The sequence below is a fragment of the Ciceribacter sp. L1K23 genome, assembly GCF_018122705.1.
Classification (GTDB): domain Bacteria; phylum Pseudomonadota; class Alphaproteobacteria; order Rhizobiales; family Rhizobiaceae; genus Allorhizobium.
In genome coordinates this window covers 2460241-2510548 of sequence record NZ_JAGRRC010000001.1, presented here as the reverse complement: position 1 = coordinate 2510548, position 50308 = coordinate 2460241, and the positions used below count along the sequence as shown (strand labels likewise).

Annotated in this window: 70 protein-coding genes (1 of these 70 cut by a window edge); 42 read left to right on the top strand and 28 right to left on the bottom strand. The window is 63.2% G+C overall.

What is annotated here, in order from left to right:
• Positions 1-11 carry the final stretch of a haloacid dehalogenase type II gene (locus J5J10_RS12065; protein ID WP_211930055.1) on the top strand. 652 nt of this gene lie to the left of the window's left edge, so the window shows 11 of its 663 coding nt (coding positions 653-663); the start codon falls outside the window, past its left edge; the stop codon is at positions 9-11.
• Between the two features lies 1 nt (position 12).
• On the top strand, positions 13-786 hold the full coding sequence (gene tam / locus J5J10_RS12060) for a trans-aconitate 2-methyltransferase (RefSeq protein ID WP_211930054.1): 774 nt from the start codon (positions 13-15) through the stop codon (positions 784-786).
• A 276-nt stretch (positions 787-1062) separates the two neighbouring features.
• On the opposite strand, the gene J5J10_RS12055 is transcribed toward tam, so the two are convergent.
• Positions 1063-1770 (bottom strand): hypothetical protein, encoded by a 708-nt coding sequence (locus tag J5J10_RS12055; RefSeq protein ID WP_211930053.1) that lies wholly within the window; start codon positions 1768-1770, stop codon positions 1063-1065.
• 161 nt (positions 1771-1931) lie between these two features.
• Between J5J10_RS12055 and J5J10_RS12050 the strand changes: the two genes are divergently transcribed.
• The 3 genes from J5J10_RS12050 to J5J10_RS12040 are packed head-to-tail and all read left to right on the top strand — an operon-like array spanning position 1932 to position 4564.
• Positions 1932-2414, top strand: a complete 483-nt coding sequence (locus J5J10_RS12050) for a hypothetical protein (protein ID WP_211930052.1) — start codon at positions 1932-1934, stop codon at positions 2412-2414.
• Complete coding sequence (locus J5J10_RS12045; protein ID WP_211930051.1) at positions 2411-3751, top strand: GAF domain-containing protein; 1341 nt, start codon at positions 2411-2413, stop codon at positions 3749-3751. The genes J5J10_RS12050 and J5J10_RS12045 overlap by 4 nt, the downstream gene beginning before the upstream one ends.
• A gap of 42 nt (positions 3752-3793) precedes the next feature.
• A complete protein-coding gene (locus J5J10_RS12040) occupies positions 3794-4564 on the top strand; it encodes an NAD(P)-binding domain-containing protein (protein WP_211930050.1) in 771 nt (256 codons plus the stop codon).
• Between the two features lie 73 nt (positions 4565-4637).
• On the opposite strand, the gene J5J10_RS12035 is transcribed toward J5J10_RS12040, so the two are convergent.
• Positions 4638-5027: a hypothetical protein gene (locus tag J5J10_RS12035; RefSeq protein WP_208548755.1), complete on the bottom strand. Its 390-nt coding sequence runs from the start codon at positions 5025-5027 to the stop codon at positions 4638-4640.
• Between the two features lie 237 nt (positions 5028-5264).
• Between J5J10_RS12035 and J5J10_RS12030 the strand changes: the two genes are divergently transcribed.
• From J5J10_RS12030 to J5J10_RS11995, 8 genes are all read left to right on the top strand, one after another.
• The gene (locus J5J10_RS12030) at positions 5265-6824 is read left to right on the top strand and encodes a helicase HerA-like C-terminal domain-containing protein (protein ID WP_211931221.1); all 1560 of its coding nucleotides are present in this window, start codon (positions 5265-5267) and stop codon (positions 6822-6824) included.
• Between the two features lie 30 nt (positions 6825-6854).
• On the top strand, positions 6855-7175 hold the full coding sequence (locus J5J10_RS12025) for a YnfA family protein (RefSeq protein ID WP_211930049.1): 321 nt from the start codon (positions 6855-6857) through the stop codon (positions 7173-7175).
• A gap of 67 nt (positions 7176-7242) precedes the next feature.
• Positions 7243-7491: a BrnT family toxin gene (locus J5J10_RS12020; RefSeq protein ID WP_211930048.1), complete on the top strand. Its 249-nt coding sequence runs from the start codon at positions 7243-7245 to the stop codon at positions 7489-7491.
• A complete protein-coding gene (locus tag J5J10_RS12015) occupies positions 7488-7796 on the top strand; it encodes a BrnA antitoxin family protein (RefSeq protein WP_211930047.1) in 309 nt (102 codons plus the stop codon). Before J5J10_RS12020 ends, J5J10_RS12015 begins: the two co-directional genes overlap by 4 nt.
• A 135-nt stretch (positions 7797-7931) precedes the next feature.
• Positions 7932-8360, top strand: coding sequence for a PACE efflux transporter (locus J5J10_RS12010; RefSeq protein ID WP_208548751.1), 429 nt, complete (start codon positions 7932-7934; stop codon positions 8358-8360).
• 268 nt (positions 8361-8628) lie between these two features.
• Positions 8629-8838, top strand: coding sequence for a cold-shock protein (locus J5J10_RS12005; protein WP_208548750.1), 210 nt, complete (start codon positions 8629-8631; stop codon positions 8836-8838).
• A gap of 157 nt (positions 8839-8995) precedes the next feature.
• Complete coding sequence (gene rpsU / locus J5J10_RS12000) at positions 8996-9229, top strand: 30S ribosomal protein S21 (protein ID WP_208548749.1); 234 nt, start codon at positions 8996-8998, stop codon at positions 9227-9229.
• Between the two features lie 116 nt (positions 9230-9345).
• A complete protein-coding gene (locus J5J10_RS11995) occupies positions 9346-9600 on the top strand; it encodes a hypothetical protein (protein ID WP_211930046.1) in 255 nt (84 codons plus the stop codon).
• Between the two features lie 78 nt (positions 9601-9678).
• Here the strand turns inward: J5J10_RS11995 and J5J10_RS11990 are convergent, their stop codons facing one another.
• The 4 genes from J5J10_RS11990 to J5J10_RS11975 all read right to left on the bottom strand — a co-directional run bounded on the left by J5J10_RS11990 (position 9679) and on the right by J5J10_RS11975 (position 12378).
• Complete coding sequence (locus J5J10_RS11990) at positions 9679-10173, bottom strand: histidine kinase (RefSeq protein WP_211930045.1); 495 nt, start codon at positions 10171-10173, stop codon at positions 9679-9681.
• Between the two features lie 151 nt (positions 10174-10324).
• Positions 10325-11101 carry a VOC family protein gene (locus tag J5J10_RS11985; protein ID WP_211930044.1) on the bottom strand — a complete coding sequence of 259 codons (777 nt, stop codon included), beginning with the start codon at positions 11099-11101 and terminating at the stop codon, positions 10325-10327.
• 34 nt (positions 11102-11135) lie between these two features.
• A complete protein-coding gene (locus J5J10_RS11980) occupies positions 11136-11624 on the bottom strand; it encodes a DUF1579 domain-containing protein (protein ID WP_211931220.1) in 489 nt (162 codons plus the stop codon).
• 25 nt (positions 11625-11649) lie between these two features.
• Positions 11650-12378, bottom strand: coding sequence for a thioredoxin family protein (locus J5J10_RS11975; protein WP_211930043.1), 729 nt, complete (start codon positions 12376-12378; stop codon positions 11650-11652).
• A 59-nt stretch (positions 12379-12437) separates the two neighbouring features.
• Between J5J10_RS11975 and J5J10_RS11970 the strand changes: the two genes are divergently transcribed.
• The gene (locus J5J10_RS11970; protein ID WP_211930042.1) at positions 12438-12914 is read left to right on the top strand and encodes a MarR family transcriptional regulator; all 477 of its coding nucleotides are present in this window, start codon (positions 12438-12440) and stop codon (positions 12912-12914) included.
• Positions 12915-12995: 81 nt separating this feature from the next.
• Here J5J10_RS11970 and J5J10_RS11965 read toward each other — a convergent pair whose 3' ends face one another.
• The 3 genes from J5J10_RS11965 to J5J10_RS11955 form a co-directional block, all read right to left on the bottom strand.
• Positions 12996-13760, bottom strand: coding sequence for an RES family NAD+ phosphorylase (locus J5J10_RS11965; RefSeq protein ID WP_211930041.1), 765 nt, complete (start codon positions 13758-13760; stop codon positions 12996-12998).
• Positions 13720-14103 carry an MbcA/ParS/Xre antitoxin family protein gene (locus tag J5J10_RS11960; protein WP_211930040.1) on the bottom strand — a complete coding sequence of 128 codons (384 nt, stop codon included), beginning with the start codon at positions 14101-14103 and terminating at the stop codon, positions 13720-13722. The genes J5J10_RS11965 and J5J10_RS11960 overlap by 41 nt, the downstream gene beginning before the upstream one ends.
• Before the next feature lie 107 nt (positions 14104-14210).
• A complete protein-coding gene (locus J5J10_RS11955) occupies positions 14211-14633 on the bottom strand; it encodes an organic hydroperoxide resistance protein (protein ID WP_211930039.1) in 423 nt (140 codons plus the stop codon).
• A 129-nt stretch (positions 14634-14762) separates the two neighbouring features.
• Between J5J10_RS11955 and J5J10_RS11950 the strand changes: the two genes are divergently transcribed.
• Positions 14763-15236 carry a MarR family transcriptional regulator gene (locus J5J10_RS11950; RefSeq protein ID WP_211930038.1) on the top strand — a complete coding sequence of 158 codons (474 nt, stop codon included), beginning with the start codon at positions 14763-14765 and terminating at the stop codon, positions 15234-15236.
• On the opposite strand, the gene J5J10_RS11945 is transcribed toward J5J10_RS11950, so the two are convergent.
• The 3 genes from J5J10_RS11945 to J5J10_RS11935 form a co-directional block, all read right to left on the bottom strand.
• Positions 15220-15945, bottom strand: coding sequence for a L,D-transpeptidase (locus J5J10_RS11945; RefSeq protein ID WP_208548738.1), 726 nt, complete (start codon positions 15943-15945; stop codon positions 15220-15222). The two genes, J5J10_RS11950 and J5J10_RS11945, sit on opposite strands and share 17 nt — an antisense overlap.
• 185 nt (positions 15946-16130) lie before the next feature.
• Positions 16131-16931, bottom strand: coding sequence for a L,D-transpeptidase (locus J5J10_RS11940; RefSeq protein WP_211930037.1), 801 nt, complete (start codon positions 16929-16931; stop codon positions 16131-16133).
• Positions 16932-17011: 80 nt separating this feature from the next.
• Positions 17012-18538, bottom strand: coding sequence for an MDR family MFS transporter (locus J5J10_RS11935; protein ID WP_211931219.1), 1527 nt, complete (start codon positions 18536-18538; stop codon positions 17012-17014).
• Positions 18539-18642: 104 nt separating this feature from the next.
• Between J5J10_RS11935 and J5J10_RS11930 the strand changes: the two genes are divergently transcribed.
• On the top strand, positions 18643-19173 hold the full coding sequence (locus tag J5J10_RS11930; RefSeq protein WP_211930036.1) for a MarR family winged helix-turn-helix transcriptional regulator: 531 nt from the start codon (positions 18643-18645) through the stop codon (positions 19171-19173).
• Positions 19174-19313: 140 nt separating this feature from the next.
• On the opposite strand, the gene J5J10_RS11925 is transcribed toward J5J10_RS11930, so the two are convergent.
• Entirely contained in the window at positions 19314-19514 is a 201-nt protein-coding gene (locus J5J10_RS11925; RefSeq protein WP_208548735.1) for a hypothetical protein, read from the bottom strand.
• Positions 19515-19649: 135 nt separating this feature from the next.
• On the opposite strand from J5J10_RS11925, the gene J5J10_RS11920 reads away from it, so the two are divergent.
• Positions 19650-21017: a TIGR03808 family TAT-translocated repetitive protein gene (locus tag J5J10_RS11920; RefSeq protein WP_211930035.1), complete on the top strand. Its 1368-nt coding sequence runs from the start codon at positions 19650-19652 to the stop codon at positions 21015-21017.
• A gap of 92 nt (positions 21018-21109) precedes the next feature.
• Positions 21110-22912, top strand: a complete 1803-nt coding sequence (locus J5J10_RS11915) for an EAL domain-containing protein (protein WP_211930034.1) — start codon at positions 21110-21112, stop codon at positions 22910-22912.
• 22 nt (positions 22913-22934) lie between these two features.
• On the opposite strand, the gene J5J10_RS11910 is transcribed toward J5J10_RS11915, so the two are convergent.
• Positions 22935-23483 carry a DUF2087 domain-containing protein gene (locus tag J5J10_RS11910; RefSeq protein ID WP_211930033.1) on the bottom strand — a complete coding sequence of 183 codons (549 nt, stop codon included), beginning with the start codon at positions 23481-23483 and terminating at the stop codon, positions 22935-22937.
• Between the two features lie 288 nt (positions 23484-23771).
• Here J5J10_RS11910 and J5J10_RS11905 point away from each other — a divergent pair, with 288 nt between their 5' ends.
• Positions 23772-24431, top strand: coding sequence for a glutathione S-transferase family protein (locus J5J10_RS11905; RefSeq protein WP_211930032.1), 660 nt, complete (start codon positions 23772-23774; stop codon positions 24429-24431).
• 30 nt (positions 24432-24461) lie between these two features.
• Here J5J10_RS11905 and J5J10_RS11900 read toward each other — a convergent pair whose 3' ends face one another.
• Positions 24462-24677, bottom strand: coding sequence for a KTSC domain-containing protein (locus J5J10_RS11900; protein ID WP_208548730.1), 216 nt, complete (start codon positions 24675-24677; stop codon positions 24462-24464).
• 183 nt (positions 24678-24860) lie between these two features.
• Between J5J10_RS11900 and J5J10_RS11895 the strand changes: the two genes are divergently transcribed.
• A complete protein-coding gene (locus J5J10_RS11895) occupies positions 24861-25280 on the top strand; it encodes a VOC family protein (RefSeq protein WP_211930031.1) in 420 nt (139 codons plus the stop codon).
• A gap of 6 nt (positions 25281-25286) precedes the next feature.
• On the opposite strand, the gene J5J10_RS11890 is transcribed toward J5J10_RS11895, so the two are convergent.
• Complete coding sequence (locus J5J10_RS11890; protein ID WP_211930030.1) at positions 25287-25643, bottom strand: DUF4406 domain-containing protein; 357 nt, start codon at positions 25641-25643, stop codon at positions 25287-25289.
• A 119-nt stretch (positions 25644-25762) separates the two neighbouring features.
• Here J5J10_RS11890 and J5J10_RS11885 point away from each other — a divergent pair, with 119 nt between their 5' ends.
• Positions 25763-26518 carry a DeoR/GlpR family DNA-binding transcription regulator gene (locus tag J5J10_RS11885; RefSeq protein WP_211930029.1) on the top strand — a complete coding sequence of 252 codons (756 nt, stop codon included), beginning with the start codon at positions 25763-25765 and terminating at the stop codon, positions 26516-26518.
• A gap of 16 nt (positions 26519-26534) precedes the next feature.
• Here J5J10_RS11885 and J5J10_RS11880 read toward each other — a convergent pair whose 3' ends face one another.
• The 3 genes from J5J10_RS11880 to choX form a co-directional block, all read right to left on the bottom strand.
• Positions 26535-27542 carry an asparaginase gene (locus tag J5J10_RS11880; RefSeq protein WP_211930028.1) on the bottom strand — a complete coding sequence of 336 codons (1008 nt, stop codon included), beginning with the start codon at positions 27540-27542 and terminating at the stop codon, positions 26535-26537.
• 75 nt (positions 27543-27617) lie between these two features.
• Complete coding sequence (locus tag J5J10_RS11875) at positions 27618-28430, bottom strand: alpha/beta hydrolase (protein ID WP_211930027.1); 813 nt, start codon at positions 28428-28430, stop codon at positions 27618-27620.
• Positions 28430-29362 carry a choline ABC transporter substrate-binding protein gene (gene choX, locus J5J10_RS11870; RefSeq protein ID WP_211930026.1) on the bottom strand — a complete coding sequence of 311 codons (933 nt, stop codon included), beginning with the start codon at positions 29360-29362 and terminating at the stop codon, positions 28430-28432. Before choX ends, J5J10_RS11875 begins: the two co-directional genes overlap by 1 nt.
• Positions 29363-29472: 110 nt before the next feature.
• Between choX and betI the strand changes: the two genes are divergently transcribed.
• Both betI and J5J10_RS11860 read left to right on the top strand, forming a co-directional pair.
• Complete coding sequence (gene betI / locus J5J10_RS11865) at positions 29473-30081, top strand: transcriptional regulator BetI (RefSeq protein WP_211930025.1); 609 nt, start codon at positions 29473-29475, stop codon at positions 30079-30081.
• Positions 30082-30166: 85 nt separating this feature from the next.
• Positions 30167-30901 (top strand): DUF3750 domain-containing protein, encoded by a 735-nt coding sequence (locus tag J5J10_RS11860; protein ID WP_211930024.1) that lies wholly within the window; start codon positions 30167-30169, stop codon positions 30899-30901.
• A gap of 285 nt (positions 30902-31186) precedes the next feature.
• On the opposite strand, the gene J5J10_RS11855 is transcribed toward J5J10_RS11860, so the two are convergent.
• Complete coding sequence (locus J5J10_RS11855) at positions 31187-31324, bottom strand: hypothetical protein (RefSeq protein ID WP_208548928.1); 138 nt, start codon at positions 31322-31324, stop codon at positions 31187-31189.
• 217 nt (positions 31325-31541) lie between these two features.
• On the opposite strand from J5J10_RS11855, the gene J5J10_RS11850 reads away from it, so the two are divergent.
• Positions 31542-32153: a glycoside hydrolase family 19 protein gene (locus J5J10_RS11850; RefSeq protein ID WP_211931218.1), complete on the top strand. Its 612-nt coding sequence runs from the start codon at positions 31542-31544 to the stop codon at positions 32151-32153.
• 317 nt (positions 32154-32470) lie between these two features.
• Positions 32471-32782 carry a Dabb family protein gene (locus tag J5J10_RS11845; RefSeq protein ID WP_211930023.1) on the top strand — a complete coding sequence of 104 codons (312 nt, stop codon included), beginning with the start codon at positions 32471-32473 and terminating at the stop codon, positions 32780-32782.
• Between the two features lies 1 nt (position 32783).
• Here J5J10_RS11845 and J5J10_RS11840 read toward each other — a convergent pair whose 3' ends face one another.
• Together J5J10_RS11840 and J5J10_RS11835 are read right to left on the bottom strand one after the other, a co-directional pair.
• The gene (locus J5J10_RS11840; protein WP_211930022.1) at positions 32784-33098 is read right to left on the bottom strand and encodes a type II toxin-antitoxin system RelE/ParE family toxin; all 315 of its coding nucleotides are present in this window, start codon (positions 33096-33098) and stop codon (positions 32784-32786) included.
• Positions 33095-33358 (bottom strand): ribbon-helix-helix protein, CopG family, encoded by a 264-nt coding sequence (locus J5J10_RS11835; protein WP_211930021.1) that lies wholly within the window; start codon positions 33356-33358, stop codon positions 33095-33097. The genes J5J10_RS11840 and J5J10_RS11835 overlap by 4 nt, the downstream gene beginning before the upstream one ends.
• Positions 33359-33456: 98 nt before the next feature.
• Here J5J10_RS11835 and J5J10_RS11830 point away from each other — a divergent pair, with 98 nt between their 5' ends.
• The gene (locus J5J10_RS11830; protein WP_211930020.1) at positions 33457-34611 is read left to right on the top strand and encodes a phage portal protein; all 1155 of its coding nucleotides are present in this window, start codon (positions 33457-33459) and stop codon (positions 34609-34611) included.
• A 3-nt stretch (positions 34612-34614) separates the two neighbouring features.
• Here J5J10_RS11830 and J5J10_RS11825 read toward each other — a convergent pair whose 3' ends face one another.
• Positions 34615-35496: a phosphatase PAP2 family protein gene (locus tag J5J10_RS11825; protein ID WP_211930019.1), complete on the bottom strand. Its 882-nt coding sequence runs from the start codon at positions 35494-35496 to the stop codon at positions 34615-34617.
• Positions 35497-35780: 284 nt separating this feature from the next.
• Between J5J10_RS11825 and J5J10_RS11820 the strand changes: the two genes are divergently transcribed.
• Positions 35781-36107, top strand: coding sequence for a DUF6107 family protein (locus J5J10_RS11820; protein ID WP_208548933.1), 327 nt, complete (start codon positions 35781-35783; stop codon positions 36105-36107).
• Positions 36108-36190: 83 nt separating this feature from the next.
• Here J5J10_RS11820 and J5J10_RS11815 read toward each other — a convergent pair whose 3' ends face one another.
• Complete coding sequence (locus J5J10_RS11815; protein ID WP_211930018.1) at positions 36191-37276, bottom strand: MerR family transcriptional regulator; 1086 nt, start codon at positions 37274-37276, stop codon at positions 36191-36193.
• A 158-nt stretch (positions 37277-37434) separates the two neighbouring features.
• Entirely contained in the window at positions 37435-37863 is a 429-nt protein-coding gene (locus J5J10_RS11810) for a VOC family protein (protein ID WP_211930017.1), read from the bottom strand.
• A 379-nt stretch (positions 37864-38242) separates the two neighbouring features.
• Here J5J10_RS11810 and J5J10_RS11805 point away from each other — a divergent pair, with 379 nt between their 5' ends.
• Entirely contained in the window at positions 38243-39211 is a 969-nt protein-coding gene (locus J5J10_RS11805) for an ATP-dependent Clp protease proteolytic subunit (protein WP_211930016.1), read from the top strand.
• Here the strand turns inward: J5J10_RS11805 and J5J10_RS11800 are convergent, their stop codons facing one another.
• Entirely contained in the window at positions 39212-39700 is a 489-nt protein-coding gene (locus tag J5J10_RS11800; RefSeq protein WP_211930015.1) for a hypothetical protein, read from the bottom strand.
• A 713-nt stretch (positions 39701-40413) separates the two neighbouring features.
• Between J5J10_RS11800 and J5J10_RS11795 the strand changes: the two genes are divergently transcribed.
• The 6 genes from J5J10_RS11795 to J5J10_RS11770 all read left to right on the top strand — a co-directional run bounded on the left by J5J10_RS11795 (position 40414) and on the right by J5J10_RS11770 (position 44086).
• On the top strand, positions 40414-41121 hold the full coding sequence (locus tag J5J10_RS11795) for an HK97 family phage prohead protease (protein ID WP_211930014.1): 708 nt from the start codon (positions 40414-40416) through the stop codon (positions 41119-41121).
• On the top strand, positions 41118-42368 hold the full coding sequence (locus J5J10_RS11790; RefSeq protein ID WP_211930013.1) for a phage major capsid protein: 1251 nt from the start codon (positions 41118-41120) through the stop codon (positions 42366-42368). The genes J5J10_RS11795 and J5J10_RS11790 overlap by 4 nt, the downstream gene beginning before the upstream one ends.
• 188 nt (positions 42369-42556) lie before the next feature.
• Positions 42557-43126: a hypothetical protein gene (locus J5J10_RS11785; protein ID WP_211930012.1), complete on the top strand. Its 570-nt coding sequence runs from the start codon at positions 42557-42559 to the stop codon at positions 43124-43126.
• A gap of 2 nt (positions 43127-43128) precedes the next feature.
• Positions 43129-43464, top strand: a complete 336-nt coding sequence (locus J5J10_RS11780) for a phage head closure protein (protein WP_211930011.1) — start codon at positions 43129-43131, stop codon at positions 43462-43464.
• Positions 43461-43697: a hypothetical protein gene (locus J5J10_RS11775; protein ID WP_211930010.1), complete on the top strand. Its 237-nt coding sequence runs from the start codon at positions 43461-43463 to the stop codon at positions 43695-43697. The genes J5J10_RS11780 and J5J10_RS11775 overlap by 4 nt, the downstream gene beginning before the upstream one ends.
• Positions 43694-44086 (top strand): DUF3168 domain-containing protein, encoded by a 393-nt coding sequence (locus J5J10_RS11770; protein WP_211930009.1) that lies wholly within the window; start codon positions 43694-43696, stop codon positions 44084-44086. Before J5J10_RS11775 ends, J5J10_RS11770 begins: the two co-directional genes overlap by 4 nt.
• An 8-nt stretch (positions 44087-44094) precedes the next feature.
• On the opposite strand, the gene J5J10_RS11765 is transcribed toward J5J10_RS11770, so the two are convergent.
• The gene (locus tag J5J10_RS11765) at positions 44095-45279 is read right to left on the bottom strand and encodes an MFS transporter (RefSeq protein WP_211930008.1); all 1185 of its coding nucleotides are present in this window, start codon (positions 45277-45279) and stop codon (positions 44095-44097) included.
• A gap of 158 nt (positions 45280-45437) precedes the next feature.
• Here J5J10_RS11765 and J5J10_RS11760 point away from each other — a divergent pair, with 158 nt between their 5' ends.
• Positions 45438-45701: a hypothetical protein gene (locus J5J10_RS11760; RefSeq protein WP_211930007.1), complete on the top strand. Its 264-nt coding sequence runs from the start codon at positions 45438-45440 to the stop codon at positions 45699-45701.
• 18 nt (positions 45702-45719) lie between these two features.
• On the opposite strand, the gene J5J10_RS22645 is transcribed toward J5J10_RS11760, so the two are convergent.
• Positions 45720-45848, bottom strand: coding sequence for a hypothetical protein (locus J5J10_RS22645; protein ID WP_282959987.1), 129 nt, complete (start codon positions 45846-45848; stop codon positions 45720-45722).
• Positions 45849-46027: 179 nt separating this feature from the next.
• Here J5J10_RS22645 and J5J10_RS11755 point away from each other — a divergent pair, with 179 nt between their 5' ends.
• The 7 genes from J5J10_RS11755 (at position 46028) to J5J10_RS11725 (ending at position 49846) form a co-directional block, all read left to right on the top strand.
• Positions 46028-46435 (top strand): phage major tail protein, TP901-1 family, encoded by a 408-nt coding sequence (locus J5J10_RS11755; RefSeq protein ID WP_211930006.1) that lies wholly within the window; start codon positions 46028-46030, stop codon positions 46433-46435.
• On the top strand, positions 46435-46803 hold the full coding sequence (locus tag J5J10_RS11750) for a gene transfer agent family protein (protein ID WP_211930005.1): 369 nt from the start codon (positions 46435-46437) through the stop codon (positions 46801-46803). The genes J5J10_RS11755 and J5J10_RS11750 overlap by 1 nt, the downstream gene beginning before the upstream one ends.
• Before the next feature lie 17 nt (positions 46804-46820).
• The gene (locus tag J5J10_RS11745; protein ID WP_211930004.1) at positions 46821-47042 is read left to right on the top strand and encodes a rcc01693 family protein; all 222 of its coding nucleotides are present in this window, start codon (positions 46821-46823) and stop codon (positions 47040-47042) included.
• Positions 47043-47267: 225 nt separating this feature from the next.
• Positions 47268-47843: a phage tail tape measure protein gene (locus tag J5J10_RS11740; RefSeq protein WP_211930003.1), complete on the top strand. Its 576-nt coding sequence runs from the start codon at positions 47268-47270 to the stop codon at positions 47841-47843.
• Between the two features lie 29 nt (positions 47844-47872).
• Positions 47873-48511 (top strand): DUF2460 domain-containing protein, encoded by a 639-nt coding sequence (locus tag J5J10_RS11735; RefSeq protein WP_211930002.1) that lies wholly within the window; start codon positions 47873-47875, stop codon positions 48509-48511.
• Entirely contained in the window at positions 48508-49389 is an 882-nt protein-coding gene (locus J5J10_RS11730; protein WP_211930001.1) for a DUF2163 domain-containing protein, read from the top strand. The genes J5J10_RS11735 and J5J10_RS11730 overlap by 4 nt, the downstream gene beginning before the upstream one ends.
• A 25-nt stretch (positions 49390-49414) precedes the next feature.
• Positions 49415-49846 (top strand): NlpC/P60 family protein, encoded by a 432-nt coding sequence (locus tag J5J10_RS11725; RefSeq protein WP_211931217.1) that lies wholly within the window; start codon positions 49415-49417, stop codon positions 49844-49846.
• The last annotated feature ends 462 nt before the right edge of the window (positions 49847-50308 follow it).

Genomic DNA, 50308 nt, shown 5'->3' with positions numbered 1-50308 from the left:
AGCATGCCTGACATGCCTGGATGGTCGGCGGCGCAGTATCTGAAGTTCGAAGACGAGAGGACGCGGCCCGCCCGCGATCTCCTTGCACAGGTTCCGCTTGGCGACGCCGAGGTCGTCTGGGACATGGGCTGCGGTCCGGGCAATTCGACGGAACTGCTCGTCGAACGGTTCGGGTCAGTCGCCGTTCGCGGCCTCGACAGCGATGACGACATGCTGGAGAAGGCGCGGAAGCGGCTACCGGATGTCGGGTTCGACAAAGCCGACCTTTCGACCTGGCTGCCGCCGGAACCACCGGACCTTCTATATGCCAATGCCGTCTTCCAATGGCTGCCCGATCATCTCGGCCTGCTTGTCCGCCTGATGAAGGAGCTGAAACCGGGTGGCGTGCTGGCAATCCAGATGCCTGACAATCTTGGAGAGCCGAGCCACCTCGCCATGGAAGAGACGGGCCTGGCCGGGCCGTGGTCCGCAGCCTTTGCCGACGGGCGCATCCGGCGGGCCCGCCTGCCCTCACCGGCTGAATACATGGATGCGCTGACGCCTGTCTCCTCCCGGGTGGATGTCTGGCACACCAGCTATTATCACCCGATGGCGAACCCGCAGGCGATCGTTGAATGGGTCAAGGGCACGGGCCTTCGTCCGTATCTCCAGGCGGCCGGAGCGGAACACGAGGCGGGCTTTCTCGCCGACTATTCCGCACGCATCGCGAAGGCCTATCCTCCCATGGCGGACGGACGATCGCTGCTCAAATTCCCCCGGCTTTTCATCGTGGCTATCAGGCGTTGAAACGGCAACGTCCCCGACATCGGGGAATGTCGGAGACGAGCGGAAAGACTGCGGGGGGTCAGTCCTTCAAGATATTGGGCGTGATCAGAGCCCGGACGCCCTGACGGGGCGGCGGATGCGGAGCGGCAAGCCTCTTGCAGGAGAGACCGGCGATGTGCGGGTCACGGGACCCCCAACTGGAGGCTCGTCGGTCCTCGGCCGCAGATGCGGTCCTTTGGCGACCGACCCGCGCGCTGCAGGCAAGAACGGCAAAATGGCGAGCAGTCTCATGATCGCTTACGCCGCAAGCTTCAGGCGGTCGACCAGATCGTCCACGGCCTTGGGCGGCAGGGACGGACGGACGGCAAAATCCATGACAGCCTCGAAGACCTCCGGAGGCGCACCCTTGCGCATGGCGCCAAGCAAGGCCGCTCTCTCCGCGGGATTCATCGCCGGGATCATGATGCGCATGAAGGCCATGTTCTTTTCCGGCGACATAGAGCTGACGATCCGCATTTCGACAGCCGCGAGATCGGCGTCGGAAAAATGCTGCCATAGCATGGGCGCCGTTTGCGTCTCTTCCTCGTGCATATGGGCGAGGTCTTCTGCGATGTAGGCCGCGAAGGCGAGATAGAGCTTGCGGCCGGCGGCACGCTTGGCGATCGGGATCGCCCTGCTGACGCAAACGGCGAGCTTCTCGAGATCGGCGAAGGCTTCCCGATGCTCATCGTGCTGGTCGTCGACGGTTCCCGTCGAAACACCTCGCTCTTGCAGGACGGTATGGATATTGTCGTCCTCGTGGACCACATGGGAGGCGGCGAGCATCAAGTAGGTCCTGAGGTCGCCGAGCACCGCCTCGCATTCATCCGCGTTGTCGAAGTCGGTCGAGCCGAGGCGACACAGGAGGTCACATCCGGCCTTTCGGAGACCTTTGTGCACAGCGCCATAGAGGTCATAGCGACCGTTGAGATCCGGTATGTCGGTAAGCGATATGTGATGGGTCATGGTCTTGCTGCCTTTTTCGGTTGCAGCCGTCCCGTTGACGGCCAGCGATCGGCGGCTGAATAGACCTGTTGTGTGGCGCACGCTTCCTAAATGCTTCCTAATCGTCTCGCGCTTCTGCTAAAAGCTTCCTAAGTATTTAAAGTTGTTCCGGGAGAATCGAATTGCTCTCATCCGATATTGTGGCCTTCATCGAAGGCAGGGTGATGATGCTGTTTGCCACACGCGACGAAGCACATCGACCGATGATCGGGCGCGGTTCCGGAGCCCGATTTGACGCGGCCACGGGGCTCGTCTCCGTCCTCGTCTCGTCAAGCCAGTGGCCGCGCGCGGTGGCAAACGCCCGCGCCGGCCTGCCGGTCGCGACCACCTATGTCAATCCGGAGACATATCACGCCTACCAGATCAAGGGCGTGATTACCGAGACACACCCGGCCGACAGCGCCGAAAGCGAATGGGGCGCACGCTATGTCCGCGAGCAGCTGGAGCTGATGACCTCGGTCGGCGTCAGCCGGCTGCAGCTTTCCAGCACGCTCAGCGATCGCGATCTCGTCGTCGTGACCTTCCGTCCACTCGACATATTCCGGCAGACCCCGGGTCCCGGCGCAGGCCAGAAAATCAACGCGAGAGGAGACGCGGCGGCATGATTCCGCTTTCAACCATTCGCGACAGCTTCGAGGGTGTCATTCCCTCGATCATCGCGACGACCGACCGCTATGGCGTGCCGAACGTCTCCTACCTCTCGCACGTCTATTATGTGGACGAGCAGCATGTCGCGCTCTCGAACCAGTTCTTTTCCAAGACAGCCGACAACGTCGCGGCGAACGGGCTGGCGACGGTCATGGTCGTCGACGGCCTCACCGGCCAGCAGCATATCCTCGATCTCGTCTTTTCCGGTTCCGAAGACAGCGGGCGTATCTTCAATCAGGTGGAGCGCCATCTGGCGCTGCTTGAGCAAGGCATGAGCCATGTCATGAAGCTGAAGGCGGTCGATATCTATCGGGTCGAGGACTGCCGGCCGGTGCCGGCGGCTCATCCGCTGGAACTTCCCTCACAACTAGAGGCGGGCCGTGATCACATCTCCCAGACCGCGAGGCTGACCCAATGCCTGAGCGAGGAAAGCGATCCGGAAAAGCTGCTCGACTGCGCGCTGGAAGGACTGGAGGAACTCTTCGGCTTCCGCCACAGCATGGTGCTGGTGCCTGACGAGAGCCGCTCGCGGCTGACGACAATCGCCAGCCGGGGTTACGAACAGTTCGGCTTCGGGTCGGAAATCGCCTTCGGCGATGGGGTAATCGGTCTGGCGGCGAAGGCCATGGAACCGGTCAGGGTGACCGATTTCAGTCGAGGACGCCGCTACGTGGCGGCGGTTCGGGCCATGTCCGGATCCGAGGGAGGCGTGCATATCCCGCTGCCGGCGCTCCCTGCTCCGCTGAGCCAGCTCGCCGTGCCGATGTTGGCGCAAGGCAGGCTGATCGGCGTCTTGTTTACCGAATCCGAGAAGGCCTTCACCTTCCGCCACGCCGACGAGCAATCCTTGCGGGTGATTGCCGCGCAGCTCGCGCTCTCGCTTTCCTACGCCATGAACGAGCGCGAGCGGCACGAGCCGGAGACGGCACACGCCGCTCCGTCGGCACCGATCCATGCGGGCGGCAAGAGCGTTGTGGCACTCCGCTTCTATCCCCGCGATGCATCGCTTTTCGTGGATGGCGAGTATCTGATCCGTGGCGTGCCGGGGCGGCTGCTCTGGCACATGCTGGAACAGTACGCGACAAGCGGGCGCCAGGACTTCCTGAACCGGGAGATACGGCGCGACAAAAGCCTCCAGCTACCGGATTTCAAGGACAATCTCGAAACACGCCTCATCCTGCTGCGCCGCCGGCTGGACGAGAAGGGTGGGCCGATTCGATTGACCCGCCCGGAGCGCGGTCGGATGCGGCTGGAGGTCGACGGTCTGCCGGAGCTGCAGGTGGTCGACACCTAGGGACAGCGCAGCACGATCGACTGCGCAAACAGAGAGACATGCATGAAACGACTTGGCTTCATCGGGACGGGCGCGATCTCGACCTACTTTATCGAGGGACTTCTGGCTGCCGGCCACCGCAATCCCATACTGGTATCGCCGCGGTCGGAAGATCTCTCGTTGAGTCTCGCCGACCGGTTCGAAACGGTGACACGCGCGCAGTCAAATGCCGAGGTATCCGAAGAGAGCGACATCGTGTTTCTCGGCGTGCGCCCGGCACAGGTAGAGGAAGCATTGCAGGATGTTCGCTTCCGGCCCGGCCAGATCGTCTGCTCGTTCATAACGGGGCTGAGGCTTCCAGAACTTGGCGGTATCGCACCCTCCTCGACAGTCTGCCGCGTGTTACCCCTGCCCGCCATCGCCACCCGCAAGGGACCGGTCGTGCATTTCCCCGCGGTGCCTGACATTGAGCGACTGATCGCGCCGTTGGGCGACGTCATCATACCACATTCTGAAGACGAACTCGTCGCCATGGGCAGCGCGAGCGGCTTTATGTCTACCTACTTCGAAATGCAGGAAAGCCTCGTCACCTGGCTCGGCGGCAAGGGTGTTTCGGAGGAGGCGGCGAACCTTTACGTGCGGTCGATGTTTTCAGGCCTTGCGGAAACCGGGTTGGTGTCGACAGAACCGCTTCTCGGGCTGGCGGACGAGCACGAAACCAAAGGCGGGCTGAACGAGCGCACGCGCCGTCACCTTAGAGAAAACGGCTGGTTCGACCAGATCGCCGAGGCGCTGGACTCGGTGCGACAGTTTTCACGGTCGGAGCTCAAGTAGACTGCAACCGGGAAGACCGCAAAAAACCGCCAGGGTGTTAGCCCCGGCGGCCTTTCATTCGATGCAATAAAAATCAGACGAACTGGCTGAGGCCAGGAACCGAGGCGACGACTTCGTCGACGACGTCCGAACCGGCATATTCGCGGGCGGCGGCGATGGTTTCCTTGGCGAGCGCGGTGATTTCGCCCATTCCGAGACCCTGGGACATCAACTGCTGGCCGAGGCCCATGATGCCGCCGCCGCCGATGGCGCTCATCAGCCCGCCGAGAAGACCGGAGCCGGAGCCTTCGCCGTTGTGCTTGGCAACGAGGTCGATAGCGCCGGGAAGCGATTCGATCATCTTGGCGACCGGACCGTCGGCGGCCTCGCGCTGAAGGAAGCCAAGCATCATGCCCAACGCCTTTTCGGCGACTTCGGGTTCAAGGCCGACATTGTTGGCGATGCGGGTGACGAGTTCGTTCATTGGGCCCTCCTGGCGCATTATTTGACGTTAACGTCAACGTAATTGATTTTCCCGGTCGCGACAAGCCGCCACCACGTTCGCCACAGGCAATCCCCACAGCCCGTGAATGGACGCGGCTGTTGTTGTCGGTGGTTTACACAATCCTTATAAGAGCACTACGATGATTCAATGAAAAGATGGAGTTGGCGCCAAAACGACGCGGCGCCGCCTACAAACGTCCAGGAGGACCGGGACCAGATGCTCGTCGACGGCAAGATCTTTCTCGGCACCAGCCGCAATCCGGACGAAAGCCTGAACAAGGGCGAATATCTCGACCTCAAATACGCCAACCGCCACGGCATCGTGACAGGCGCCACCGGCACGGGCAAGACCGTGACGCTGCAGGGCCTGGCCGAAAGTTTCTCGAACGCCGGCGTGCCGGTGTTCTGCGCCGACATCAAGGGCGATCTCTCCGGCATCGCGGCCATGGGCGAACCCAAGGACTGGATCACGGCCCGCGCGCAGCAGATCGGCCTCACGGAATGGCAGCCGCAGGAGTTCCCGGTCATCTTCTGGGACCTGTTCGGCGAAAAAGGACACCGCGTTCGCACCACGATCGCGGAAATGGGGCCGTTGCTGCTTGCCCGGCTGATGGATGCCTCCGAAGCGCAGGAGGGTGTGCTCAACATTGCCTTCAAGATCGCCGACCAGGGTGGACTGGCGCTTCTCGATCTCAAGGATCTCCAGGCGCTGCTCAACTACATGGCCGAACATGCGAGCGAGCTTTCCGGGCAGTTCGGGCTGATCTCCAAGGCCTCGGTGGGCTCGCTGCAGCGGGGACTGCTGGTGCTGGAACAACAGGGCGCGGAACAGTTCTTCGGCGAGCCGGCGCTGTCGATCACCGACATCATGCGCACCACACCGGATGGGCGCGGCGCCGTTTCGGTGCTCGCCGCAGACAAGCTGATGATGAACCCGCGGCTTTATGCGACCTTCCTGCTCTGGCTGCTGTCGGAACTGTTCGAGGAACTGCCGGAAGTCGGCGATCCCGACAAGCCGAAGCTCGTCTTCTTTTTCGACGAGGCGCATCTTCTGTTCAACGACGCGCCGAAGGTGCTGATCGAGCGTGTCGAGCAGGTGGTCCGGCTGATCCGCTCCAAGGGCGTCGGCGTCTATTTCGTCACGCAGAACCCGCTCGACGTTCCGGAAACCATTCTCGCGCAGTTGGGCAATCGCGTGCAGCACGCCCTGCGCGCCTATACCCCGCGAGAGCAGAAGGCGGTGAGAACGGCTGCCGACACATTCCGTCCCAACCCCGCCTTCGACTGTGCCACGGCCATCACCACGCTCGGCATCGGCGAGGCGTTGGTCTCGACGCTGGAGAGCAAGGGCGTGCCCTCAATGGTGGAGCGTACGCTGATCCGCCCGCCGGCGGGTCGTGTGGGCCCGATCACCGATGCCGAACGGCAATCGGTCATGAATGTCAGCCCCGTCGCCGGCCTGTACGACAAGGATGTCGATCGCGAGTCCGCCTTCGAAATCCTCACGCAGCGCGCTCAAAAAGCTGTCGAAGCAGAGGCGGCCAAACGCGCGGCCGAGGAAAAGGCCAGCAATGACGACAGCGCTGCCGGTCGCTGGACCCTGCCCGGCTTCGGCAACGACGAGGAGCCATCTCAGCCGAGTTCGAAAACTTCCACCAGACGATCCTACCAGCGCGAGACGGTGGTGGAGGCTGCCATGAAGAGCGCCGCCCGTTCCGTCGCCAATTCGCTCGGACGGGCGATCGTGCGTGGCATTCTGGGCAGCCTGAGGCGCTAGGACAACCGGCCGCCTCACGAAGGGAGAGGAATGGTCTATCTCATCTACGGCGCTGCCGCTCTGGCCGAAATCGCAGGCTGCTTCGCCTTCTGGGCCTGGCTCAGGCTGGACAGGTCCGCGTGGTGGATGATGCCCGGCGTGGCGTCGCTGGCGCTGTTCGCCTACCTGCTGACCCTTGTTCCGGCCGAAGCTGCCGGCCGCGCCTACGCGGCTTATGGCGGGATCTACATAGTCATGTCCCTCGCGTGGCTGTGGCTGGCGGAGGGCCAGCGGCCCGACCGGTTCGATATCGGCGGCGCGCTGATCTGCCTGGTGGGCGCTTCGATCATACTGCTGCCATCCCGCGGCTAACCGTGCCTAGGGCGAAACCCCTCCTTTTGACGGTAGGCCTTGCAAAGTTTCCGTATATACATAAATTATGGAAATCGTCTGGGGCGAGCCGAAGCGGCTCGCGAATATCGACAAACACGGCCTCGACTTCGCGGACCTGACACTGACGTTCTTCGAGAGCGCGGTCGTTATTGCCGCAAAGCGGACCCGGTTTCAGGCGATAGGACGCCTTGCTGACGGAACAATAACGGTGATCTTCGCTCGATTGGGAACGGAAGGACTTTCTGTGATTTCAATGCGACCGGCCAAGACGACGGAAAGGAGATTGCTTCCATGACTCGAGGTAAGAAAATCCTGACCGCATTTCAGGAGGGGCGCGGATACAGCCGTACAGATTGGAACGACGTCTCCGACAACCCGGAAGCAACCGACGAACAGCTCGCGCAAGCGCGGCCGTTCCGCGAGGTGTTTCCCGATCTAGCGGAGAAGATCGACCGAAAGCTCGGTCGGCCGAAATCGGACAATCCCAAACGGGCGATCAGCATCCGGCTTGACGCCGAGGTGGTCGAGCGTTTCAAGGCCACCGGCGAAGGCTGGCAATCGCGAATCAACGAGGCGCTGCGCAAGGCGGTGGGGCTGTAAGTTCCGCGATTCTGGGTGATGCGAAGATAGACGGCGTCCGAGAAAAAACTGGACACCTTCATCTCCCGCTTCCATCGTCCGATCTCCGATGGCGGGAACAGAAACCTGCCGCCCCCATTCCAACCCCGGCCGCTCATGTCTCCCGTCCTCCGCCGCATCATCTATGTCATCACGTATGAGGGCCTTGCCATCCTGTCGAGCGGGCTGATCCTCATGGCATTGGGGCATCAGGGTCTATCGGCCGGCGTCGCCGCCGTGGCGTCATCGGCAGTCGCGATGGCCTGGAATTTCGTGTTCACGACACTGTTCGAATGGTGGGAGAGCGGCAATCCGGTGAAAGGACGGTCGACGAAGCGCAGGGTGGTGCACGCCCTGCTGTTTGAAAGCGGCCTGACCATCGTGCTCACCCCGGTGCTGGTTCTGGCGCTCGGCGTTCCGGTTCGGGAGGCTTTTGTTACAAATGCCGGCCTGCTGCTCTATTTCCTGGCCTACACCTATATCTTCAACCTTGGCTTCGACCGGATTTTCGGCCTGCCGGAATCGGCTCGCCCACGACACACCTAGGCAAGCCACCTACCCAATCCCGCTGGTCACCGACGGGATGATGACAGTGTGGGGTCGCGAGCGGGAAGCCACGCCGCTTCGAACCAACTGAAATATATCACCCCGTTTCCTTGCTTTTGGAAGCCAAAGCGACTATCTTTGGGTCATCGAAGATTTGTTGCGACCTTTGTCTACGCGTCCAGAACGCTCCGTCAGATTTCCTTCAACGTCGATCTTGCCGGGAGAATGTCTCTTCCGGTGCACTACAAACGATTGAAAGGAGATCGTTATGCAGACTGGTACCGTAAAGTGGTTTAACACGACCAAGGGTTTTGGTTTCATTCAGCCGGACGAAGGTTCTACCGACGTATTCGTTCACATCTCTGCCGTTGAGCGTGCAGGCATGCGCCAGCTCGTCGAAGGCCAGAAGATTTCGTACGACATCGTCCAGGACAAGCGTTCGGGCAAGAGCTCTGCGGACAACCTCCGCGCGGCTTAATTTGTCATTCGCCACTGCTGACCACGGATGTACTGGCAGCGAAGGCTAGAGTGACATTGGAGAGGTCGGGGTAACGCCCGACCTTTTTGTTTCGTGCGGCGCCCCCCGCCGCGTTCCCAAAGATCGAGACAAGGGGATTTCCCCGGAAAGGACGAAGATGCAGGTCCTCGTCAGAGACAACAATATTGAACAGGCCATGCGGGTTCTGAAGAAGAAGCTGCAGCGCGAGGGTGTGTTCCGCGAGATGAAGGCGCGCTCGTCGTACGAGAAGCCGTCCGAGCGTCGGGCTCGGGAAAAGTCCGAGGCGATCCGCCGTCAGCGCAAGCTGGCTCGCAAGAAGATGCAGCGCGAAGGCCTGCTGCCGAGCCCGCGCAAGAGCGCCAGCCGCTAAGGTGCCACGACTGACGGTCCCGCATCTCGGCTTTGCCGATCGGGTGCCGACAGCATGACAATCCGGTTCGAGGCGGATGCGCCTCCCGGAACCTCGGAACGACAGGAGAAAGCGGAATGACGATTTCCACGGAAACCGAGATCGAAACAAAAACCAAGCCGACGCGCGTTTCGCCCCGCGACAAAGCAGCGGCAACAGACGATGCAGCCTGGTCGATCATCAATGCCGAAGCGGCGGAGCGTGAACGGAAGACGGAAGCACTTCGCGCTGCACGACTGAAGCTTGAGGCGGAAGCCCCAGCCGCCGAAGAAAAGAAGGTGCGCAAGACGCCGGTCCGGCGGACTGTCGCACGCAGCCGCAGCCAGCGGTAATCCAGAGCAGAAGCACGTTTTTTCAACCGGCTTGAAGCGATGCCCGGCCATTCGCCGGACACCGCAGTTTACCCGTGACTATTTCGCGGGCTTTACGGAGGCGAGGATCGCGACGAAATCGTCGAGATGCTTTTCCTGCTCTTCCTTGTTGCCCCAGTAGGTCATGATCACGATCTTGCCGGGCGTTGGAGCAAAGATCGTCACGCCGACGTTGATCGCGCCGCTCTCGTCCTCGCCTTCCCATTCGATCGTCGAGACCTTCATGCCGTTGATCTCGTTGTCGCTCTCGCCTTGAGACTTGGGATCGACGGTGACACCGTTGTCCTCGAGGAAAGCGAAGATATCCTCGATGATCTTGTCCATCGACTTTTCGTCGGCGACCTCAAAGGAAATGTAGACGGCTTCGTCTTCGGATACGGCCTCGACGCCGTGGTCGATCTCGGTCGGAGACCATTTGTCGGGAATGGTAACGGTCGCGACCGGCGCGTCGTCGGAGGGAAGGTTCAGGGTTGCGGCAAAGCCGGATACCGGCAGCGCGAAAGCCAGCATGGCGGCAAGGAGGATCGATTTCACGGAGTGTCCCCAGAGTTGAAAACAAGCGACGAGGCTTCGTCGCGCACCAAGCTCTAGCGGAATCCATTAGAAAATCGAGCCATCCCGATATGAATCAGCTCATCCACCCAAACAAAGTCGGGCCGGCGTCGCCACCGGCCCCTTCTCTTTTTTAGCGCGACCCTGATGTCAGGTTGAAATAGGCTCCCTGCGGGTCCTGGCATGCGGCGATCCATGATCCTCCCGGAACCTGATGCGGTCCCATGAGGACGTTGCCGCCGAGCTCCTCGACCTTTGCCACAGCCGCATCGATCGCGGGGACGATAAAGTAGAATCCCCAATAAGGCATCGGCATTTCAGGACGCTTGGTCATCATGCCGCCAATGCCGCGGTCGCCGAGCTTGAAGGTCTGGTAGATGCCCATGGCGTCCATGTCGACCGCCATGTCCTTTTCCCAACCGAAGCGGGCGGAATAGAAATCCCAGGCCTTCTCCCAGTCGCCCGCCATCAATTCGTTCCAGCCGACGGTGCCGACGCTTCCGGGCTGCGGCCATTCGCCGGTCCCGCCCTCCGGCATCTTCGGCGTCATGATGCAGACGACCGCACCCTGCGGATCCGCAACCACCGCGAAACGACCGATGCCGGGAATGTCTTCCGCCGGGCGACAGATAGTACCGCCCGCCTTCTGGTAGTCGGCTGCCATCGCATCGACGTCGTCAACGGCAATGTAGCCCGTCCAGTTCGGCGGAACGCCCTGCTCCTTCATATCCGGCATCAGCGGCATCATACCTGCAACGCCGGAGGAAAAGCCCGGCAGGGTGAAGCTGGTATAGGTGAAGCCGGGCATCTGCGTTTCCTCGGTTCCCCAACCGATCAGCTCGCAATAAAAAGCCTTCGCTCCTTCGGGGTCGGGGGTCATCAGCTCATGCCAGATAAAACTGCCGTGCATTGGCGTATCTCCGTTATTATTCGTTCGAGCGGCCTCAGCGGACCCTCTTCATTTCACTCGTCATGAAAGTCTGGAAACGACCGTCTTCTTTGCGGACGCTGCCCGAAAAGGTGCGGCGATCATCATCAAGGAAGCTGATGACATCCCGATAAACGCAGGTCTTCGACGCATCGTCGAAATCCGGGCCCTCGGCCTCGAGCGTAAGGGTCTGGCCGTCGGCCTCCACCCAGCCGCGGTAGATCCAGAACTTGTCCATCATCGACCCGATCCAGCTTCCGACATACTGGCCAGCCGATGGATCGTATCCGAGGGTCATGATCATTGTGGCACGCTCACCGTCCGGCATGCATCCACCACCCTCGGCGATAAACCAGAGACCACCAACCGATCGTACGTTTTCCGTCCAGCGCTTTTTCGGATCATCCGGATCGTAATCCGACTGGGTGTTGGTCGAGGTCACGAGCCAGTCGCCAACGAGTCGCTCGAGAAAACGATGCTCGGCGCGGGGTTTCGACGATTCCATCATAGTCTTTGCTCCCAGAACATTGTCATGAGTGGCAGCACGACGCCGCCTGGGGCTTCACCTCGTACTCGTCCTTGCGCTTCACGAAGCTCAGCGTACCCGTCTCGTTGCGGCCGAGAGGCGCATGGTCGAGCATCATGAGCGCACCGAGGGCCTCCTCCCCTCCCCGTGCATACTGCGAGTAGGTATGGAAGATCTCGCCCATTTCGTTCCGATAGAAGGCGGACATGCCCGGCAGCTCGTCATGCGCCTGCTCGCGCGGCGTCTGGCGAAAATTGTAATCGACCGAACCGGAGGCCAGCTGCTCGGGCGTGAAGGAGACGTGGTAGTCGAAATTGAAGTCGCTGCCATAGGAGGAAACCCAAGGGAAATGCCAGTTCATGCGGCGCTTGTAGGCCTCGATCTTATCGAGCGGCGCACGCGATACCGTCAGCAGCGTCACGTCGTGATTGTTGAGGTGCGGCAGCATGCCGTCAACATGATCGGCGAAGAACGAACATCCGGGACATCCGGCATCCCAATCCGGCCCGAACATGAAATGATAGACGAGCAATTGGCTACGGCCGTCGAAGAGATCGGAAAGCGACCGCCGCCCCTGCGGCGTATCAAACATGTAGTCCTTCTCAACCCTCACCCAGGGCAGTTCCAGCCGCTCGGCTCTCACGCGATCACGCAGACGCGTGACCTCTTTCTCGCGGGCAAGAAGCACCTTGCGCGCCTCCAGCCACTCCTCCCTCGAAACCACAGCATTCATGGCCTTCCTCCTCATTTCTTTGCGCTTGACATTTACGTTGATATCAACATATTTGAGGCATGTCAAATCAGCCGACGATTCCCTATTCGACGACGATCCACGTGAAGGACACCTGCCTGTGCCTGCATGCGCAGCGGGCGGCACGGGTGCTGGCGCGTCGGTTCGATGTCGCACTGAAGAGTCTGGGGCTGACCAACCAGCAATTCTCGCTGATGATGTCGCTGAACCGCCCGAAGCCGCCTTCCATGGCGCCGGTTGCGCGACTTCTGGCGATGGATCGCACGACACTGACGGCGGCGTTGAAACCACTGACGAGCCGCGGGTGGGTGGCGGTGGATCCCGATCCGGAAGATCGTCGTGGGAAACTGCTCAAGCTGACGAGCGCAGGAATGGCGGTGCTGTCGGCGGCGTTGCCGATCTGGACCGACACGCACAGGGAAATCGAAGCCGAGCTGTCGTCGGGAAATCCGGACTCCCTTCGCCGCGATCTGCTCGAGCTCGGCGCACCTGAACTTACCCGCCCCCGCGCCGCCTGACGCCTGAGCAATCCGAAATTCGCATCGCCGGCCGGCACCTTCTCTCCGCTCTCGATCCGTCGAGGGTGGAGAGAAGGCTTTTTATCCGAACCGCCTGGACAGGCGGGCATCTCCGGAAACCATTTCGCTCACGGAGAAACCCACACGCCGGCGCGGAAACTCGCACAGGGCCTGAACCGATGCCGAACCGAGACGGATGCGCCAGGTCTGGCGTTCGACCGGCCCTGGCGTGGCAAAGCCCTTCGCCGTCAGTAGCGCGAGATTACGCCCTCCGCGTGGATCGCGGACCGACCGGTAGAGGATCGCCTCGATATCCGCGTCCCGTGCGGCGTCGGCGAGCGCCTGACAAGCGGTATAGTCTGTCGGATGGCGCCAGTGGGCTGCATCCCTGTTCAGGGGCGCCAGCGTCAGGTCGATCGCCCTTTTGGTGTCGACCGACGCCGAAAACGCCGTGTACTCCGCGGCATTGGCCGGCAAAGGAGTGGCGGGCGACTCCGCATAGAAGAGAAGGCGATAGAAGATCATTTCGGCCAGCGCGGTCTCGACGGCAGCGGCGGCGTAAAAGACACCCGGGGTCCGCCCTGCCCTGCGGAAACGGGAGCCGCGCGGATAGACCGAGCCATAACGGAACGGCGTGGCGAGCAGGTAATCGAGGCCTGCACATTCCGGCGGGAACGACGGTTTGGTCTCCTCCAGCAAGGTTTCCAGCAGGGATTGCTCCTCGACGCTGTCGACGAGTTTCATGGTTGAGACCTGATGCTGCGCCTCGACGAGCCGCCAGAACGCACCCGCCAGCGGATGCGCTTCAGACGAGAGCGCGGCGGGCGTCCAGGTATCCAAGGACATCGACCAGGCCGGTTATGGAGGAGATTTTATCGAGCGGTGCCGCAGGCAAAGCGGTATTGGAGCCGCGCAGCCAGGCTTTGGCGACCGCCTCATCGCCACCGGTCACGGCATCCAGCGAACGGAACAGGCGGATGAAAAGCAGGGCCAGCTCGAAAGGCTTGGTGCCGCGCTCCAGAAGGAAGTCCAGGCGCTTCATGCGCGAGACGGTGGCTTCCGATACACCGATAACGGCTGAGAGTTGCCGTGCCGAAAGGCCCAGCCTGTCCGCCGCCGAGACAACGGCCTTGGTGACCGTCGCGCCTTCCGTTGCCGGAATTCTCACCTGATCTGCTGAATGAAGCACAGCTAATCCTTTCCTGAGAAAGAATATAGGGAAAAAATCATCTCCAGACAAGATCAAGGTAAAGGCCGGCTTGGAAGCCGGCCTTCGGGCGGTGGATCAAGGAGAGATCAGAGCACCGTGACTGGAACTTCGGTCGAGGTGCGCATGGCATGGCTGTACGGGCAGACGATGTGGGCGGCAGCCGCGAGACGTTCCACCAGCTCGCGTTCCAGACCCGGAATTTCGACAGAGATCTTCACTTCGATCCCGAAGCCCTGACCGTCGTCACGCGGACCGATGCCGACATCGGCGTGAACCTTGGCATCCTCGGGGATCTTCACCTTTTCCTTGCCGGCGACAAACTTCAGGGCGCCGAGGAAGCACGCCGAATAGCCGACGGCGAAAAGCTGTTCGGGATTGGTGCCGGTGGCGCCGTCGCCGCCGAGTTCCTTCGGCGTCGTGAGCGTGACGTCGAGAACACCATTGTCGCTGGCACCATTGCCGGAGCGGCCGCCGGTAGCGTGACCATGAGCGGTATAGAGAATCGGCATTGCTGAACTCCTTGTTTGCGGTGATGATGGAAATTACATAATGCAAAATTAAATTGTGCGCAATGTATTTTTTGAACGATTGCGCCGAGCCACTTGAATTGCCACAATGCGAGGAATGCGGAGATCGACATGACCGACGACCAGAAGCGCCCCGACACCAAGGTGACGCTGGACCAGCAGGTCTGCTTCGCCATCTACGGGGCGGCACATGCCTTCAACCGAACCTACAAGCCTCTGCTTGAGCCGCTGGGCCTCACCTACCCGCAGTATCTCGTGATGATGACGCTCTGGGAGAAGGACGGACTGACGGTAAAGGAGATCGGCGAGAAGCTCGGCCTCGACTCCGGCACGCTCTCGCCGCTTCTGAAGCGTCTGGAACAGGCCGGACGGATAGAGAAGCGGCGCGCCGACGACGACGAACGGCAGGTGCTCGTGACCTTGACCGAGGGAGGCCGGGCATTGCAGCCGGAATCAGCGCGGATCATGCAGGCAATCGGCGCCGCAGCCGGCTGCCCCGTCGGCGAACTCGTGGAGTTGCGCGAGAGGCTGAAAGCGCTGACGAGCAACCTCGAGAATGCCGAGCTCGCTACTGGCGAACGATGATGCGGGCCTTGTTCGGCACGCGATCATAGAGATCGATGATATCCTGGTTCATCAGGCGCACGCAGCCGGACGAAACCGCCTTGCCGATCGAATTCCACTCCGGCGAGCCGTGCAGGCGGTAGAGCGTGTCTTCGCCGCCCTGGAAAATATAGAGCGCACGGGCACCCAGCGGATTGTTCAAGCCTGGCGACATGCCGCCATTTTCCGCCGAGTATTTCGCAAGCTCGGGCTGCCGCGCGATCATTTCCGTGGGCGGTGTCCACTTCGGCCACTTCTGCCGCCACTGGATCACACCCTCGCCCCGCCAAGAAAAGCCCTGACGGCCGATGCCGACGCCGTAGCGCATCGCCGTGCCGCCCGGCTCCACGAGATAGAGGAAGCGGCGCGGCGTATCCACGACGATCGTGCCGGGACGTTCGCCGGTCGGATCGACAACCCGCTGGCGATAGAAACGGGGCTCGATGCGCTGGTAAGGCACGGCCGGAATGACATAACCGCCATCGAAGGTCTCGCCATACATCGCGTCGAGTTCCGGCGAGCGGCCGCCGGCAAGCGGAGCTGGGCGCGGCATGCCGTCACGATAGGTGATCGTCGTCTGCACCGGACCGCGCGATGGATAGGATGATGCGCAGCCGGCCAGCAGGCTGGCGGCACCGACGGCGGACAGAGACAAAAAGCTGCGGCGCGAAGAAGAAAAGGACGACGTCATGGGCTTGGAGGAACCTCGTGAAAACCGGAAGGCGTGAAATCATAAATGCCGCAATTATGGCAATGTTCCGCCCCGCCATCGCCCCTTTCCGCAATGCAGCAGGACGGTGGCAAACTTGCAACAGGCATCGCCACGGCGATCATGGCGCGTGTCCGTGAAGATTCCGTATCGGCGGAGGGAAGTCGCTAGATAACGACGATGGGCGCCTTGTCTCCGACCCGGTCGTAGAGGTCGATGACGTCCTGATTGAACATGCGCACGCAACCCGACGACGTCGACTTGCCGACCGACTGCCAGTCCGGCGTGCCATGCACCCGGTACAGCGTGTCCTTTCCATCCTGGAAGATGTAAAGCGCGCGGGCTCCGAGCGGGTTGTTCAGTCCAGCCTCGAGGCCACCCTGTTCCGCACCGAAGGGCCGCAAATTCGGCTGGCGCTCGACCATCTCGCCGCTCGGCGTCCAGCGGGGCCATTTCTGCTTCCACTGGATGATTCCGCGGCCGCTCCAGGCGAAGCCATCGCGGCCAAGCCCGACGCCATAGCGCATGGCCTTACCATCGGGCTGTACGAGATAGAGGTAGCGCGCCTTGGTGTCGACGACGATCGTGCCGGGCTTCTCGGCCGTCTGATAGGCAACCTCCTGCCGCAGCAGGCTTGAATCGATCCGGGTCAGCGGCAGCGCGGGAAGCGTTCGGTCTTCATCACGCAGTTCGCCGTACATGATGCGATGCATCGGGTTGGAAACGGGTAGCCCGTAGGTCTGATGGAACTGTGTCTGATAGAGCTCGCGGCGCTGCGGAACCGGCTGCACCGGTGCCGGCTGGACGCGGGCAGGCTCGTACCATACCGGCGCCACCTCGTCCTGGAACACCTCGATGTTCATGCGACTGGTATCCTGGACCAGAATGCAGCCCGACAAAGCCGAGGCACAGACCAGGCTGGCGAACAGAGCAATACCCTTGCGAACACGCTGAAAATCGAAATCCATGACCAACCGCTTCAAAAGACTCTCCAAAGTCTTCCGCATCATGCATGCCGCGGCTGGCGTGAAGCTGTCGTCGGATGCGATCAGTGAGACTGCGCGGCCTTGGCCATCGGCAGCCGAACGTTCTTGAGGAACAGTGCCGCGCTGAGGCCGACGAGGCAGATGACCGCCGCTGCCAGGAACATGGAATGGAAAGCGCCCGCGTAAGTCTCCCCTACCTGAACCTGCAGGTCCGGCGGCAGCGCCGACAGCGCCTTGGGGGTGAGTTCGTCGATCGGTCCGACGCCCGGGATCGCCGCGCCCAGCCTTGCGACACCGGAGGCGACCACGGCGCCATAGATGGAAATGCCGATCGATGCTCCACCCATTCTGGTGAGCGTCACCGCTCCGGTCGCGGCACCGACATCCCCTGCCCCCGCAGTGTTCTGAACGCCGATCACGGGCACCTGCTGGCCAATGCCGATGCCGACTCCGTGAAGCAGCATGATCGCCGCGATCATCGGCACCGGCGTTCCGACGCCGACGAGCGAGAAAATTCCCATGGCGACGATACCGGTCGTCATGCTGGCGATCGAGAAAATCTTGTAGCGGCCAGTGATGGAGATCATCCGACCGGCAGAGAGCGATCCAAGCGCGATGCCACCGGTGGTGGCGATGAAGAGCAGACCGGCCATGGAGGGAGAAAGACCCGTGGTCGTCTGGAGGAAGAGCGCGACATAGTTGACAGAGCCGATGCCAACGGCACCGCTGCACAGCGAAATGATCAGCAGCAGGCTGAACGTCGGGTTGGAAAACAGCGACAGCGGAACCACCGGTTCGTAGACACGGCGCTCGACCAAGATGAAGCCGATGAGGCACAGGACGCCGGCGGCGACAATGGCGAGGCTTTCCGGCGCCACGAGCGATCCGAACAATTGCGCGCTGTCGGCCCAGACCACCACGGAGGAAATGGTGGCGGCGAGCAGCGCGGCGCCGGCATAGTCGATCTTCGGTCGCCTTTGCGGACGCCGGTAGGGCAGCATCACCGCGAGTCCGGCGAGGACAAGGATACCGATCGGCAGGTTGACGAGGAAGATCGAACGCCAGCCGAACAGATCACTCAAGGTTCCGCCGAGCACGGGTCCGACGGCGCCCGACGCCATCAGGACGAGGCTCGAATAGCTCTGGTAGCGGGCCCGCTCGCGCGGTGCGAAGAGATCGGCATTGATCGAGAAGATCGACACCATGATGCCGCCGCCGCCGAGCGCCTGCAGCACGCGGGCGGCGATCAGCGTGTCCATGGAAACGGCGAGGCCGCAGACCAGCGATCCGAGGGTGAAGATGAGCACGGCCGCCATGATCACCGGCTTGCGACCGAAGAGGTCGCCGAGCTTGCCATAAATCGGCATCACCGCGCTCGACGCCAGCAGGTAGGCCGAGCCGACCCAGCCGAAACGTTCCAGCTGGCCGAACTCGCCGACAATGGTCGGCAGGGCGGTCGCGACGATCTGGTTGTCCAGGGTGGCCATGAACATGGCGGTCATCAAAAACAGGAAGACGACAAGACGCAGTCGCGGGTTTTCGACCAGCGGCGGAAGGTCGGCCGCGGGCGGCGTTTTGATCGGCGACATCTTGTCCATGGGAACATCCAAAATTCTAAGTTGGCTTTTTATGTGCTTTTAGCATATAAATGTCAACAGCACATATTTGCGTGCGATGACTGCGAGGGGGCACCATGACGAAAGAGATATCGGCCAGTTCACTCTGGGCCGTGCCGGACGACGAACCGGAAGACATAGCGTCCATCGGCACCAGCATGTCGAAGATGCGGCTGATGATCGGCAGGCGTATCATCGGACGCATGGCGATCCAGTCGGTAGCGCCGGATCTGGAGCTTACTCATCTCGATGTGATCGAAGCCGTGCGGCGCTGCGCCGACGATGGCGAGGCGACGGTCGGAGCAATTGCCGAAGCGATGCGCATCGATCCCTCGCGCGGCAGCCGGCTGGTGGCGGAACTTGTGAAGCAGGATGTGTTGCGGCGTGCGGTATCGCAGGTCGACGCGCGCCGTGCCGTTGTGGAGTTGACGCCCAAGGGATGGCAGATGATCGAGGCGCTTCAGAACATCAAGGCGAACCTCATCCACGCCATTCTCGCCGACTGGCCGAAGGAGGACGTGGAGCGCTTTGCGATCCTGTTCGAAAAGTTCGTCGACCGGATGCACGCGCATACGAGGCTGGCCGGCGACGGCGGTACGGACGGATGATCGTCAAGAACAATCGGCCGGCCTTCGCGATCCAACGAAGGCCGGCCGATCGGTGCGGGTGCGCTCATGCCGCGGACAGTCCATCCGCCTCCTTGAACGTCGGGCGCGACACCCGCGTCAGCCGCCTGATCCCCCTCATCTCAGGCGACGGAAGACTTCATCGTGGCGGAAATCTTGCGCGCCAGAACCCAGGCGATCGGAAGAGCGATCACACAGCCGGCCGCGAACGCTCCCGCGATCTGCCACGGCTCCATCATCCGCAAGGAGAGAACCGTGGTCACCGACGCGCCTGCCAGCGCCGTGGCGACGAGAATGTAGAGAACCGCAGCAAGACGAAACATCGTGACCTCCATCAATCGATCGAGGATAGATTAGCGCCTGCTTGCACGCCGCCGCATTGATCTGGAGCAAACCGTTTCCTTAACTCCCGCGTGCCATTCTGTCGCGCCATCCGGTTTGATTGTGCCAGGGTAGATATGATCGAAAGACGCCGATTGCTGCTGACGGGAGGCGCCGCGCTCGCGGGGTTCGCGCATCGACCCGCGCTTTCCCAGGCGCTCGCCTTCACCGAGATCGAGATGCGCGGATCGATCGATGCGGCGGCGGCCGGCGTCGTGCCCAATGCGCCCGACAACCAGAGCCGACGGTTGCAGACGGTTCTCAACGACGCGGCGGCGGCAAAGACCCCGGTGTTTCTGCCACCCGGCGACTACACGGTTTCCAATATCGACCTTCCCGACGGAACCCGCCTCACCGGCGTACCCGGTGCGTCGCGCCTCATCTATACCGGCGACGGACACCTGCTGCGCGCCGACGGCGCGGACCGGATCGAGATCAGCAACATTGCCATCGACGGTTCGAACGGCTGGCTTGGCGACCACGTGAGCGGGCTGGTTCACCTCGCCAATGTGGGCGAAGCCCTGATCGACAATTGTGAGATCGCCGGCAGTCGCAAGACGGGGTTTCACATGGAGCGCTGCGGCGGTCGGATCGAACGGTCGACGGTGAGCGGAGCCGCAGACATCGGGCTCTACGCGGTCGAGTGCGTCAGGCTGTCGGTCCGCGACAACCGCGTGCATGACTGCGGGAACGGGGGCATTCTCGTGCATCGCTGGACCAAGGGCGACGATGGTTCGGTCGTCACCGGCAACCGTGTCTACCGGATCGGCGCGCGCGACGGAGGCACGGGAGAATACGGCAACGGCATCAATCTCTTTCGCGCCGACAATGTGATCGTCTCGGACAACCATGTCTCCGACTGCGCCTTTTCCGCGATCCGGGCGAATTCGGCCTCCAATGTGCAGATCCGCGGCAATCAGTGCCTGAAGAGCGGCGAGACAGCGCTCTACGTCGAATTCTCCTTCGAAGGCGCCGTTGTCGCCGACAACCTGATCGATACGGCGGCGAACGGCATCCTGATCGTCAACTTCAACGAAGGCGGGCGGCTCGCCACCGTCACCGGCAATCTCGTCCGCAACCTCTCCCTCACCGGTCCCTATGAACACGACGGCGCCGGCTTCGGCTTCGGCATTTCGGTGGAGGCCGACACGGTCGTTTCGGGCAACGTGATCGAGAACGCGCCGCGCTACGGCATGATGCTCGGTTGGGGGCCGTATCTGCGCGACGTCGTGGTCTCCGGAAACGTCGTGCGCCAGTCGCCAATCGGCCTCTATGTAACCGTAGTGGAGGAGAGCGGCGCGGCTGTCATCACCGGCAATATCTTCAACGGGACGAAAGACGGCGCGATCGTCGGCTATCGCTGGAACGAGAAGACGACCGGCGACCTGATGGCAAGCGGCGACGTACCCCCGCATCTGACGATCAGCGGAAATCGCGCCACGTGAACAAAGTCATAGCTAATTTACATTTTTAGAAAATTCGTAAGGGCTATTTAACGCTGCCGTGTTTTGCTCTCGTCAAGGGGAACGAGCGCACGATGCAGAGACTGCAAAACACCATCCTTGAGATGATTGCCCGCGGCGACGGACTGAGGGAGACAGTCGACTATCTTTGCAACGCCGTGGAGCGGATACTTCCCGATACCATTTGTTCGGTCCTGCTGCTGGACGCGGAAAGTCGCCTCAGTCATCTTTCCGGCCCGTCACTTCCAGAGTTCTATTCGAAGGCAATAGATGGAGTCGCAATCGGCGCTGGCATCGGATCATGCGGCACTGCGGCCTATACAGGCCGCCCCGTCGCGGTCTCCAGCATCGCGACACATCCGTTCTGGCAGGACTATAAGGACTTGGCACTTTCGGCGGGGTTTCTCGCGTGCTGGTCAACCCCCATCATCCTGTCCGACAAGGTCATGGGAACCTTCGCTTTCTACTATAGAACCGAGCGCAATCCGACACGCCGGGAAAAACAGGTCGTCCAGGCGTGCGTGCATCTCTGCGCCATCGCCATCGAACGGGACCAGCGGGTCATCGAACGTCAGAGGCTGGCGCAAACCGATGCGCTCACGAAGCTTCCGAACCGGAAGGCCTTCAACGACAAGGTTGCCTGTCTCGACGCAGGCAGCCGGAGCTGGGGGCTTCTGCTCGCCGATGTCGACAATCTGAAGCTCGTCAATGACCGGTTCGGGCACCTTGCGGGCGACGATCTCATCCGATCGGTGGCCGAACGGCTCTCGGGCCTCGGCAAGAACTGCCAGAGCTTCCGGCTGGGGGGCGACGAGTTCGCCGTGCTCGTGGAATGTGACGGCCGTGAGGAACTGGTAGAGATCGCCGAGAGGCTTACCGTCATCATGAAGGCGCCGACGCTCTGCGCCGGGCAGCTTATCAATCCTTCCGTCACCGTCGGCGGCGACATGGCGGCCGAAGGAAAGCCGTCACACCAGGTTCACCAGAACGCGGATTACGCTCTCTACCATGCGAAAGAGCGTCGCCGCGGCGGCTTTGTGGAGTTCGTGTCAGGGCTCGGTTCCGCAATCGCACGGCGTTACCGGTCCATACAGGACCTGACCGAGTCCCTGCAGGACGGACGCATCGACGCCTTCTACCAGCCGGTGGTCGAGCTTTCGACCGGCAACCTCCGGGGTTTCGAGGCGCTGTGCCGGATGCGGACGAGAAGCGGCGAGATTGTCGCCGCAGGTTATTTCCACGAGGCGACGCGCGACGGCCAGGCCGCCTACGACCTGACCCAACGAATGCTTGAGACGGTGGCCGCGGACATGCGCAGCTGGCGTGATGACGGCCTCTACTTCGGCCGGATCGGTATCAACGTCTCCGGCATGGATCTTTATCGAGGCGGATTGTGCCAGCGTCTCGAAGCCGTTTTCGGCGCACATGGCGTTCCGCTCGACCGGGTGGCCATCGAGGTCACGGAGTCCGTCTATCTCGATCAACGAGACGAGACGGTTGCGAGGGAAATCAGCCGGTTGCGGGCAGCTGGCGTCTTCGTCGCACTCGACGATTTCGGCACGGGCTTCGCCTCGCTCACGCATCTTCTGACGGTGCCAATCGACCTCATCAAGATCGACAAGTGCTTCGTCCAGAGAATGGCCAGCGAACGGGCCGGAGGCGTCATCATCAAGGGTCTCATCGATATCGCCGACGGCCTTGGAATCCGGGTGATCGCGGAAGGCGTGGAAACGCCCGAACAGGTTCAACTCCTCACTGACCTCGGCTGCCAGCGTGGGCAGGGTTTCCTCTTCTCGCGCCCGCTTGAAAGGGTCGCCGCCCGCGCGTTGATGAAGCAACAGGCCGACAATGCCGCGCTGCTGGCGGCCGCCAGCTAAAAGCCGGCAGTCGCTGCAACTCTCACTCTCTCGCCAGCGCGCCGCCGAGGCTCTTCAGGAGCACGATGGCTTCGGCAGGTGGCCGCTGCTCGATGCGCCGGTAGACCTTGCAGTCCTGCGTCCGGAAGAGCAGTCGCTGGTTGACCATCTCGCGCCGCAGGAGCGCGTGATCGCCGAACAGGTGCAGGTCTCTCAGCAATCCGCTGATCGCCTTCTCATCGAACTCCCGCTCGGCCGGGATGCGCGCCCAGAGTGCCCACAGGCAGAGCTGCTGGAGCGACGTCTTGGCCGGCCAGCGGGATAGCCTGCCCTGCCCGTCGAAACAGCGAAGCGCCGCTTCCACGCGCACGTGATCCACCGGCGCGGCCGGCGGCGACGGCATTGCCAGACGTTCACCGGCGGCTTGCGCGGCACGAAGGTGCTGGAAATTGCGGAAGCCGGCCGCCCGGGACAGGATGTTCAGAAGTTCGACGTGGCCGGGTTTTTCCGTCCGTTCGTCGAGTTCCCGCTTCAGGTTGCGGGCGAGCGCCGATATGTCCGGCGCATGATACGTCATGATGCTACGCGACATCGTCTTTTCCTCGATATCGTGCCCGAATTGGAATGCGTCGGTGGTCACCGTCTTGTCGACCGGGCACGGGAAAAGTGTCTGTCGAGATATCATGCGGCAGGTTTAGCTCCCCTTGCGGGGCGGTGACGCCTGGGTGAACTGCTGACCCACGCATTTTGGATAGAGCTGAGGCCGCGTACTGTCAATCCGGCCCATCACGAGAAATCAGCATCGCATCACGCCGGGGCCGCTTCAAAAACCTCGTGCTTGCCGCTAGCTTCGACCGCAACGAAGCGGAGGGAAGTTTTCATGCTGGAAATCCATGGCGTCTACCGGTCGCGCGCGACGCGACCCCTTTGGCTGATCGAAGAACTGGGAATCGATTTCGAGCATGTACCAGTGATCCAGGCCTACAAGCTTGCCGATCCGCTCGCGCGGGATGCACGTCTCAACACGCGTTCGCCGGATTTCCTGGCGATCAATCCGATGGGGACGATCCCCACCATGGTCGATGGGAGCCTCGTGCTGTTCGAGTCCATGGCAATCAACCTCTATCTCGCGAAGAAGCATGGCGGGTCACTCGCGCCTGCGGATCTGAGCGAAGACGCGCTCATGACACACTGGTCGTTTTTCGGCGCGACGTCGATCGAGGCGAACGCGCTCAAGATTTCCCTTGCGGCGGCGGAGGGACGCCTTGAAACCGAGGCCGGCAAAGCGGAGGCCCTGGCGGTTGCCCGCCTCCTCGACCGGCCCTTCGCCGTGCTCGACTGTCATTTTGCCGGGGCGGAATACATCGTGGGCGAGCGCTTCACCGTCGCCGACATCAATCTGGCCGAGGTGGTCCGCTATGCGTCGGCGCACACGCCGCTGTTCGAGAAGCATCCCCATGTCCGGGACTGGCTGGCGCGCTGTCACGCCCGTCCCGGCTTCAAGGCGATGTGGGAGAAGCGGCTGGCAGAGGTCGAATGATCGGCGGCAGTACCCCCGGACAGGAACGCCCTAGCGCAGACGGCGGATATTGTATCCGCCCTTGCGGATGTGGAGGTGGAAATAGGTGCCCGGTGACGGCGACGTGCACAGCTTGTGAAACACCGGTTCCGGCACATCAATGACCTCGTAGAGGCCGCCCTTGCGCAGTTCCACCTGCAGTCGTGCCGCCGCATCGTCATAGCTGACGGCCGCTATTTCGCGGGAAGTCAGAATTACTGTGCTCACTTTTGCCTCTCTGACCGAAGCTCGCCGGATCACTATAATCCAGGGAAGTTTGTGCACTGCACCTAGAGTTGTCAACCATCAATACCGGCGGCTTCTCTCGTTAGATAGCGCCAGACGGCTTCCCAACCCGTCCATTTTAGATAGTCTTGGACGTTCAGGACCAACCAGCACCGGGAGATTGCCATGCGTCCCTTTCACCTTGCCTTCCCCATTACCGATATCGAAGCCACGCGTCGGTTTTATGGCGAGGTGCTTGGATGTCGGATCGGCAGGGAAAGCCCGGGCAAATGGATCGACTTCGACCTCTTCGGCCACCAGATGTCGGCGCATCTGACGGGAAAGCCTTCCAGAGAACCGCTCACCGGCTCTGTGGCGGGCGATGCCGTGCCGATTCCGCATTTCGGCGTGATCCTGCCGATGGAGGATTTCTTGGCGCTGGCAAAACGGCTGGAGGCCGATCCGGACACCCGATGGGGCATGCGGCCGAAGCTGCGGTTCGAAGGCGAAAGCGGCGAACAGCGGACGATGTTTCTGTTCGACCCCTCCGGCAATGCCCTGGAGTTCAAAGCCTTCGCCGACGACGCGCAAATCTTCGCGGTCTAAGGGAGCTCAGCCGCAGCCCGGCACGTCCTCCAGGCGATACCAGACAGGGATGCCGCGCTCGGTGGCGATCCTGACGTCGTTGTCCGCCCCCTTCGAGGCGCCGGGAAGACGCAGGACACCCTCACACAGTTGCAGCAGCCGCCCCGCGACCGGATGGAAGATTTCTTCATAGAGATCGTCACCCACGTGCGTCCCTCCGGCGGCACTCCAGACCGGCAACGCCACCCATTCCCCGATCATCGGAACATGTCCGGCCCGGAACAGAGCATAGGACGGTTCTTCCAGCCGCTTCAGGTTTTCCGCCATCAGCGTCGGGTCGTCATTTGTGCCGGAACGATAGGGTCCGGCGATCAGGATCAGCATCGATAATCTCCTTTTGTCATCCGCTTCATGCGGACAGCGCATGCTGTTGCACGATTCCTCTCGCTTATCGAGTCAAATCATGCAATATCGTAAATTACCGTGCCATTTCGTGAGAACCAATGCTGACCACACAAAGACGACAACACATTCTCGATGTCCTGAAACGCGATGGCCGGGCGATCGCCGGGGATCTGGCGCGGGAACTGGGACTGTCGGAGGATACGATCCGCCGCGACATGCGCGACATGGCGGCGGCCGGGCTTCTGCGGCGGGTTCACGGAGGAGCGCTGCCGATCACGCCGGAGCTGCCGGATTTCTCCAGCCGAAGGTCGGTTGCCTCGTCCGAAAAGGCAAAGCTGGGCGCCCTGGCCCTCAGTCTCATCAAGCCGGGCCAGACGATCTTCTTCGATGGCGGAACGACGACGGCGGAAATCGCCCGCCGCATTCCTCGCGACATGGCGATCACGGTCGCGACACACTCGCCGACGATCGCCGCCGAATTCGAACACCACGACAAGGTCGAGGTGATCCTGATCGGTGGGCGATTGTATCGACACTCCATGGTGAGCGTGGGCGTGGAGGCGGCGTTGACGATCGACCGGCTGCGGCCGGACATCTTCTTCCTAGGCGTGACCGCGATCCATCCCGTTCACGGACTGACGACGGGGGACTACGAAGAGGCGGCGATCAAGCGCCGGATCATGGAGCGGAGCCGGGAAACCTTCGTGCCTGTGACCGATGACAAGATCGGCGCGGTCTCCCCCTGCCTCATTGCGCCGGTCGAGACAGTCACGGGCGTACTTGTCGATGCGGCAACACCCGTCGAACGGCTGGACGGCCTCAAAGAGACGGGTGTGCGGCTTATCAGTGGCTGATATCCAGTCCTCGAGCTCAGTTAAACAGGAGGTCCGTCACGCGGACGTCGCCGACGGCGATGCCGTTCCAGTTGCGCATGGTGTGGCTGGCCATGGCGAGCAGTTGTTCCCGCTCTTCGCTGCCCGGCTCGAAATAGCGCGCCAGAAGCGCAGCGATCATGCTTTCCGCCGCGCGGGTGGTGCCATCCTCACACTTCACGGCGAGCGACAGGCCTTGGTCCGGCAGGAGTGCGCAGAACACGCCCTCGGCGCCGGTCTTGGCGAAGATCTTGGCAGGAGCGATTTCCATGAGGCGGGTGCAGAACCGCTTGGTTCCGGCGACGTAAAATGGTTCGGCCATGCAGGCTTCGATCAGGCGTCGCGAGGCGGCTGCGCGGACCGGCGCCAGCCCCCTGCCCGTCAGCATTCTGCCAAAGCCATCTGCAAGCGCCGACAACGGCACGGCATAGGTGGGGATCGAGCAGCCATCGACGCCGCAGCTATCGGCATCGAGCACAGCGCCGGTCAGCGCTTCCATCACGCCGCGGATATCGGCCTGCAGCGGATGGTCGTAGCCGACATAACCCTTCGGATCGTAACCGATATGGCTGCAGGCGCAGATGAAGCCCGAGTGCTTGCCGGAGCAGTTGTTATGCAGCGCCGTAGGCTTTTCCATCGTGCGGGCCTGATGGATGAGCGTCGCCTGATCAAACGACCAGTGGGCGCCGCATTCGAGGGTAGCGACGTCACGACCGGCTTTTGCCAGCATCGAAGCCGCGAGTTCCGCGTGCGCATCCTCGCCGGAATGGGACGAACAGGCGAGCGCCAGTTCGCGATTGCCGAAGCCATAGGCATCCGCCGCACCGCTTTCGACCAGCGGCAGGGCCTGCATGGCCTTGCACGCCGAACGCGGGAACACCGGCGCATCTACCTCACCGGCTGAAAACATCACCTTGCCACCGGCGTCGATCACGACAGCCAGCCCGCGATGGCGGCTTTCGACGCGATTGCCACGGGTGACTTCGACGGTGACGGGACTGGACATGGAAAGGCCTCGCGCTCAGCAAAGGGATGTTTTTTTGCCTGATAGCCTTTCGGAAGGCGATTGCCAATGGCGCGGTCAACGGGTGCGGGCCAGGAAGGAATGGATGCGGACGGCGATGCCGTCCGGGTCTTCCCAATGGAGGTTATGGCCATGTCCGGCGAGAATTTCCCCTTCCGCATCCGGAAAAGCACTGAGTAGCGCTGCCTGATGCTCCGCACCGAAAAGCGGGTCGTCGCCACCCCCGAGGCAAACCACCGGACACGAGACACGGCTGGCGGACGACGTCATGTCGGTGTCGGCAAGGCCCTTGAAGACACGCCTCCAGACGGTGGCCGGCATCGCGGCCGCCTCACGACGGGCATGAGCGAGGAATTTCGGATCGACCGGATGGACGCAATGATGCCACTCGTCGAAAAACGGATCGGCGGGGTCGATCGGGTCGGAAAATGCCCTGATGCCGCGCGCGATGGCCCCCTCCTCCGGCAGCCGCGGGCGTAGCGAACTGGCAAGAAGGACCAGACCGGCCGCCCGTTTTCCAAGGCGTGCGGCGAGATCCGTGCCGACCACACCGCCCATCGAGTGGCCGACCAGACTGCAGCGACCGATATCCAGACGGTCGAGCAAAGCCTCCACGTCCTCGGCGAAACCGGAGCAGCCTTCCGTCAGACGCGCCGATGAGGCGCCGTGCCCCGGCAGATCGGGAATGACGAGAGTGTAACCGTCCAGCAGCGAGGCCAGGCGTTCATAACTGCGGCTGGTATCGGTGTAGCCGTGAAGAAGAACGAGAACCGGACCGTCGGCCGGACGGCGGACATAGGCAAGCGTCCGGCCGTCCGGGAGCGCAAGCAGCGACTTGCGCTCCGTCCATGGGGCATGATCGGAAGACATCACAGGCCGAGCGAGGCCTTCACCGCGTCGAGACCGGGCTTGCCGTCGAGAGTCTCGACACCGGCGAGCCAGGCGTCGAGGCGTTGCGGCTCATCCTTGATCGCCTTGGCCGCCGCCTCTTCCGGGTTCATGCCGTCGTTGATCAGGTAGCCCATGCCGCGGTTTTCGAGATCGAGGTCGAAGGTCAGGTTTTCCAGCAGCTTGCCGACGTTCGGGCACTCATCGCGATAGCCCTTGCGGACCTGCGTCGAAACCGTGGCGGCACCGAAATCGGGGCCGTAGTACTTGTCGCCGCCTGTCAGGTAACGGATCGGGAAGGCGGTGTTCATCGAATGCGGCGCCCAGCCCTGGAAGACGATGAATTCCTTGCCGTTGATCTTCCGCTGAACCTCGGCGAGCATGCCCTGCTCGCTCGATTCCACAACCTCCCAGCCGTCCAGCTTGAAGGCCGGGTCGGCGACGGCGTCGAACATCGCCTGGTTAGAGCCGGGCTCGATGCCGTACATCCTGCTGCCAAATTGGTCGGCGAACGCGTGCAGGTCGGCGAAATCGCGAACGCCGGCTTCATACACATAGTCGGGCACGGCAAAGGTGTATTTGGCTCCGGTGAGGTTGGTCTTCACCGTCTCGACGCTGCCGTTCGCCTTGTAGGCCTCGTAGTAGATCGCCATTGCCGGATCCCAGTAGCCGAGAAAGACATCGAGATCCTTGTTCTCCAGGCTCTTGTAGATGACATCGATGCCGAGCAGGCTGGTGGTTGGCTCGTAACCGAGGCCCTTCAGGAGGGTCATGCCGACACCCGTGGTGAAAGCCAAGTCGTTCCAGCCGGGCTCGGCCATCCGGACGGCGCGGCATGTTTCCGGGTCGGCGGCGTGGGCCGCGCCTGCGGCCACGACTGCGGCAATCAATGCAAGTCCTGTCATTCTCACCATGTCATTCCCCTTCTATGATTATTGACCGACTGGCTGCTTTTCTGACCGATGGGTCAACAATTGATCTTGGCGGAAAATTTGTCAACAGTGCCAGAATCAGGAGCGGGCGCATGAAGCTGACGAGAATAAGCGTTATCCGAAGGAAGGAGCTGCGGCTTGCGGCCTTCGAGGTGCTGCAGAAGGAAGGCATCGCCGGGGCGACGCTGGAGAAGGTCGCCGCGCACACGAATTCCTCCAAGGGCATCGTTCTGCACTACTTCCGGAACAAGCAGGAACTGTTCGAGCAGGCGATGCGGGAGGCGAACGTCCAACTGCGCGATGCAGTTTCAGCGCGTCTGAAACTGGCACGTACCCCATACGAGCGGCTGCAAGCTGTCGTGGAAGGCAATTTCGAGGATCGTTTCTATCAGCCGGCGACGTGCCACGCCTGGCTATCTCTCTGCGCGGAGGTGCCCCGCGAGCCGCAATTCGCCCGCATCCAGAAGGTTATTCATGCTCGGATGCACTCCAACCTGATGTCGGCGCTGGTCCACCTGCTGCCGCGCGAGGAATGCGACGAGGTGGCGCTGGCGATCACGACGCTGATCGACGGCCTCTGGCTGCGGCTCGGTTTGCACAGCGGCGGAATCACGCGTGAGACCGCGCTGTCGCAGGTCTACGCGTATCTTGATCACCGACTGCCGGGCGGCTGGCCCGGTAAAAAGACCGACCAGACCTAAGCGATCACGGTTTCGTGGTCGAAACCACCGCATTTCCGCCGTTTTGCCGTTCCCGATAAGAGACCTACGGTCACGAAGAGGTACCATGAGGTTTCTGAAGCGTTTCATGCTGGTTTTTTTCGTCGTCTTCCTGCTGCCGACACTGGTTTCGGCAGGGCTCTGGATGACGGCCGAGAGGCCGGCCAACTGGAGTTCGGCGCGCTGGAGTTCGTCCGGCATGCTTCCCGCAGCACACGAAGACAACAAGGCGGCAATCTATGTGATGTCGGCGAAGACAGGCGGACTGAAAGGCGCCGTCGCCAGCCATGCGTGGATCGTCACCAAGACGGCTGACGGAGACTACCAGCGCTACGACAAGGTCGGCTGGGGAAGCCCGATCCGCCGCAACCACCGGCCGGCGGATGCCTTCTGGTATTCCAATAGCCCGGAGATCGTCGTCGAATTGCACGGCGCCACCGCGGAGGCCCTGATCCCGAAGGTGGAGAAGGCGATCGCCGACTATCCGTTCGCCATGAATGGCGGCTATCACATCTATCCCGGTCCGAACTCGAATACATTCGTAGCGCATGTATTGCGGTCCGTGCCGGAACTCGGCGCTGTGTTGCCGGCCCATGCTGTCGGCCGCGACTATCGTACCGACGGAAGCCTGTTCGGATTCGATGCCGACGGGCGCGACTTTCATTTCAGCGTGAAGGGACTCGCGGGCTTTGCCATCGGGGCGCGCAGCGGGCTAGAGGTTCATCTGCTCGGGCTTGTGGCCGGCATCGACGTGCAGCGGCCCGGAATCAAAGTGCCAGCGCTCGGCACGATCGGTCTCTGACAACACATCACCACATGCAAAAAGGGCCGCCTCTCGGCGGCCCTCAGACCGCTGACAAACCCGCCGATTTTTGCTTGGCGGGTTTTCTTGTTTTGAGGTGCGCGGTCAGGTGGTGTTTTGGTCTTAGATTTTCGTGATCTTAATAAGATCACGAAAATCTAAGACCAAAACACCACCTGACCGCGCACCTCAAAACAAGAAAACCCGCCAAGCAAAAATCGGCGGGTTTGTCAGCGGTCTGAGGCGCGCCGGGTGGCGCGCCTTCTTGTGTTCCGGATGGAACGATTACTTGGAAGAGGCCGTCTGCGGCTGACGCATCTGGCGCCATTCGGACTCCATGCGCTCGATGACATGGGCCGGGATGGTATTGGCCGCATTGCTGTTGGCAGCAGACTTGGTCTCGGTGCTCAGCTTGATCTGCATGGTCTATCTCCCTTCATGGACGCGCTCTAGAACGCCACATGACGCGGAAGGTTCCACAGAGTTAAATCTTTGTAAATATCGTGTTAACCCGGTTTAAACGATTGAATTTACTTAAACCGATTTAGTCCAACAGGAAAATTCGGGCGTGGTTAATCGCGGAGGGGCCGAGCCCCGCCGCGAGGCGCCGACGCGTGACCTTCAACGTGGGAGAAAACTGATGAACGTCAGGTCGAAAGCGTTTTTCGATGCGGTGAGGCGTGACCCTTTTGCCGGGCGGTTGAGTCGCGGTCAGGTGGCCGGCATGACGGCGATCGCCGCCGCCTGGGAGCCGCTGGCGGCCGGCGAGGACCGGCGCGGGCTCGCCTATGGCCTGGCGACGGCCTTCCACGAGACGGCCGGAACCATGCAGGCGGTGCGCGAGACGCTGGCGAAAACGGATGCGCAAGCCGTGGCGCGGCTGGACCGCGCCTATGCGGCGGGACGCCTGCCGCAGGTGAAGCGGCCCTACTGGCGGCCGGACGGCGAGGGCAGGACCTGGTACGGGCGCGGCCTGGTGCAGATCACCCACAGGGCGAACTATCAGCGGCTGTCGGAGGCGACGGGGATCGACCTCGTGAGCGACCCGGACCGGGCGATGGATCTGGAGGTGGCGGCGACGGTGCTGGTGGTGGGCATGGTGAAGGGTCTCTTCAGCGGGCGGCGGCTCGGTGAATTTTTCAACGGAACGGTCGAGGACTGGACGGGCGCGCGGCGGATCGTCAACGGCACGGACCGGGCGGACCTGGTGGCGGGCTATGGCAGGGCGTTCTGGCGGGCGATGGCGGCTTGATGGTGCCCCTCATCCGGCTGCCGCCACCTTCTCCCCGTGGGTACGGGGAGAAGGGACTCGCGGCACTGGCGGCGCTCCATCCTCCCGGCCGGCCTTTCGCTAGGGCTCAAGGCGTTCGTTGCTGCAATCGAGTCACGGGATCGATTGCTCCGCTTCGCGGACCGCGCCTCACCCCCGCGAGCGGGGAGAAGGTGCCGGCAGGCGGATGAGGGGCAGGTTCCGAAAGGTTGAGCCCGTCGCGCGGCCGTGCTAACCGGGAACCCCTTCCCGTGGCCGGCCGCTGCCGGCGTTTCCAAAGTGCCTGCCGGAGATCACAAGTGATCCGCCATATCGTGTTCTTTTCCGTGCCTGAGGGCGGCGATATCGAGGCCGTGCGCAATGGCCTGTCGATCCTGACGGGCATTCCGCATGCAACACGGCTGGAGATCGGCACCTGCCAGAAATCCGACCACTTCGACCAAAGCGTCGACCTCGTGGTCTACGGCGAGTTCGAGGACGAGGCGGCGCTGGAGGCCTACCGGGCGCATCCGCTCTATAAGGAGTCCATCGACCGCGTGCGGCCGCTGCGCGAGATGCGGATCGCGGCGGATTACGACGTGGCGACGGCGGTGACGGAGCGGGTGGGGTAAGTCAGCCTTCGTAGTCGAAGTCGGGTTCCGGCGGCAGGTTCGGGTCGGACTGGCGGCCGTGCCGGATCGCGAGGATCACGATCAGCCGGTCGCGGATTTCATAGTCGACGAGATAGGCACCCAAAACGAAACGGAAGACGCCGGGGAGGAGATGATCCTGGCGGGGCGGTCCGATGTTTGGAAAGTCTCCGAGTAGGTGCGCAAGGCGCTTGATGTCGTCGACAAAACGCCGGGCGGCCTGCGGATTATGCGAGCGCAGATACGCGGCTTCGGCCCTGACATAATCTCGAGCCGGCGCCGCAAGGACGACCTTCAAGCGGCCGCTCCCTTCACAATGGCCTCGACTTCCTCGACCACAGCTTCCAGGTCATGAACGTCGCCGGCATCGGCGGCGCGACGGGCCTCGGCGAGTTCGCGGATCTCTTGGCCCTCGGATGCCAGATAGGCTTTCAACGCGCGGACGATGATGAAGCTGCGGGTTCGCCCGGTGAGCGCTGCGATCTCTTCGATGTCGGCCAGCACGTCGCCGGGCAGGCGCAGGGTGATCGGATCGGACAGATTTTTCTGGTTTACCATCGTTTTTCGCCTGTTTTGTAATACGAGACTATCGCAAGCGCAGCGTCTCGTCAAAGTACGCTCGGCGCGAAAAAACCATCTACCGAAAGGATCATCCGATGAGACTGCCTTTCTGGCGGCGGCGTGAGGCTGCGAGGACTTCTGGCGGACCGGGGGCGACGAAGGCGCTGGGGGCGCTCGCCTGGCTGACGGGCGAGGCGACGGGGAAGAGGACGGCGGCGACCTATGGGGCGCTGGCGCGGGCCGGTTTCCTCGGCAATCCCGTCGCGCATCGCTGCGTGCGGCTGGTGGCGGAGGCTGCCGCGAGCGTGCCGTGGCTCGTCTATCGCGGCGAGACGGAGCTCTCCGGCCATCCGGTGCTGGAGCTGATGCGGGCGCCGAATGCGAAGACGGCGGGCGTGGATTTTCTCGAGGCGCTCTATGGCCAGCTGCTGATCTCGGGCAACGCCTTCGTCGAGCCGGTGAAACTCGGGGCACGGCTGGCCGAACTGCATCTGTTGCGCCCCGACCGGGTGAGCGTGGCGGAGGGGCGAGACGGCTGGCCGGTCGGTTACGACTACCGGGCGGGCGGCACGACCAGGCGCATACCGGCCGATGGCGAGGGGGCGCTGCTGCATCTGAAACTCTTCCATCCGCTCGACGACCATCTGGGCTTTCCGCCGCTGGGGGCCGCCATCGCGGCGCTCGATCTTTCGAACGCCGCGGCGCGCTGGAACAAGGCGCTGATCGACAACTCGGCACGGCCCTCCGGCGCGCTGGTCTACCAGCCGAAGGAGGGCGGCAATCTTTCCGTCGACCAGTACGAGCGGCTGAAGGCGGAACTCGACGACGGCTATTCCGGCGCGATGAACGCCGGGCGACCGCTGCTCCTGGAAGGCGGGCTCGACTGGAAGGCGATGGGGCTTTCGCCCCGCGACATGGATTTCGAGGCCGCGAAGAACGGGGCGGCGCGCGACGTGGCGCTCGCCTTCGGCGTGCCGCCGATGCTGCTCGGCATTCCCGGCGACAACACCTATGCCAATTACCAGGAGGCCAACCGCGCCTTCTGGCGGCTGACCGTGCTGCCGCTGACGGGACGCACGGCCGAGGCCTTTTCCGGCTTTCTCGCCGGCACCATGGGCGAGGCGTTCAGGCTGGTGCCGGATCTCGACCGGGCGGCGGGGCTGTCGGTGGAGCGCGATGCGCTCTGGGCGCGGGTGGGGGCGGCTACGTTCCTCACCGACGCGGAGAAACGCGCGGCGGTGGGCTATTGAGCCTTACGCCTCTGACGGCCGGGCGGTGCCCGCCGGCTGGCGCAGAGGATACAGCCGGGCAAACGAGCGGGCCAGCCGCGCGATGGACAGGCGGGCGCGGCGGATGGTCCGCTGGCGATGGTCGCGGAGCGCGAAGCCGAGGCGGCTGAGTTCGGCGTCGAGCTTGACGTCGCAGGAGGCGGCACCCGGGCGGACATAGATCAGGTACCAGAGGCCGACCGCGAGCATTCCGATCAGCGCGGCGGCGATCAGCGCATCCGACAGGAAATGCGCGCCGAAGGCCATGCGGTTGAGCGCGGTGGCGGCGACAAAGGCGGACAGCAGCACGAGCACGCAGCGCCGCCAGACGACGGGCACGAAGAAGGCGAGCGGCACGAGGCAGGCGACGACGGCGACCTCGCCCGAGACGAAGGACCGGTCGTCGAAGAAATCGCCGCCCATGCTCCAGGCCGGCACGAAGAGATCGGCGCCGCCGAGCTCGGTGACGTTGCGCGGGCGCGGCCGGTCGAAGATGGGTTTCAGGATGCCGTTGACGAGCAGCGCCGGGCCGAGCAGGAAGAGGCTGGTGAAATAAAGCGTGAAGCGCGGCGCGAAGAGGCAGGGCCGCGACGGATAGGCGAGCTTGAGGATCAGGCCGGTGAGCAGCACGATCGACAGCGTCAGCGGAAAATACTGGCCGATGGCGCGGAAGGTTTTCAGCGCATCCATCTCGCTCGCCGGAAAGCCCTGGCCCTCGACATAGAAGAGCCGGGCGATGGCGAGATCAATCTGCGGAAAGGCCGAAAACAGCAGGGAGATCGTGACCGTCACCAGCGCCGACAAAAGCAGCGGCTTTTCCCACACAGTACCGCGCGGCGCGCGACCGGCTTCGACGAAGTAGACCATGTCCGTCCCCCGACAATGAACATCGAAGCGAGATAAGGCGAGGACTGTGAAGCGCGTGTGAAGGCCGGATGTCGGATCGATGACATTTGCGGGGACAATGGTGGCCGCGCTTGAATCGACACATGAAGTCGCGCAACCGGCGCATGAGGAAATAGCGCCAAGCGATTCAAAAGACGGAATGAAACCGGCGCCACCTGCCCTGGGGAAATGCGGGTGCACGAGCCGCCCTGCTCGCTGGACGCCGGTTTCATTGCCGACAATCTTAATTAGAGAAAGTTAATAAAATGGCCGACTTCACCCCTGACGGCGGGCTCTGGACCGCGCGCCTGATCGGCGCCGTGTCGGGCGCCGCGATCTCGCTCGCCTATTTCCTGCCCAAGGACCGGCAGGAGGCGGCGGTGCGCTTCCTGACGGGGGTGGCGACCGGCATCATCTTCGGCGGCCCGACGGGCCTCTGGATCGCCGCCCGGCTGGAGGTGGCGGCGACGCTGTCGGCCGTCGAGATCATGCTGATGGGCTCGGCCTCCGCCAGCCTGTGCGCCTGGTGGGGGCTGGGCGTGCTGGCTAGGATCGCGGGGCGGTGGGGCGGGGGGAAGGGTGCTGGAGCGTGAGGGGCTGTAGGAGCGCGGTGGCCGCTATAGGGCTGAAGCGGTCACGGCCGCCGGAAGTAGGCCGCTGAACTCCCTGGAGGTACTCAGTCTTCTGGAGACTTCTGATAGAACAGGCCGCTGACCTTCTGGTCGTCATTCAAAATGAAGCTCCAATAGAGATGGCCGTTATCGAAGGCAGCTTCATACAAATCCCATCCTTGCTCTGTAACCTTCTTGAACTTCAGATCGCGAAGTGTACCCATCCCCCTAAGGAATGGCCCCGCGGTCTCCGATTGCTCTCGTGCGATGCAGGCAAGCTCAGGAGTCATTAGCTTGTAGTCAGGCTCGCCAAGCAGGTCCTGGATCACCAACCGCAATAGAGCTTCGCCATTCTCGATTGGTTGATTCTGAGCAATCCTGTCTGCAAACGCGCGCTCCAAAGCGATCCCGCGTTCTGGTTCGATCCGAGGCGCATCATGGTCAAAACCATACTGGTGGAGAACAAGGCCAGTTACTTCTCGGCCATGCTCGCGGACGAACGTGATTTGCGCCTGGACCGCCCTATAGAAGAACTGGTCGACATCTTCGGGGAAGATTTCAAGCTCGGGCTGGCCGGATATCCGAGTGAGGAGCCGACCGTCGCGGTTTGTGACGACGTAGGCAAGGTGATCCAGGGTATAATATCCCTCATAATCAGCATAGAGGGCGGGCTCGATCTTCATCTCTTTTCGTGGCCTTGCCTGGTCGTAGCGACGCCAGGCAATGTCATCGAGTGAGGTGTCGGTCATCAGTGTATCCTTTGCCAGTTGCAGGAGTTCTTCGACAGATATGGAGACGCCCGCGGCGGTCTTTGCTCTGAGCGCATCGATGATGGCGAGACTGTGCTGAGTTCGCGCGAGCCGTTCCCGTAGGGCAAGGTTCTGCATGTGCAGCATACGGTCGAGATCGGCGGCTTGCCCAGCCAGCAGCCGCGCGATGTGCTGCAGACTGAGGCCCAGCCGCTTCAACATAAGGATTTCGTTCAGCCGAGCGATTTCGCGGGCTCCGTAGAGCCGCCAGTTCGCGTCTGTCCTGCGGGGATGAATGAGCCCGGTTTCCTCATATAGCCGTAAGGCGCGAACCGTTAGGCCAACACGTTTCGCGCATTGCGCCGCAGTCAGCCATGTATCTTCCAGAATGTCATTCCGCATGGTGGCTCCCAAATGGTCTTACCTGATCTAAGGTATGACGTTGGGTACGGTTCAAGCAGAAATTTATAAGCTTTCGCGGCGGCGGCCGTGTCCGCTCCTGGCGCAAATTAGCCCCTCCGGCTCTGGCTGTCAGCCCACTATTAGCCCAACCTCGAACTCTAAAAATCGATCGTCACGGAGGGAACGTTGCGCCGGCCTTCGCCGTGGTAGACGGCTTCGATATTGTTGCCGTCGGGATCGAGCACGAAGGCGGCGTAGTAGCCGGGGTGATAGGCCCGCTCTCCGGGCGCGCCGTTGTCACGTCCGCCATGGGCGAGCACTGCGCGGTGGAAGGCGTCTACCGTCTCGCGGTCTTTCGCCTGGAACGCCAGATGGTGGCGTCCGGTCAAAACGCCGAGCGCTGCCGGGCTTTCGGCCGGGGAGACAACGAGTTCGTCCGCCCAGAAATAGCCGTCGTCCGTATCGACTACCGGGATCTCCAGCACGGCCAGCACGACCGTGTAGAAATCACGGGCGGCGTCGAGGTCTTGCACCACGAGCAGGATGTGGTCGAGGAGGCGGCCACGGTGGAGGCGGGTGGTGGGCATGGAGGGGCTCCGGGTGGGAGGTGGGGAGATTGGGAGGGGCGGTACGGCGGCGGAAGGATGGGGTGCAGCGACGATTCTTTCTCGGATTTTCTGAAGCTTTCTCGGAACAGGTATGGATTTACTCCGTTGGTTAAGCTAGGAGCAAGATTACAAGTCCACACTGCGACCGCAGGTTGACAAAAAATCGGGAGATCGGTCATGCAGCGACGTCTTGAGGTAACGGAGATGTTTAAACAAATGGTCGAGATGGGATACATCACCCCAAGACCATTTAGCGAGAATACAGAAGATTTGCGATTCCCCGGGCAGTTGCCGTATACACCTACCATTGCAACCTATGGGACGGTGGACGTCCCGGCAGTGGGGGGAGTGACACGGGATGCCAAATTGGGACACGGTTCTTAAGGAAATTGCAGTCGAACGGGCGGCTTCACTTCCATCTCCTCACGATACTATTAGACGTCGGTATTTGGAGAAGCTGTTCGAATACACCGGTCGAAACGTTATTGCCTACTATTCAGGATTTTTGACAAAGACTGTCAATGGAATGGAGGTGAATGATGAAGATAAAAAAGCGTTCATGCTATGTATCAATGAGCTCGACCGCGAAAAGGGCTTAGACCTTATACTTCACACACCCGGTGGCGACTCTCAGGCTACATTGTCCCTTGTGGATTACTTACGCAGCATGTTTGGCTCAAATATGCGGGCAATTGTTCCTCAAATTGCAATGTCTGCTGGAACAATGATTGCTTGTTCATGCCGCTCCATTGTAATGGGCAAACACTCCAGCCTCGGTCCGGTTGATCCGCAGTTCGGCCATATCGCTGCCGCAAATCTCCTCCGTGAGGTAAGTAGAGCGAGAGAGGAGATATTGGCTGATCATCGAAACGCGCTCTTCTGGAATCCTATCCTTTCCAGAATTACTCCGTCATTCATAGAACGATGCGAACTGGCCGTTCAAGATTCCAATGAATTTCTCGCGAGCACACTACGTGCGACAATGCTTTCGGATTTAGATAAGGAAAAGCAGGATTTAGTAGTCAGCGGCATTTTAGATGTATTTGCTAACAACATAGGAAAAGCTCATAATACACACATTCCGACTAAGCAGTGTGCGGACCTTGGTTTGGTGATTGAGGAACTTGAGGGTGACCAAAATTTTCAAGATCTAGTTTTAACGATTCATCATTGCTACATGCACACACTTTCAAATACAGCGGCCTTCAAGATAACGGAAAATCATCTTGGAAGGGCACTGGTCAAACAACAAGCGTCCCAGGTCATGGAAGTTCCCATGAATCAGATTTTCCCTCTTGGAGTTCCGCTCGGGGAGCCTCAGGAATGATTAATGTTTGCTACCGCTGATGAACAGATTCCCGACCACGAAGTAGAGGAAGAGGCTCACGATCGGGATGTTGATGAGCGTGAGGATAGAGACGGCATTGCTGGTGCAGGCGCGCGAGACCTCGATCGGGCTTAAGATATAGTACGAACTGTCCTTCATGATGCCGAAGACGGCGATAGCGAGCACGTTGAAGAAGAACACGAAGGGCAGGCCGGCCCGGTTTCGGCGGTAGCAGAGGATGATGCCGGCGACGGCCAGGACGATTATGGGCCACACCAGCCAGCCGAAGACGATTCGGTTCGACCAAAGAAGCGCGACGAGGACGTCGCTGCATTCGCTGATGATGCCGCCCCGATAGGGCAGGGGCAGCACCGACAGGTTGTCCGGGTTTGTCGCCGCATAGCCGAAGGCCAGGATCTGCGCTGCGAGCGACAGGAAGAAGGCCGAGGCGGGAAGCCGGCTGACATGGCCGTAGATATCATGCTGCATGGGGCCACTCCGCCGACGATGGAGTAGGTGTGCGGATGGAAAGTTAACGTTAGGTTGAGGGTGGCTTAGAGGTATTTACTCTGCCGTCGCATTACATGATCGCCCCTCATCCGGCTGCCGCCACCTGACCGGCCTTTCGCCTGTGCTCAAGGCGTTCGTTGCTGCAATCGATTCACTGGATCGATTGCTCCGCTGCGCGGACCGCGCCTCACCCCCGTTCTGACGGGGAGAAGGGATTCGTGGCGCGGGCGGCGCTCCATCCTCCTTCTCCCCGTGAAAACGGGGAGAAGGTCCCGGCAGGGGGATGAGGGGCGGGTTTGTCGCTACCCAGTCCGCCGCCGCCCACCCCTCACTTGGAATTTCTAGCACTTAGCTGACGCTAAGATGCTCCTTGCCCTCGCGCGACGACGCGCTCGGGCCTTCGTTCGCTGACATCGATTCACTGGATCGATGTCTGACCTGACGGTCACCGCTCCGAAGTCTCCCCCGCCAAGGGGGAGAAGACGCCGCGTCGTTGGCGCCTCACGGCCCCTCATCCGGCTGCCTCCACCTGACCGGCCTTTCGGCTTGTGCTCAAGGCGTTCGTTGCTGCAATCGATTCACTGGATCGATTGCTCCGCTGCGCGGACCGCGCCTCACCCCCGTCCAACGGGAGGAGGGACTCGCGGCACCCGCTTTCCACACATCCCACACCACATCCTCAGGAGATCCCCATGACCCTGTTTCGCGGGCGGTTGGCGCTTGATCGGACGTTTGCGGAGCTGTCGCTCAAGGGGGTCGGGGGCGACGGGCGGTTTTCGGGGTATGCGTCGATCTTCGACAAGGTGGATCTGGGGCGCGACGTGATCGAGCCAGGTGCCTTTGCCCGGTCGGTGGCGACGCGCGGGGCGGGGGGCGTGCGCATGCTCTACCAGCACGATCCGAACGAGCCGATCGGCACCTGGACCACGATCCGCGAGGATCATCACGGGCTCTATGTCGAGGGCCGGCTGACGGCGGGTGTGGCGCGCGCCGACGAGGTGCTGGCGCTGATGAAGAGCGGGGCGCTGGACGGGCTGTCGATCGGCTTCCAGACGGTGAAGGCCAAGAGCGACCGGCGCGGCGTGCGCCATGTGCTGGAGGCCGATCTCTGGGAGATCTCGGTCGTGACCTTCCCGATGCAGCCCGAGGCCCGGATCGTCAACGTCAAGCGCGCGCACTTCTTCCGCGACCGCGAGACCGAGCTGGTGCGCGTGATGCGCTGCGCGGCCAAGCGACTGGCGGAGGCGAAGTTTTCCAAGAGCGGAAAGGCCGAGGGCGGAGAGGCCTCCACCGGACAAGTCCTGAAAGCAAAGGCGATCAGCCGGCGGGCGCGGAAGAAAACCTCCGTGAGCGGACCATGGACGAGCAGGAAATCAACCCGAGAAAGGACGATGCGATGAGCGAAGTGACGATGACGGGCGCGCCGGAGATGAAGGCGTTGCCGGAGACGGTGAAGGAGGCGTTCGACGAGTTCATGACCGCCTTCGAGGCGTTTCGAGACGCCAATGACGACCGGCTGGAGGAGATTGAGAAGAAGCTCTCCGCCGACGTCGTGACCCGCGACAAGGTGGAGCGCATCAACAAGGCGATCGACGAACAGTCGAGGCTGATCGACCAGCTGGCGCTGAAGAAGCTCAGGCCGCAGCTTGGCCGCTCCGGCGGGACGCCTGACACCATCGCCGAGCACAAGGCGGCCTTCGACGCCTATGTGCGCCGTGGCGACGAGGCGGGCCTGCGCGAGCTGGAGGCGAAGGCGATGAGCGCCGGAACGCCGGCCGATGGCGGCTACCTGGTGCCGGAGGAGACCGACGGCGAGATCGGCCGCAGGCTGGCCGCCATTTCGCCGATCCGGGCGCTGTCGACGGTGCGGCAGGTCTCGGGCTCGGTCCTGAAGAAGCCCTTCGCGCCGGGCGGCATGGCATCCGGCTGGGTGGCCGAGACGGCGGCGCGGCCGCAGACGGCAACGCCCGAGCTTGCCGAGCTCTCCTTCCCGACCATGGAGCTCTACGCCATGCCGGCGGCGACGCAGACGCTGCTCGACGACGCGGCTGTCGATGTCGAGGCCTGGATCTCGGCCGAGGTGGATACGGCCTTCGCCGAGCAGGAGGGCACGGCCTTCGTTCTCGGCGACGGGGTGAACCGGCCAAAGGGCTTTCTCGCTTATCCGAGCGTGCACGAGGCAGGCTGGACCTGGGGCAATCTCGGCTTTCTGCCGACGGGGGCGGCGGGCGGCTTTTCCGCGTCCGGTCCCTCGGACGTGCTGATCGATGCGATCTACGCGCTGAAGGCCGGCCACCGGCAGAACGCCGAATTCGTGATGAACCGAAAGACGCAAGGCGAGATCCGCAAGTTCAAGGACGCCGACGGCAACTACCTCTGGCAGCCGCCCGCCACCGCCGGCGGCAGGGCCCAGCTCATGGGCTTTCCGGTGACGGAAGCCGAGGACATGCCCGACATCGCCGCCAACTCGCTGTCGATCGCGCTGGGCGATTTCCGCTCCGGTTATCTCGTGGTGGACCGCACGGGGGTGCGCGTGCTGCGCGACCCGTATTCGGCCAAGCCCTACGTGCTGTTTTATACGACGAAGCGCGTCGGCGGCGGTGTGCAGAACTTCGAGGCGATCAAGCTGGTGAAGTTCGCGGCGTGAGTTGACGGGGGATGCCCCTCAACCGGCTGCCGCCACCTTCTCCCCGCAGGCGGGGAGAAGGGACTCGGGGCACGGCCGGCGCTCCATCCTCCTTCTCCCCGCCCGCGGGGAGAAGGTCCCGGCAGGGGGATGAGGGGCAATCCCAAAGCCCCCTCGAAAACCTCCCCACACAACAAAGGACATCCCCCATGATCTATGCCCAGACCGCGGCACCCGCGGTGGAGCCGGTGACGCTTGGCGAGGTGAAGGCGCATATGCGGATGGAGGAGGGGCAGGAGGATGCCTTTCTGACGGCGCTTGTGGGCATCGCCCGCAGCCATCTCGAACACACGACGGGGCTGGCGCTGGTGAGCCAGGGTTTCAGGCTCTATCTCGATCGCTGGCCGCAAAGCGGCATCGTCAGGATCGGTCGCGGGCCGGTGCGGAGCATCGAGGCGGTGACGGTCTATGACGAGGACGGCGCGCCGCAGACGGTGCCGCTTGCCGGCCACTGGCTGGACGGATACGGCCGGCCGGCGCGGCTGTGGCTGCCCGATCCGCCGGCGCCGGGTCGCGCGGTGAACGGCATCGAGATCGATTTCACCGCCGGCTACGGCGAGAGCGGCGCCGACGTGCCGGCCGAGCTGAAGCGGGCGATGCTGATGCATGTGGCGCTGATGTTTTCCTATCGCGGCGCCGTCGCCCCGGCCGACCAGCCGGCGGCGATCCCCGACGGTTACGACCGGCTGGTGGCGCCCTATGCGCGGCGGGGGCTCTGACCATGGGGCTCATCGATTTCGACCCCGGACAACTCTCGGCAAGGCTCGCGCTGGAACGGCCGGTGGCTGTCGCCGACGGGCAGGGCGGGGCGGCGGTGACGTTCGAGTTCGTCGGCCATGCCTGGGCGCGGATCCAGCCTGTTGCGGTCGTGACCGACGAGCAGGCGGGGGCGGAGACGGTGCGGATCACGCACCGGATCTGGCTCCGGCCCCACGAGGGGCTGGCCTCCGGCTGGCGGCTGGCGAAAGGTATCAGGCATTTCCGGGTGAAGACGCTGCACGATCCCGACGAGACGGGCCGCTGGCTCGTCTGCGGCTGCGAGGAGGAGGGACGATGAAGGCGGCGCTGACGATGACGGCCACCGATCTGGCGCGGGCGCTCAGGCGGCTGGCGGAGGCAAAGGTTGCGCAGAGGGTTTCGGCGGAGGTCGGCGAGGCCGATGGGGCGGGCGGATCGATGCAGGCGCCTGTTGAGCCGCGCCTTGAAGACGGGAGCCGGAAGGCGCGGAGGCGCGCGCCGGTTGTCGGCTCCGTTGGCCGGGTGACGGCGGGACGGGAGAGCGGGCGATGACGGCGGTGAACGAACTGCTGGCGGCGGTGTTTGGGCAACTGGCGGGGGATGCGGCGGTGACGGCGCTGGTGGGTGGAGAGATCCACGACCGGCGCCTCGACCGGATCGCCGCCCCCTGCCTGATGCTGTCGACCGTGGAGACGAGGGATTATTCCACTGTGGAGGCGGACGGGCTGGAAGTGGTGCTGACCTTCGAGGCCTGGTCGGCGACCGGACGGCGCGAGGCGGAAGAGATCGCCGGCGCCGTTAGGGACGCTTTGCACGGCGCTGACCTTTCCCTGCCGACGGCGCGGCTGGCAAGCCTCGCCCACCAGCGGACGACGAGCCGAAGGGCGGCGAAATCGGCGATGTATGTCGCGGAGGTGCGGCTGCGGGCGGTGATCGGGTGAGGGGCGGATTACCGCGCCTGCCGCCGGATCAGCGACAGGCCGGCGAGTGCCGCGAGCGTGATCAGGCAGAGGCCGGCGCAGTAGACGAGGAGGGCGGTGGCGCCGCCGCGGTCGAGCAGGAAGGTGGAGACGACGGGGGCGGCGGCCATGGCGAGATTGGCGGGCAGCGACAGGTTGGCGGAAATCCGCGCATAGCGGCCGGGCGAGAAGAAGCCGAGCGGCAGAAGCGCCCGCGACAGGGCCGACACACCGGAGCCGAAACCATAGCAGGCGACGAAGGCGAGCAGCAGCCACGGCTCTCCGCCCGAAAAGGCCAGGATCGGCAGGGCGGCGAGCATGAGAATGGCTGCGGCATAACCGGTGAAGAGCGGCGAGGCGCGGCGGCCGGCCACCGTATCGATGGCGCGGGCGGAAATGCCGAAGACGGAGCGCAGCGCGCCGAGCTGCAGCGCCAGTTCCGGCGTGGCGCCGGCTTGAGTGATGAGCTCGATCAGCGACGGCGCGATGCCCATGGTGACGAGACTGAAGGCGATCGTGACGATGGCTATAAGCACGAGCGCGCGCTTCGACTGGCGCGGCGAAAGCGCGAGCGGCTCCGCCTGTGAGGCCGCCGCCGCCTCGGCCGTGCGGCCCTGAACGGCGGGCAGGCCGAAAAGATGAAGCGGCACGAGCGCGACGAGATGGATGAGCGCCGCTATCGTCAGCGTCCAGCGCCAGCCGATCCAGTCCTGGCCCAGCGACAGAAGCGGCCAGCAGACGGTGGCCGACAGGCCGGTGAAGATCATCAGGATGCCGATCGCCCGCTTGGCATCGGCGCCCTCGCGCTCGACGACGGCGGCGTAGCAGGGAACGGAGAGGCCGAAGGCGCTGCCGAAACCGATGAGGAGCCAGGCTGCGAAATAGAGGATCGGGCCGGTGGCTGCCGCCATCAGCAGGAGGCCTAAACCGAACAGCGCCGAGCCACAGGCAAGCACACGGGCGGCGCCCAGCCGCTCGACGAGCCGCCCGGTGGCGGGGCCGGCAAAGGCGGTGACGAGCATCATGACGGTCAGCCCGGCAAATGCAGTCTCATTCGCCATCGAAAGCTCGGAGGCGATCGTGCGGCCGAAAACGCCCGGCATGTCGAAGGTCGTGCCCCAGCCGAGGATCTGGCTGAGCGACAGCGTGGCGATGAGACGAAGGCGGGGCGGCATGGAGGTTATCCGGAAGGCGGGAAGGCAGCCTTAGCCGGAGAGGGGCGAGTCGGGCAAGGTTGGATGGAGCCGCGCACGGAATGAGGTTACGATGAATTTGCGCGAATTTTAGATTTTTGCGCAACCCGAAGTAAGCATTCGTCATCCATCATCCCGCGATGGACAAATTCGCGCTTCTTGTCGGACTGTTGATGACCACGGTGTTTATGGCCACCGGCGGCTACACCTTGCTGCCGCGCGAATGGTATGATCCGTCCTGCGACATCAAGGGGAATATCTCGATCAATTCCCGCGAGAAGATTTATCACGTGCGCGGCCAGGAGGATTACTGGGCGACGAACATCCAGCCGCAGCACGGCGAACGGTGGTTCTGCTCCGAAGAGGACGCCTTGGCAGCCGGTTGGCGCAAGGCAACCCGCTGACGGCCTCCCGCAATTTCATCAGTCCAAGCTCGCGGTCATCACCGGGTCTGGCTGCGAGAGCAGCGCCGAGGCACCGTGGATAAGCGCGATCCAGGCGATCGCGGAGATCGCTGATGCGGCGAGTATCGTGGTGAGGCGAAGCGACATGGTTTCCTCCCTTGGTTCTCCTCCTGCCGCAGACGTCACGAGGGCGCCGGCGTTCAAAAGGTAAACGCCCTGTTGGCCATGGGGTTCCGAACCGTAGCGGCGTCACGCTCCGACCGCTGACGGGTGTGTCGCAGCGCCTGGAAGCGAATTTCATTTTTCCGACATCGAAGGAGGACGCCATGGGCGTGCAGAAGGGCAAGGACCTGCTGGTGAAGGTGCATGACGGCACGGGATACGTGACGGTCGCCGGGCTTCGGGCGCGGCGGATCGCGTTCAATGCCGCGACGGTGGACGTGACCGACGGCGAGAGCGCCGGGCGATGGCGCGAGCTTCTGGGCGGCGCCGGCGTGCAGCGGGCGGCGATTTCCGGCGGCGGGCTGTTCAAGGACGCCGCCTCCGACGCGCTGGTCAGGGCCGCCTTCTTCGGCGGGACGTTGTTGCACGCTGAGGTGCTGATCCCGGATTTCGGCACGGTAACGGGGCCGTTCCAGGTGACCGCGCTCGACTATTCCGGCAATCACGACGGCGAACTTGCCTTCGAGATCGCGCTGGAATCGGCCGGCGCCCTGACCTTCGGAGCGCTGTGATGGAACCCGTGACGGTGAACCGCGCCAACCGAAGGCGCGGCGAGGTGGAGGCGGTGATCGACGGCGAGCGGCGCATCCTGTGTCTGACGCTCGGCGCGCTGGCGGAGCTGGAAACGGCATTCTCCGCCGACGGGCTCGCCGATCTCGCGGCACGGTTTTCGGGTGGACGTCTGAAGGCGGCGGACCTGATCCGCATCCTCGGTGCCGGCCTGCGCGGCGGCGGCAACCGGCTCTCCGACGAGGACGTGGCCGGCATGCTGGTCGACGGCGGGCTGGAGGCGTGTGCTGCCATCGTGCGCGACCTGCTGACGGTGACGTTCGGGGGACAGCCGCCGGACCCTCGGCAGGGCATTCCCGCGAGCCGTTGAGCGGCGGGGATGCCCGGATGACGGCGGCGGACGGGGCGGAGATATCGCCCCGGCAACCGCTGCCCTGGGATGCGGTGCTGCACGCCGGCCTGTTCCTGCTGCGGCTGCCGCCGGAGCTGTTCTGGCGGCTGAGCCTGCCGGAATTCGCCGCGATGACCGGCGGCTTCGGTGGGACGGAGCGGATGGCGCGGGGAAGGCTCGGAGAGTTGATGCGGCAGTTTCCGGATGGGGTCAGTTGACCGGACTGTTTTGATTTCTGCCCCTCAACCGGCTGCCGCCACCTTCTCCCCGTTCTGACGGGGAGAAGGGACTCGTGGCACCGCCGCCGCTCCATCTCCCTTCTCCCCGCATGCGGGGAGAAGGTGGCGGCAGCCGGTTGAGGGGCATTGGAAAACGGCGGCCTGAACCGCCGTGCGTCGGGCTCCCACCGAGGATGCCTAGGCACGATCCCAAGGAGACCTCTCATGGACGAAGACAACATTGTGCTCGGCGTCGATCTCGACGCGTCGCGGGCGCTGGGCGTGCTGGATGACCTGGAGGGCCGGGCCGACAGTTTCGGGCGGGCGCTGAGTGGCGCCCTGACCGGGGCGGTGACGGGTGGGCGGGATCTGGATCAGGTGCTGGCGGGGCTGGGGAACAGGCTCGCCAATATCGCGCTGTCGGCGGGGATGAAGCCGCTGGAGACGCTGGTCTCGGGCTGGGCGTCCGGGCTGACCGCGGGGTTGGGCAATCTGTTCGCCTTTGCAGACGGCGGCGAGCCGGGGCGGGTGATGCCGTTTGCGGACGGCGGCGTGGTGGCGGCGCCGACCTATTTTCCGATGCCCGGCGGGACCGGGCTGATGGGTGAGGCCGGGGCGGAGGCGATCCTGCCATTGAGGCGCGGCGCGGACGGTTCGCTCGGGGTTGCGGCCGAGGCGGGCGCGCCGACGCAGATCGTCTTCAACGTGACGGCGACGGACGCGGCAAGCTTTTCCAAAAGCGAGGGCCAGATCACGGCGATGCTGGCACGCAGCGTGGCGCGCGGCCGGCGCGGGCTTTGACGGCAACAAGCGATGCAGGAGAATGACCGATGACGGCATTCCACGAGGTGCGGTTTCCGCTGAGGCTGTCGCTGAATGCCAGCGGCGGGCCTGTCAGGCGCACCGATATCGTCAATCTCTCGAACGGGCGCGAGACGCGCAATCGTCGCTGGGCGGGTTCGCGCCGGGCCTATGACGCCGGATCGGGCGTGCGCTCGCTCTCCGATCTCTCCGCCGTCGTCGATTTCTTCGAAGCGCGGGGCGGCAGGCTCTACGGCTTCCGCTTTCGCGATCCGCTGGACTGGACATCCAGCCGCTACGGCGAGCCGGTGACGGCGACCGACCAGGCGATCGGCACGGGTGACGGGACGCGACGGGTCTTCCAACTGGTCAAGACCTACGGCGATGCTGGCGGCAGCTGGGTGCGCGAGATCGTCAAACCGGTTACCGGGACGGTGGTCGTCGCGGTCGACGGCGTGGCGCAGGCGGGGGCGGTGTTTTCCTGCGATGCGGCGACGGGCATCGTGACCTTCGGCACGGGCCATGCGCCGGAGGCGGGGACGATCGTCACCGCCGGCTACGAATTCGACGTGCCGGTGCGGTTCGACACCGACAGCATCGAGGTCAATCTGGCGGCCTTCAATGCCGGGCGTATTCCGGCCATTCCGCTGACGGAGATCCGCCCATGAGGACGCTGCCTTCCGGACTGGCCGGCCACCTGGCCGGCGGTGCGATGACGCTCTGCCACTGCTGGCGGCTGACGCGGCGTGACGGGACGGTGATGGGCTTTACCGAGCACGACCGCGATCTTGTCTTCGGCGGGCTGACCTACCGGGCGGCGAGCGGCTTTCAGGCCAGCGAGGCGGAGGCGGAGGCGGGCTTCGCGGCGACCACGGGCGAGGTGACAGGCGGGTTTTCCGGCGAGGCGATCACGGAAGCAGACCTTGCGGCGGGCCGCTATGACGGGGCGCGGGTGGAGGTCTTTCTCGTGAACTGGGCGAATGTCGGCCAGCGCCTTCTCCTGAAGGTACAGGAGGTCGGCGAGGTGAGCCGGGCGGGCGGGGCGTTCACGGCGGAGCTCAGGAGTCTGACCCACCGGCTGTCGCAGGAGAAGGGGCGAATCTACAACCGCCGTTGCGATGCGAGCCTCGGCGACGGACGCTGCGGGGTGGCACTGTCGGCCTGGACCGGGACCGGCACGGTGAGTGTCGCGGGCACCGAGGCGGTGACGGTCGCGGGTCTCTCGGGCTTTGCGAGCGGCTTCTTCGATCGCGGCTTGATTCAGTTTGTGAGCGGGGTGCTGTCCGGTGTGAAGGTCGAGCTGGAAGCGACTGAAAAGATTGGCGGTTCGACGATCGTCCGGCTGTTTCTGCCGCTCGACCGTGCGCCCGAAGCGGGCGATGCGGTGGAGCTGGCGGCCGGATGCGACAAGACCTTCGCGACGTGTCGCAACCGATTCAGCAATCACGAGAATTTCCGCGGCTTCCCGCACATGCCGGGCGCCGATTTCGCCTATTCCTATGCCGACGGGGAGACGACCCATGACGGCCGCCCGCTCTATGACTGACGGCGCTTTGAGGGGCGGAAACCGCATGGATGGGGCGCGCGTGGTGTCGCTGGCGCAAGCCTGGCTCGGCACGCCCTATCGGCATCAGGGATCGGAAAAGGGCGTCGGCTGCGACTGCCTTGGCCTCGTGCGCGGCCTCTGGCGCGAGCTTTACGGCGAGGAGCCGGAAACGCCCGGCACCTACCGGCCCGACTGGGCCGAGCGCGGCGGTGGAGAGCGCCTGCTGCAGGCGGCCGAGCGTCACATGATGCACCTGCCGGGCATCGGCGCGGCGGCCCCCGGCGACCTCATCATCTTCCGCTTCCGCCCGCAATTGCCGGCCAAGCATTGCGGCATCCTGGTCGGCGGCGGGCGGTTCATCCACGCCTACGAGCAGGCGGGGGTGGTGTCCTCGGCGCTGGTGCCGGCGTGGCGGAAACGGGTGGCGGGGGTGTTCGGGTGGGTGGGGCGACACTGATCGTTGTAATGCCTGCCCCTCAACCGGCTGCCGCCACCTTCTCCCCGTTCTGACGGGTAGAAGGGACTCGCGGCGCCGCCTTGCTTCATCGGCTCACTCTTCCTCGATGCCTACTGGAGTGCGACGGTTGTGTCTCGCTCCCCCTCTCCCCGCGTGCGGGGAGAGGGTAGGGTGAGGGGGCGTTTAGAGAATTTCGGCTATGAGCCTGGCTGTGGCTTCTGAAGACCCCTGACGGCACGCACTCGCGCGCAATTGCCCCTCAACCGGCTGCCGCCACCTTCTCCCCGTCCCAACGGGGAGAAGGGACACGTGGCGCGGTCTTGCTCTCCCATTCACGTCTCTTTGTTCCACCACAAGGACCACCACCATGGCCACCATCCTGTTTCAGGCGGCGGGGGCCGCGTTGGGGGGTATATTCGGGCCTCTGGGCGCAATCGTCGGGCGGGCGGCGGGGGCGTTGGC

Excerpts from the sequence above, each read along its gene's own strand:
- J5J10_RS12055 (WP_211930053.1), bottom strand. The coding sequence starts at position 1,770 with ATGACCCATCACATATCGCTTACCGACATACCGGATCTCAACGGTCGC.
- J5J10_RS11815 (WP_211930018.1), bottom strand. The coding sequence starts at position 37,276 with ATGCGGAATGACATTCTGGAAGATACATGGCTGACTGCGGCGCAATGC.
- J5J10_RS11790 (WP_211930013.1), top strand. The coding sequence starts at position 41,118 with ATGAGCGAAGTGACGATGACGGGCGCGCCGGAGATGAAGGCGTTGCCG.
- J5J10_RS11775 (WP_211930010.1), top strand. The coding sequence starts at position 43,461 with ATGAAGGCGGCGCTGACGATGACGGCCACCGATCTGGCGCGGGCGCTC.
- J5J10_RS12025 (WP_211930049.1), top strand. The coding sequence starts at position 6,855 with ATGGTCTATCTCATCTACGGCGCTGCCGCTCTGGCCGAAATCGCAGGC.
- J5J10_RS22645 (WP_282959987.1), bottom strand. The coding sequence starts at position 45,848 with ATGTCGCTTCGCCTCACCACGATACTCGCCGCATCAGCGATCTCCGCG.
- J5J10_RS11975 (WP_211930043.1), bottom strand. The coding sequence starts at position 12,378 with ATGAATGCTGTGGTTTCGAGGGAGGAGTGGCTGGAGGCGCGCAAGGTG.
- J5J10_RS11965 (WP_211930041.1), bottom strand. The coding sequence starts at position 13,760 with ATGTCCTTGGATACCTGGACGCCCGCCGCGCTCTCGTCTGAAGCGCAT.
- J5J10_RS11880 (WP_211930028.1), bottom strand. The coding sequence starts at position 27,542 with ATGTCCAGTCCCGTCACCGTCGAAGTCACCCGTGGCAATCGCGTCGAA.
- J5J10_RS12015 (WP_211930047.1), top strand. The coding sequence starts at position 7,488 with ATGACTCGAGGTAAGAAAATCCTGACCGCATTTCAGGAGGGGCGCGGA.
- J5J10_RS11935 (WP_211931219.1), bottom strand. The coding sequence starts at position 18,538 with ATGTCGCCGATCAAAACGCCGCCCGCGGCCGACCTTCCGCCGCTGGTC.
- J5J10_RS11925 (WP_208548735.1), bottom strand. The coding sequence starts at position 19,514 with ATGTTTCGTCTTGCTGCGGTTCTCTACATTCTCGTCGCCACGGCGCTG.
- betI (WP_211930025.1), top strand. The coding sequence starts at position 29,473 with ATGAAGCTGACGAGAATAAGCGTTATCCGAAGGAAGGAGCTGCGGCTT.
- tam (WP_211930054.1), top strand. The coding sequence starts at position 13 with ATGCCTGGATGGTCGGCGGCGCAGTATCTGAAGTTCGAAGACGAGAGG.
- J5J10_RS12005 (WP_208548750.1), top strand. The coding sequence starts at position 8,629 with ATGCAGACTGGTACCGTAAAGTGGTTTAACACGACCAAGGGTTTTGGT.
- J5J10_RS11850 (WP_211931218.1), top strand. The coding sequence starts at position 31,542 with ATGAACGTCAGGTCGAAAGCGTTTTTCGATGCGGTGAGGCGTGACCCT.
- choX (WP_211930026.1), bottom strand. The coding sequence starts at position 29,362 with ATGGTGAGAATGACAGGACTTGCATTGATTGCCGCAGTCGTGGCCGCA.
- J5J10_RS11820 (WP_208548933.1), top strand. The coding sequence starts at position 35,781 with ATGGCCGACTTCACCCCTGACGGCGGGCTCTGGACCGCGCGCCTGATC.
- J5J10_RS11945 (WP_208548738.1), bottom strand. The coding sequence starts at position 15,945 with ATGACGTCGTCCTTTTCTTCTTCGCGCCGCAGCTTTTTGTCTCTGTCC.
- J5J10_RS11875 (WP_211930027.1), bottom strand. The coding sequence starts at position 28,430 with ATGTCTTCCGATCATGCCCCATGGACGGAGCGCAAGTCGCTGCTTGCG.
- J5J10_RS11750 (WP_211930005.1), top strand. The coding sequence starts at position 46,435 with ATGGAACCCGTGACGGTGAACCGCGCCAACCGAAGGCGCGGCGAGGTG.
- J5J10_RS11805 (WP_211930016.1), top strand. The coding sequence starts at position 38,243 with ATGCCAAATTGGGACACGGTTCTTAAGGAAATTGCAGTCGAACGGGCG.
- J5J10_RS12045 (WP_211930051.1), top strand. The coding sequence starts at position 2,411 with ATGATTCCGCTTTCAACCATTCGCGACAGCTTCGAGGGTGTCATTCCC.
- J5J10_RS11955 (WP_211930039.1), bottom strand. The coding sequence starts at position 14,633 with ATGCCGATTCTCTATACCGCTCATGGTCACGCTACCGGCGGCCGCTCC.
- J5J10_RS11980 (WP_211931220.1), bottom strand. The coding sequence starts at position 11,624 with ATGGAATCGTCGAAACCCCGCGCCGAGCATCGTTTTCTCGAGCGACTC.
- J5J10_RS11765 (WP_211930008.1), bottom strand. The coding sequence starts at position 45,279 with ATGCCGCCCCGCCTTCGTCTCATCGCCACGCTGTCGCTCAGCCAGATC.
- J5J10_RS11760 (WP_211930007.1), top strand. The coding sequence starts at position 45,438 with ATGGACAAATTCGCGCTTCTTGTCGGACTGTTGATGACCACGGTGTTT.
- J5J10_RS11795 (WP_211930014.1), top strand. The coding sequence starts at position 40,414 with ATGACCCTGTTTCGCGGGCGGTTGGCGCTTGATCGGACGTTTGCGGAG.
- J5J10_RS11835 (WP_211930021.1), bottom strand. The coding sequence starts at position 33,358 with ATGGTAAACCAGAAAAATCTGTCCGATCCGATCACCCTGCGCCTGCCC.
- J5J10_RS11890 (WP_211930030.1), bottom strand. The coding sequence starts at position 25,643 with ATGCTGATCCTGATCGCCGGACCCTATCGTTCCGGCACAAATGACGAC.
- J5J10_RS11745 (WP_211930004.1), top strand. The coding sequence starts at position 46,821 with ATGACGGCGGCGGACGGGGCGGAGATATCGCCCCGGCAACCGCTGCCC.
- J5J10_RS12010 (WP_208548751.1), top strand. The coding sequence starts at position 7,932 with ATGTCTCCCGTCCTCCGCCGCATCATCTATGTCATCACGTATGAGGGC.
- J5J10_RS11920 (WP_211930035.1), top strand. The coding sequence starts at position 19,650 with ATGATCGAAAGACGCCGATTGCTGCTGACGGGAGGCGCCGCGCTCGCG.
- J5J10_RS11860 (WP_211930024.1), top strand. The coding sequence starts at position 30,167 with ATGAGGTTTCTGAAGCGTTTCATGCTGGTTTTTTTCGTCGTCTTCCTG.
- J5J10_RS11770 (WP_211930009.1), top strand. The coding sequence starts at position 43,694 with ATGACGGCGGTGAACGAACTGCTGGCGGCGGTGTTTGGGCAACTGGCG.
- J5J10_RS11855 (WP_208548928.1), bottom strand. The coding sequence starts at position 31,324 with ATGCAGATCAAGCTGAGCACCGAGACCAAGTCTGCTGCCAACAGCAAT.
- rpsU (WP_208548749.1), top strand. The coding sequence starts at position 8,996 with ATGCAGGTCCTCGTCAGAGACAACAATATTGAACAGGCCATGCGGGTT.
- J5J10_RS11755 (WP_211930006.1), top strand. The coding sequence starts at position 46,028 with ATGGGCGTGCAGAAGGGCAAGGACCTGCTGGTGAAGGTGCATGACGGC.
- J5J10_RS11830 (WP_211930020.1), top strand. The coding sequence starts at position 33,457 with ATGAGACTGCCTTTCTGGCGGCGGCGTGAGGCTGCGAGGACTTCTGGC.
- J5J10_RS11725 (WP_211931217.1), top strand. The coding sequence starts at position 49,415 with ATGGATGGGGCGCGCGTGGTGTCGCTGGCGCAAGCCTGGCTCGGCACG.
- J5J10_RS12030 (WP_211931221.1), top strand. The coding sequence starts at position 5,265 with ATGCTCGTCGACGGCAAGATCTTTCTCGGCACCAGCCGCAATCCGGAC.
- J5J10_RS11780 (WP_211930011.1), top strand. The coding sequence starts at position 43,129 with ATGGGGCTCATCGATTTCGACCCCGGACAACTCTCGGCAAGGCTCGCG.
- J5J10_RS11800 (WP_211930015.1), bottom strand. The coding sequence starts at position 39,700 with ATGCAGCATGATATCTACGGCCATGTCAGCCGGCTTCCCGCCTCGGCC.
- J5J10_RS11825 (WP_211930019.1), bottom strand. The coding sequence starts at position 35,496 with ATGGTCTACTTCGTCGAAGCCGGTCGCGCGCCGCGCGGTACTGTGTGG.
- J5J10_RS11740 (WP_211930003.1), top strand. The coding sequence starts at position 47,268 with ATGGACGAAGACAACATTGTGCTCGGCGTCGATCTCGACGCGTCGCGG.
- J5J10_RS11950 (WP_211930038.1), top strand. The coding sequence starts at position 14,763 with ATGACCGACGACCAGAAGCGCCCCGACACCAAGGTGACGCTGGACCAG.
- J5J10_RS11785 (WP_211930012.1), top strand. The coding sequence starts at position 42,557 with ATGATCTATGCCCAGACCGCGGCACCCGCGGTGGAGCCGGTGACGCTT.
- J5J10_RS12035 (WP_208548755.1), bottom strand. The coding sequence starts at position 5,027 with ATGAACGAACTCGTCACCCGCATCGCCAACAATGTCGGCCTTGAACCC.
- J5J10_RS11885 (WP_211930029.1), top strand. The coding sequence starts at position 25,763 with ATGCTGACCACACAAAGACGACAACACATTCTCGATGTCCTGAAACGC.
- J5J10_RS12040 (WP_211930050.1), top strand. The coding sequence starts at position 3,794 with ATGAAACGACTTGGCTTCATCGGGACGGGCGCGATCTCGACCTACTTT.
- J5J10_RS11895 (WP_211930031.1), top strand. The coding sequence starts at position 24,861 with ATGCGTCCCTTTCACCTTGCCTTCCCCATTACCGATATCGAAGCCACG.
- J5J10_RS11910 (WP_211930033.1), bottom strand. The coding sequence starts at position 23,483 with ATGTCGCGTAGCATCATGACGTATCATGCGCCGGACATATCGGCGCTC.
- J5J10_RS11915 (WP_211930034.1), top strand. The coding sequence starts at position 21,110 with ATGCAGAGACTGCAAAACACCATCCTTGAGATGATTGCCCGCGGCGAC.
- J5J10_RS11995 (WP_211930046.1), top strand. The coding sequence starts at position 9,346 with ATGACGATTTCCACGGAAACCGAGATCGAAACAAAAACCAAGCCGACG.
- J5J10_RS11735 (WP_211930002.1), top strand. The coding sequence starts at position 47,873 with ATGACGGCATTCCACGAGGTGCGGTTTCCGCTGAGGCTGTCGCTGAAT.
- J5J10_RS11985 (WP_211930044.1), bottom strand. The coding sequence starts at position 11,101 with ATGCACGGCAGTTTTATCTGGCATGAGCTGATGACCCCCGACCCCGAA.
- J5J10_RS12020 (WP_211930048.1), top strand. The coding sequence starts at position 7,243 with ATGGAAATCGTCTGGGGCGAGCCGAAGCGGCTCGCGAATATCGACAAA.
- J5J10_RS11970 (WP_211930042.1), top strand. The coding sequence starts at position 12,438 with ATGTCAAATCAGCCGACGATTCCCTATTCGACGACGATCCACGTGAAG.
- J5J10_RS11730 (WP_211930001.1), top strand. The coding sequence starts at position 48,508 with ATGAGGACGCTGCCTTCCGGACTGGCCGGCCACCTGGCCGGCGGTGCG.
- J5J10_RS11810 (WP_211930017.1), bottom strand. The coding sequence starts at position 37,863 with ATGCCCACCACCCGCCTCCACCGTGGCCGCCTCCTCGACCACATCCTG.
- J5J10_RS11940 (WP_211930037.1), bottom strand. The coding sequence starts at position 16,931 with ATGGATTTCGATTTTCAGCGTGTTCGCAAGGGTATTGCTCTGTTCGCC.
- J5J10_RS11930 (WP_211930036.1), top strand. The coding sequence starts at position 18,643 with ATGACGAAAGAGATATCGGCCAGTTCACTCTGGGCCGTGCCGGACGAC.
- J5J10_RS11905 (WP_211930032.1), top strand. The coding sequence starts at position 23,772 with ATGCTGGAAATCCATGGCGTCTACCGGTCGCGCGCGACGCGACCCCTT.